54 protein-coding genes are annotated in these 57,671 nt (G+C 39.3%); 28 read left to right on the top strand and 26 right to left on the bottom strand.

The window, feature by feature from the left end:
- Window positions 1-129 precede the first annotated feature (129 nt).
- Window positions 130-324, bottom strand: coding sequence for a bacterioferritin-associated ferredoxin (locus tag ACMUMK_RS18110; RefSeq protein ID WP_414702562.1), 195 nt, complete (start codon window positions 322-324; stop codon window positions 130-132).
- Window positions 325-607: 283 nt separating this feature from the next.
- On the opposite strand from ACMUMK_RS18110, the gene ACMUMK_RS18115 reads away from it, so the two are divergent.
- Window positions 608-1,213 (top strand): peroxiredoxin, encoded by a 606-nt coding sequence (locus ACMUMK_RS18115; protein WP_414702563.1) that lies wholly within the window; start codon window positions 608-610, stop codon window positions 1,211-1,213.
- Between the two features lie 86 nt (window positions 1,214-1,299).
- On the opposite strand, the gene ACMUMK_RS18120 is transcribed toward ACMUMK_RS18115, so the two are convergent.
- Complete coding sequence (locus ACMUMK_RS18120; RefSeq protein ID WP_414702564.1) at window positions 1,300-2,241, bottom strand: LysR substrate-binding domain-containing protein; 942 nt, start codon at window positions 2,239-2,241, stop codon at window positions 1,300-1,302.
- A gap of 132 nt (window positions 2,242-2,373) precedes the next feature.
- On the opposite strand from ACMUMK_RS18120, the gene ACMUMK_RS18125 reads away from it, so the two are divergent.
- A complete protein-coding gene (locus tag ACMUMK_RS18125) occupies window positions 2,374-3,030 on the top strand; it encodes a carbonic anhydrase (RefSeq protein WP_414702565.1) in 657 nt (218 codons plus the stop codon).
- Between the two features lie 23 nt (window positions 3,031-3,053).
- A complete protein-coding gene (locus ACMUMK_RS18130; RefSeq protein ID WP_414702566.1) occupies window positions 3,054-4,673 on the top strand; it encodes a SulP family inorganic anion transporter in 1,620 nt (539 codons plus the stop codon).
- A 176-nt stretch (window positions 4,674-4,849) separates the two neighbouring features.
- Here ACMUMK_RS18130 and rnt read toward each other — a convergent pair whose 3' ends face one another.
- Window positions 4,850-5,476, bottom strand: coding sequence for a ribonuclease T (gene rnt / locus ACMUMK_RS18135; protein WP_414702567.1), 627 nt, complete (start codon window positions 5,474-5,476; stop codon window positions 4,850-4,852).
- Between the two features lie 145 nt (window positions 5,477-5,621).
- On the opposite strand from rnt, the gene ACMUMK_RS18140 reads away from it, so the two are divergent.
- The gene (locus ACMUMK_RS18140) at window positions 5,622-6,500 is read left to right on the top strand and encodes a flagellar protein MotY (protein ID WP_414702568.1); all 879 of its coding nucleotides are present in this window, start codon (window positions 5,622-5,624) and stop codon (window positions 6,498-6,500) included.
- 71 nt (window positions 6,501-6,571) lie between these two features.
- Here the strand turns inward: ACMUMK_RS18140 and glpQ are convergent, their stop codons facing one another.
- Entirely contained in the window at window positions 6,572-7,558 is a 987-nt protein-coding gene (glpQ, locus tag ACMUMK_RS18145) for a glycerophosphodiester phosphodiesterase (RefSeq protein WP_414702569.1), read from the bottom strand.
- A 197-nt stretch (window positions 7,559-7,755) separates the two neighbouring features.
- Complete coding sequence (locus ACMUMK_RS18150; protein WP_414702570.1) at window positions 7,756-8,298, bottom strand: GspH/FimT family pseudopilin; 543 nt, start codon at window positions 8,296-8,298, stop codon at window positions 7,756-7,758.
- A gap of 217 nt (window positions 8,299-8,515) precedes the next feature.
- Here ACMUMK_RS18150 and nadE point away from each other — a divergent pair, with 217 nt between their 5' ends.
- The 9 genes from nadE to ACMUMK_RS18195 all read left to right on the top strand — a co-directional run bounded on the left by nadE (window position 8,516) and on the right by ACMUMK_RS18195 (window position 17,354).
- Window positions 8,516-9,346, top strand: coding sequence for an ammonia-dependent NAD(+) synthetase (gene nadE / locus ACMUMK_RS18155; protein WP_414702571.1), 831 nt, complete (start codon window positions 8,516-8,518; stop codon window positions 9,344-9,346).
- Window positions 9,347-9,373: 27 nt separating this feature from the next.
- On the top strand, window positions 9,374-9,712 hold the full coding sequence (gene glnB, locus ACMUMK_RS18160) for a nitrogen regulatory protein P-II (RefSeq protein ID WP_414702572.1): 339 nt from the start codon (window positions 9,374-9,376) through the stop codon (window positions 9,710-9,712).
- A 343-nt stretch (window positions 9,713-10,055) separates the two neighbouring features.
- A complete protein-coding gene (apt, locus tag ACMUMK_RS18165; protein ID WP_414702573.1) occupies window positions 10,056-10,592 on the top strand; it encodes an adenine phosphoribosyltransferase in 537 nt (178 codons plus the stop codon).
- Window positions 10,593-10,601: 9 nt separating this feature from the next.
- A complete protein-coding gene (gene dnaX / locus ACMUMK_RS18170; RefSeq protein WP_414702574.1) occupies window positions 10,602-12,983 on the top strand; it encodes a DNA polymerase III subunit gamma/tau in 2,382 nt (793 codons plus the stop codon).
- A gap of 42 nt (window positions 12,984-13,025) precedes the next feature.
- The gene (locus ACMUMK_RS18175; protein ID WP_414702575.1) at window positions 13,026-13,352 is read left to right on the top strand and encodes a YbaB/EbfC family nucleoid-associated protein; all 327 of its coding nucleotides are present in this window, start codon (window positions 13,026-13,028) and stop codon (window positions 13,350-13,352) included.
- Between the two features lie 9 nt (window positions 13,353-13,361).
- Window positions 13,362-13,964: a recombination mediator RecR gene (recR, locus tag ACMUMK_RS18180; RefSeq protein ID WP_414702576.1), complete on the top strand. Its 603-nt coding sequence runs from the start codon at window positions 13,362-13,364 to the stop codon at window positions 13,962-13,964.
- Window positions 13,965-14,122: 158 nt separating this feature from the next.
- Window positions 14,123-16,063, top strand: a complete 1,941-nt coding sequence (htpG, locus tag ACMUMK_RS18185; RefSeq protein ID WP_414702577.1) for a molecular chaperone HtpG — start codon at window positions 14,123-14,125, stop codon at window positions 16,061-16,063.
- Between the two features lie 190 nt (window positions 16,064-16,253).
- Window positions 16,254-16,898, top strand: a complete 645-nt coding sequence (gene adk, locus ACMUMK_RS18190) for an adenylate kinase (protein ID WP_414702578.1) — start codon at window positions 16,254-16,256, stop codon at window positions 16,896-16,898.
- 66 nt (window positions 16,899-16,964) lie between these two features.
- Entirely contained in the window at window positions 16,965-17,354 is a 390-nt protein-coding gene (locus ACMUMK_RS18195; protein WP_414702579.1) for an MAPEG family protein, read from the top strand.
- 191 nt (window positions 17,355-17,545) lie between these two features.
- On the opposite strand, the gene ACMUMK_RS18200 is transcribed toward ACMUMK_RS18195, so the two are convergent.
- Window positions 17,546-18,664, bottom strand: coding sequence for a helix-turn-helix transcriptional regulator (locus tag ACMUMK_RS18200; protein WP_414702580.1), 1,119 nt, complete (start codon window positions 18,662-18,664; stop codon window positions 17,546-17,548).
- 528 nt (window positions 18,665-19,192) lie between these two features.
- On the opposite strand from ACMUMK_RS18200, the gene ACMUMK_RS18205 reads away from it, so the two are divergent.
- Window positions 19,193-20,086, top strand: a complete 894-nt coding sequence (locus ACMUMK_RS18205) for a hypothetical protein (RefSeq protein ID WP_414702581.1) — start codon at window positions 19,193-19,195, stop codon at window positions 20,084-20,086.
- 120 nt (window positions 20,087-20,206) lie between these two features.
- On the opposite strand, the gene ACMUMK_RS18210 is transcribed toward ACMUMK_RS18205, so the two are convergent.
- The 5 genes from ACMUMK_RS18210 to ACMUMK_RS18230 all read right to left on the bottom strand — a co-directional run bounded on the left by ACMUMK_RS18210 (window position 20,207) and on the right by ACMUMK_RS18230 (window position 25,275).
- Window positions 20,207-20,668 carry an Hsp20 family protein gene (locus ACMUMK_RS18210; protein ID WP_414702582.1) on the bottom strand — a complete coding sequence of 154 codons (462 nt, stop codon included), beginning with the start codon at window positions 20,666-20,668 and terminating at the stop codon, window positions 20,207-20,209.
- Window positions 20,669-20,943: 275 nt separating this feature from the next.
- A complete protein-coding gene (locus ACMUMK_RS18215; protein ID WP_414702583.1) occupies window positions 20,944-21,636 on the bottom strand; it encodes an aspartate/glutamate racemase family protein in 693 nt (230 codons plus the stop codon).
- Between the two features lie 242 nt (window positions 21,637-21,878).
- A complete protein-coding gene (locus ACMUMK_RS18220; protein ID WP_414702584.1) occupies window positions 21,879-23,522 on the bottom strand; it encodes a long-chain-fatty-acid--CoA ligase in 1,644 nt (547 codons plus the stop codon).
- Window positions 23,523-23,582: 60 nt separating this feature from the next.
- Window positions 23,583-24,341, bottom strand: coding sequence for an SDR family NAD(P)-dependent oxidoreductase (locus ACMUMK_RS18225; RefSeq protein ID WP_414702585.1), 759 nt, complete (start codon window positions 24,339-24,341; stop codon window positions 23,583-23,585).
- 13 nt (window positions 24,342-24,354) lie between these two features.
- Window positions 24,355-25,275 carry a haloalkane dehalogenase gene (locus ACMUMK_RS18230; protein WP_414702586.1) on the bottom strand — a complete coding sequence of 307 codons (921 nt, stop codon included), beginning with the start codon at window positions 25,273-25,275 and terminating at the stop codon, window positions 24,355-24,357.
- A gap of 250 nt (window positions 25,276-25,525) precedes the next feature.
- Between ACMUMK_RS18230 and ACMUMK_RS18235 the strand changes: the two genes are divergently transcribed.
- The 4 genes from ACMUMK_RS18235 (at window position 25,526) to ACMUMK_RS18250 (ending at window position 31,793) form a co-directional block, all read left to right on the top strand.
- Window positions 25,526-27,655, top strand: coding sequence for a 3-hydroxyacyl-CoA dehydrogenase NAD-binding domain-containing protein (locus tag ACMUMK_RS18235; RefSeq protein WP_414702587.1), 2,130 nt, complete (start codon window positions 25,526-25,528; stop codon window positions 27,653-27,655).
- Between the two features lie 57 nt (window positions 27,656-27,712).
- Window positions 27,713-28,894, top strand: coding sequence for an acetyl-CoA C-acyltransferase (locus ACMUMK_RS18240; protein ID WP_414702588.1), 1,182 nt, complete (start codon window positions 27,713-27,715; stop codon window positions 28,892-28,894).
- A 70-nt stretch (window positions 28,895-28,964) separates the two neighbouring features.
- Window positions 28,965-30,764, top strand: coding sequence for an acyl-CoA dehydrogenase C-terminal domain-containing protein (locus tag ACMUMK_RS18245; RefSeq protein WP_414702589.1), 1,800 nt, complete (start codon window positions 28,965-28,967; stop codon window positions 30,762-30,764).
- A 90-nt stretch (window positions 30,765-30,854) separates the two neighbouring features.
- Window positions 30,855-31,793 carry an alpha/beta fold hydrolase gene (locus ACMUMK_RS18250; RefSeq protein WP_414702590.1) on the top strand — a complete coding sequence of 313 codons (939 nt, stop codon included), beginning with the start codon at window positions 30,855-30,857 and terminating at the stop codon, window positions 31,791-31,793.
- Window positions 31,794-31,992: 199 nt separating this feature from the next.
- On the opposite strand, the gene ACMUMK_RS18255 is transcribed toward ACMUMK_RS18250, so the two are convergent.
- A complete protein-coding gene (locus ACMUMK_RS18255; protein ID WP_414702591.1) occupies window positions 31,993-34,281 on the bottom strand; it encodes a PQQ-binding-like beta-propeller repeat protein in 2,289 nt (762 codons plus the stop codon).
- Window positions 34,282-34,588: 307 nt separating this feature from the next.
- A complete protein-coding gene (smrB, locus tag ACMUMK_RS18260; protein WP_414702592.1) occupies window positions 34,589-35,164 on the bottom strand; it encodes an endonuclease SmrB in 576 nt (191 codons plus the stop codon).
- Window positions 35,165-35,253: 89 nt separating this feature from the next.
- Between smrB and prmB the strand changes: the two genes are divergently transcribed.
- From prmB to ACMUMK_RS18280, 4 genes are all read left to right on the top strand, one after another.
- The gene (prmB, locus tag ACMUMK_RS18265) at window positions 35,254-36,207 is read left to right on the top strand and encodes a 50S ribosomal protein L3 N(5)-glutamine methyltransferase (protein WP_414702593.1); all 954 of its coding nucleotides are present in this window, start codon (window positions 35,254-35,256) and stop codon (window positions 36,205-36,207) included.
- 49 nt (window positions 36,208-36,256) lie between these two features.
- Window positions 36,257-37,357, top strand: a complete 1,101-nt coding sequence (gene aroC, locus ACMUMK_RS18270; RefSeq protein ID WP_414702594.1) for a chorismate synthase — start codon at window positions 36,257-36,259, stop codon at window positions 37,355-37,357.
- A 31-nt stretch (window positions 37,358-37,388) separates the two neighbouring features.
- Window positions 37,389-38,552: an MFS transporter gene (locus tag ACMUMK_RS18275; RefSeq protein WP_414702595.1), complete on the top strand. Its 1,164-nt coding sequence runs from the start codon at window positions 37,389-37,391 to the stop codon at window positions 38,550-38,552.
- A 329-nt stretch (window positions 38,553-38,881) separates the two neighbouring features.
- Window positions 38,882-39,088 carry a cold-shock protein gene (locus ACMUMK_RS18280; RefSeq protein ID WP_133470935.1) on the top strand — a complete coding sequence of 69 codons (207 nt, stop codon included), beginning with the start codon at window positions 38,882-38,884 and terminating at the stop codon, window positions 39,086-39,088.
- Between the two features lie 81 nt (window positions 39,089-39,169).
- Here ACMUMK_RS18280 and ansA read toward each other — a convergent pair whose 3' ends face one another.
- On the bottom strand, window positions 39,170-40,195 hold the full coding sequence (gene ansA / locus ACMUMK_RS18285) for an asparaginase (protein WP_414702596.1): 1,026 nt from the start codon (window positions 40,193-40,195) through the stop codon (window positions 39,170-39,172).
- A gap of 102 nt (window positions 40,196-40,297) precedes the next feature.
- On the opposite strand from ansA, the gene ACMUMK_RS18290 reads away from it, so the two are divergent.
- Together ACMUMK_RS18290 and ACMUMK_RS18295 are read left to right on the top strand one after the other, a co-directional pair.
- Complete coding sequence (locus tag ACMUMK_RS18290) at window positions 40,298-41,629, top strand: M24 family metallopeptidase (RefSeq protein WP_414702597.1); 1,332 nt, start codon at window positions 40,298-40,300, stop codon at window positions 41,627-41,629.
- Window positions 41,630-41,642: 13 nt separating this feature from the next.
- Complete coding sequence (locus ACMUMK_RS18295) at window positions 41,643-43,463, top strand: DUF885 domain-containing protein (protein ID WP_414702598.1); 1,821 nt, start codon at window positions 41,643-41,645, stop codon at window positions 43,461-43,463.
- A gap of 13 nt (window positions 43,464-43,476) precedes the next feature.
- Here the strand turns inward: ACMUMK_RS18295 and ACMUMK_RS18300 are convergent, their stop codons facing one another.
- Together ACMUMK_RS18300 and ACMUMK_RS18305 are read right to left on the bottom strand one after the other, a co-directional pair.
- Entirely contained in the window at window positions 43,477-44,298 is an 822-nt protein-coding gene (locus ACMUMK_RS18300; RefSeq protein WP_414702599.1) for a hypothetical protein, read from the bottom strand.
- Window positions 44,299-44,305: 7 nt separating this feature from the next.
- A complete protein-coding gene (locus ACMUMK_RS18305) occupies window positions 44,306-45,046 on the bottom strand; it encodes a dienelactone hydrolase family protein (RefSeq protein ID WP_414702600.1) in 741 nt (246 codons plus the stop codon).
- 126 nt (window positions 45,047-45,172) lie between these two features.
- On the opposite strand from ACMUMK_RS18305, the gene ACMUMK_RS18310 reads away from it, so the two are divergent.
- From ACMUMK_RS18310 to ACMUMK_RS18325, 4 genes are all read left to right on the top strand, one after another.
- A complete protein-coding gene (locus ACMUMK_RS18310) occupies window positions 45,173-45,619 on the top strand; it encodes a hypothetical protein (RefSeq protein WP_414702601.1) in 447 nt (148 codons plus the stop codon).
- Between the two features lie 101 nt (window positions 45,620-45,720).
- Entirely contained in the window at window positions 45,721-45,978 is a 258-nt protein-coding gene (locus ACMUMK_RS18315; RefSeq protein WP_414702602.1) for a hypothetical protein, read from the top strand.
- Between the two features lie 106 nt (window positions 45,979-46,084).
- The gene (locus tag ACMUMK_RS18320; RefSeq protein ID WP_414702603.1) at window positions 46,085-46,366 is read left to right on the top strand and encodes a pyrimidine/purine nucleoside phosphorylase; all 282 of its coding nucleotides are present in this window, start codon (window positions 46,085-46,087) and stop codon (window positions 46,364-46,366) included.
- Entirely contained in the window at window positions 46,359-46,715 is a 357-nt protein-coding gene (locus ACMUMK_RS18325; protein ID WP_414702604.1) for a Fis family transcriptional regulator, read from the top strand. Before ACMUMK_RS18320 ends, ACMUMK_RS18325 begins: the two co-directional genes overlap by 8 nt.
- Window positions 46,716-46,720: 5 nt before the next feature.
- Here the strand turns inward: ACMUMK_RS18325 and ACMUMK_RS18330 are convergent, their stop codons facing one another.
- From ACMUMK_RS18330 to asnS, 10 genes are all read right to left on the bottom strand, one after another.
- Complete coding sequence (locus ACMUMK_RS18330; RefSeq protein WP_414702605.1) at window positions 46,721-47,569, bottom strand: peptidylprolyl isomerase; 849 nt, start codon at window positions 47,567-47,569, stop codon at window positions 46,721-46,723.
- Window positions 47,570-47,598: 29 nt separating this feature from the next.
- Entirely contained in the window at window positions 47,599-47,958 is a 360-nt protein-coding gene (locus ACMUMK_RS18335; RefSeq protein WP_414702606.1) for a hypothetical protein, read from the bottom strand.
- 2 nt (window positions 47,959-47,960) lie between these two features.
- Complete coding sequence (locus tag ACMUMK_RS18340; RefSeq protein WP_414702607.1) at window positions 47,961-48,173, bottom strand: DUF3820 family protein; 213 nt, start codon at window positions 48,171-48,173, stop codon at window positions 47,961-47,963.
- Complete coding sequence (locus ACMUMK_RS18345) at window positions 48,166-49,971, bottom strand: ABCB family ABC transporter ATP-binding protein/permease (RefSeq protein ID WP_414702608.1); 1,806 nt, start codon at window positions 49,969-49,971, stop codon at window positions 48,166-48,168. The genes ACMUMK_RS18340 and ACMUMK_RS18345 overlap by 8 nt, the downstream gene beginning before the upstream one ends.
- Before the next feature lie 50 nt (window positions 49,972-50,021).
- Window positions 50,022-51,110: a diguanylate cyclase gene (locus tag ACMUMK_RS18350; protein ID WP_414702609.1), complete on the bottom strand. Its 1,089-nt coding sequence runs from the start codon at window positions 51,108-51,110 to the stop codon at window positions 50,022-50,024.
- Window positions 51,100-51,684, bottom strand: a complete 585-nt coding sequence (locus tag ACMUMK_RS18355) for a membrane integrity-associated transporter subunit PqiC (RefSeq protein ID WP_414702610.1) — start codon at window positions 51,682-51,684, stop codon at window positions 51,100-51,102. Before ACMUMK_RS18355 ends, ACMUMK_RS18350 begins: the two co-directional genes overlap by 11 nt.
- Window positions 51,685-53,358: an intermembrane transport protein PqiB gene (gene pqiB, locus ACMUMK_RS18360; RefSeq protein WP_414702611.1), complete on the bottom strand. Its 1,674-nt coding sequence runs from the start codon at window positions 53,356-53,358 to the stop codon at window positions 51,685-51,687.
- Entirely contained in the window at window positions 53,348-54,529 is a 1,182-nt protein-coding gene (locus ACMUMK_RS18365) for a paraquat-inducible protein A (RefSeq protein ID WP_414702612.1), read from the bottom strand. Before ACMUMK_RS18365 ends, pqiB begins: the two co-directional genes overlap by 11 nt.
- A gap of 229 nt (window positions 54,530-54,758) precedes the next feature.
- Window positions 54,759-55,880 (bottom strand): zinc-binding dehydrogenase, encoded by a 1,122-nt coding sequence (locus tag ACMUMK_RS18370; protein WP_414702613.1) that lies wholly within the window; start codon window positions 55,878-55,880, stop codon window positions 54,759-54,761.
- A gap of 198 nt (window positions 55,881-56,078) precedes the next feature.
- Window positions 56,079-57,476, bottom strand: coding sequence for an asparagine--tRNA ligase (gene asnS, locus ACMUMK_RS18375; protein ID WP_414702614.1), 1,398 nt, complete (start codon window positions 57,474-57,476; stop codon window positions 56,079-56,081).
- Window positions 57,477-57,671: the final 195 nt, after the last annotated feature.

The following is a 57,671-nucleotide window of genomic DNA, read 5'->3' on the forward strand; positions in this document are numbered from 1 at the left end:
ATGAATTGAGGCCGCACTTGAGTTTAGGAATGAAAACACCAAACCAAGTGCATAAAAAAGACCAGGAGCAAAAGCTACTGGCCTTCAATTAAAACCGTCAACGTATTTTAGGACGGGACATTTAATTTATTAACACACTTCTTTAAACAATGACTCATCAATAATTGTTTGATCTATGATTGTTTGGGCTAATTGTACGCACTTGCCACACTGGCTTCCTACGCCTAGCTGCTTTCTTAGCTGGCGCATGTTACCCACGCCGTCTTCTCTAACAGCTTCTTTAATGGCTTTATCTGTGATGCCGTGGCACAAACAAACGTACATATTTAACCTTAGTGATATTTATACAAATAAGAATAATTGTTATTTGCATAAAGATCAACAGTTAGATGTACTATTTTTATTCAATTAGAGGCAGTAGTTATACTTTTAGCTATATATTAATGCTTACAACAGCTTTTAGGTTTGCATATAAATATATTTAATTAATGGCTATTGTTTTTTTAGTAATTGCACTCATATGCCTTACTAGGTAAATCTGTTATAAAACCAGTTGTGATATTAAATTTAATATTTCAATTTTAACTTAAAGTAAATGGAGAAATAAATGAGTGTATTAGTAAGTCGTCCAGCACCAGATTTTACAGCTGCCGCAGTTCTTGGAAGTGGTGAAATTGTTGATAGCTTTACTCTTAGTGAAGCAATTAAAGGTAAAAAAGCAGTTTTATTCTTTTACCCTCTAGATTTTACGTTTGTTTGTCCTTCAGAGTTGATTGCATTCGATAAGCGTTATGAAGAGTTTACTAAACGTGGCGTTGAAGTAATTGGCGTGTCTATTGATTCTCAATTTAGCCATAATGCATGGCGTAACACCGCTATTAATGACGGTGGTATTGGTCCAGTAAAATACACATTAGTAGCCGATGTGAAGCATGAAATTTGTCAAGCATACGATGTTGAACATCCTGATGCTGGCGTTGCATTCCGTGGTTCATTCTTAATTGATGAAGCGGGTGTAGTTCGTCATCAAGTGGTTAACGATCTTCCTCTAGGTCGTAATATTGATGAAATGCTACGTATGGTTGATGCTTTGAACTTCCATGAAGAGCACGGTGAAGTTTGTCCTGCAGGTTGGCAGGAAGGCTCTAAAGGTATGGTTGACAGCCCTGAAGGCGTTGCAAGTTACTTATCTGAAAATGCCGACAGTTTATAGTCTTTAATACTTTTTAAAACACCGCTCTCGTAGCGGTGTTTTTATATGGGATAAGTTAATAAACGTTTAAGGTAAATATTATATTGCTATATATGAACCTCTACCACGTGATCTAACCGAGCTTTAATTATTCTTTTAAATCGATCCGCAAGTTCTCTAAAAAACACTCTTGAAGGAGATGTGTTACGCCATGCAAGTGCATGTTGACGTGATATAGGTTTATTGAGTATTTCACATACGTGTAGGGATTCAGGCACGTGCATTTCTGAATGTACGTATAATCCAGGTAGAAAAGCGGCCCCCATACCCATCACAACCATTTGTCTTAAGGTATCTAAACTAGTGCCTTCATAGTCACGTTGTAATTCAGCCCCCAACTCATTACAAATATCTAATACCTGATAATGGAAGTGGTGTTTATCTTCAAGGGTTAATATTCTTAAGCTATTCAACATATTAGGCTCAATAAATGCTTGTTTACTCAACTTGTGTTCGCTTGGTAACACTAGTTTTAAAGGCTCTGTGAATAAAGGCTCTACCACTAAATCACTTGGTAGATTTGAGAAAGGCGTGATGATTAAATCGAATTCTCCTTTATAAAGTCCACTGTATAGATCGGTTGGGGATGCCTCTCTCACATAAAACTTTAACTTATCGTAAAGCTGATGAAGTTGGGGAAGTACAAATGGCAGTAAATAGGGCCCTAGGGTTGGTGGGATCCCTAATTTAAATGTTGTTCTTGGTCCTTGTGATAGCTCCCGTGCCGCATTTTGAAATTCATCCATGGTTTGAATTAATTGCTCTGCATGGATGAGTAATTCGCGGCCGTTAACTGACAGAAGAGTACCGCTTCTAGAGCGTTCAAATAAGATTAGGCCTAGATTTTCTTCTAACTTTATTATTTGATTGGTTAGGGTAGGCTGACTAATGTTTAGATTATTAGCTGCTTGTCTAAAGTTTAATGATTTAGCCACAGCTAAAAAATACGTTAATTGCTTAATAGATGGGAGCGCTGCTTGATTGGGCATATATTTATAACTAAATCTAACACTGATAGTTAAATGCTATCACGAAGTAATGTATTATTCTATTAAGCTATCAGTATAAATTGTATGTATTAATAAGTTGTTAAATTTTTTAATTAAATTTAGGAGTATGGCATGGAACATGTAATTTCGGGTGTAGCTAAGTTTCAAAAAGATGTTTTTCCGAAGAATAAAGAGGTTTTTCAAAAGCTTGCCACGGGTCAAAACCCAGAAGTTTTATTTATCACCTGTGCAGATTCAAGAATAGACCCTAACTTAATTACGCAAACTGGACCAGGCGATTTATTTATATGTCGTAACGCTGGTAATGTAGTTCCTCCTCATAGCAATAACACAGGTGGAATGACTGCTTCTATAGAGTTCGCAGTAGCAGCATTGGGTATTAGTCACATTGTTATATGTGGTCATACTGATTGCGGCGCTATGAAAGGTGCGATCAAGCCAGAAGCTTTAGATTCGTTGCCACATGTAAAAGAGTGGTTGGGACATTGCCGCGGTGCGACTGAAGTTGTTAAACACAAACATGGCTGTGTTGATAGTGCACATCTTGATGAGGTGACTAAAGAAAATGTACTACAGCAAGTACAACATATAAAAACTCATCCTTCAGTTGCGGCTAGAATAGCCACCAAAGAAATACAAATACACGGTTGGGTTTATAACATTGAAACTGGTGGAGTACTTTGCTTTGATATGGAGAAAGAAGAGTTTGTGCCAATGAGTGAGTGTTATACAGATGACAATAAATTTAAATCTACAATTAGTTTATAAATAGCTTTAGGGTAAATAATCCAATGAAATTTGATTTTTCACATTTACGAGGTGACATCACTGGCGGTATTACTGCTGGTGTTGTTGCCTTACCATTAGCGTTAGCACTGGGTGTAGCCTCAGGGCTCGGTCCGCTAGCAGGGCTTTATGGGGCTATTGCTGTTGGTTTTTTTGCTGCTTTATTTGGCGGTACTCCTTCACAAATTTCTGGGCCTACTGGGCCTATGGTCGTTGTGTTAGCTGGGTTGTTTGCCAGCTTATCGGGCGACGTAGATCTTATATTCACAGCAGTACTTTTGGCCGGTATTTTTCAGGTTATATTTGGGATCATAGGAGTTGGACAATACATTAGGCTTGTTCCTTACCCTGTTATCTCTGGTTTTATGACTGGAATAGGCGCGATCATTATTATCTTGCAACTTGGTCCAATATTGGGGCATGAATCCCCAAGTGGAACATTAGGTGCGCTTTCATATTTTCCTAAGGCTTTGGCAAACATTAACTTTGTTGCTTTAGGTTTGGGTGTTATGTCACTTGCTATCGCACTAAAATGGCCTCCTAAATTTGGAAAGTATATCCCTGGCCCTTTGGCTGCATTGATCATAGGTACTGTGGTTAGTTTATTCTTGGCAGAAGTGCCTATTTTAGGTGCTATTCCTAGCGGCTTGCCAAGTCTTCACCTTCCGGTTTATGAGCAGAGCAAAGCATTACTTGTTTTGGAAGCTGCTTTTATTTTGGCTGTGTTAGGCGCAATTGATAGCCTATTAACATCCTTAGTTGCTGATAACATGACCCGTACTCGTCATGAGAGTAACAAAGAGTTAGTGGGCCAAGGTATTGGTAACGCTGTAGCTGGATTATTCGGCGGTATAGCTGGAGCGGGAGCAACCATGAGAACGGTTGTGAATATTCGTTCTGGCGGTAAAACTAAAATCTCAGGAATGACTCACTCACTAGTGTTAATCGCCGTTGTTTTAGGTTTAAGCCCACTTGCAGCAAATATTCCCCATGCAGTTTTAGCAGGCATTTTAGTTAAAGTTGGTTTGGATATTGTCGATTGGCGTTATATAAAGCGTGCACACAACGGCCCTCGTTGGGATTTCGCTTTAATGTTGTTGGTATTAGGGCTGACTGTTTTTGTTGATTTGATTACAGCTGTTGGTGTTGGTGTAGTTTTAGCTGCCCTAGCATATGTACGTCAGATTGCTCAGATTCAAATTGATCAATTAAAAGCTATACCTAAGTTTTCAAGCAATCCAGAAGAGCAAGCGCTGCTTGAAAGGTGTCATGGTAAGGTGACAATATTTAACTTTTCAGGGCCACTTAGCTTTGGTGCCGCTGCTGACTTAGGTCATCACGTTAGGCAAAAAGTAGAGCCTGGTTCAGAAGTATTGATACTTGATTTCTCTAGAATACCTACAATGGATGTATCGGCTGCGATGGCTGTTGAGACTATTGTTGCAGATACCAAAGCGGCAAGAAAACTATTGTATGTATGTGGGTTAAGTGAAGAAGTTAAAAGCGTTTTAGACGCAATTAATGGCGGTTCACAAGCTGACTTGGAAAGTGAAACCCTGCTTGATGCATTAGAAAGTGCTGTGGCTGTAGTTGATAAGTCTGCACCTTTAATCTCGAGTCAGTAGTAAGCCTAATTATTATTCAGGCTAGATAGCTTTATTGTTAACACTATCTTGTCTGGTGAAATTATCTTAATAAAAAACCGACATTATTATTTTAATGTCGGTTTTTTTGTACTTAAAATTACTTAGTTAATATAAAATGAGGGGCTTTTATTCACATCTGTTTGTTGATAACTGATTTAACTATGGGCTACTAAACCACCTAGGCTTTGCCAACGATTTACTATGTAGCAAAATAATTCAGCTGTTTTTTCGGTGTCATATAGAGCTGAGTGTGCTTCATTTTGGTCAAAGCTAATTCCGGCTGCCATACAAGCTTTTACTAGCACGGTTTGTCCAAGGGCTAGGCCTGCTAATGTTGTGGTATCAAATGACACAAACGGGTGAAAAGGACTTCGTTTTATATTGCTTCTTGCGATTGCTGCATTAACAAAACTTAAATCAAATGCTGCATTGTGAGCCACCATGACTGTCCGTTGGCAATCTGCATCTTTTTGTTCTTTTCGAACTTTTTTACATAAATCTTTGAAAGCATCAGTTTCAAGTATCGCTCCTCTTAAGGCGCAATATGGGTCGATTCCGTTAAACTCTAATGCTGCTTTTTCTAGGTTGGCACCTTCAAAGGGTTCAATGTGATAATGAAACGTTTTATCTGGGTAAATAAAGCCATTTTCGTCCATTCTAGTTGTCACCGCTGCAATCTCAAGCAATGCATCAGTTTGTGGATTGAAACCTGCGGTTTCAACATCTACGACAACAGGGAAATATCCTCTAAAGCGATTCTTTAACTCAAAATTTTGTGACATGTAAACTCAGTGACAATTTATGTAGGGCAATTATGGCAAGGTTCTTTTTCAGTGGCTAGCCTAAATGATTGCTTAAGAGTAAGCTAATGCTAAATATAATCTCATAATTGTCGATATAACTAAACAGAAGCGAGGATGTCTTTTTATGGCTAAAAAAATAATACAATCTGTTTTTTGTTTATCACTAATTTCAATGTCTTTAAGTGGACATAGCGCATTACGCCAATACTCAGCAAAAATAGAACATTCACAGTGGCAACTTAAAGGTGATACTAGGTTGCAATGTACACTAAGTCATAATGTTCCTGGTTATGGTGAAGCTATGTTTACTAGCATGGCATCTAAGCAGCTTAATATGGAGTTTGAGCTTGATATGTTAAGGCTTCCTAAATCATATGGGGTAGCTGCTGTATATTCTGTCCCTCCAAAATGGATGCCCGGTCATACTCAGCGAGCAATCGCAGATATGCCCATAAGAAAACAATATGATGGCGATTTACCGGAGCAAGCTGCATGGACGATGTTGTCGGAACTAGAAAAGGGTTTCTGGCCAACCATATATTATCAAGATTGGTATAATAAATATGACAGGGTAGCAGTAGGGTTAAATGCTAGTAATTTTGCTGAGCCCTATGAAGAGTTTGCTAAGTGCGTGGCTAATCTATTGCCCTACAGTTTTGATGATATTGCCTACACAGTATTAACTTATCAATTTAATAATACACAGTTAACCAAGTTTTCAGAAAAGCGGCTTGCCATGATAAGTGATTATTTGAAAGAAGATGCTGAGTTAGAATTAGTGTTACTTGATGGTTACACTGATAGTTTTGGTGGCAGAGCGATTAATGAGAAACTGTCTATCCAACGTGCTGCTGAAATAAAGGAATTTTTTAGCTCAAGAGGTGTGTCTCCGGAAAGGATTAATATTACAGGTCATGGTGAAAGACGCCATGTATCTCCTAATATAAACGAAACCACAAGAGCGAAAAACCGCCGTGTGGTCATTAGAATGTCTAAAGCCTAAACAAACTTTCCAATCATTTAAGTAAGCCGGTTGATGAAGTCAAACCGGCTTATCCTTGTAACTAGTTAAATCTAGTGTGACAAATAGTCAATTACTGTATCGGTAAAGTCAGTAAAAATGCCATCTACTTGAGCTTCCTTGAACAATAAGTCCAACGCTTCTTGGGTTGATATATTGGCAGGTAATGCATCTTTTCTAAAAGTATAGGGGTGTACGGCTAAGCCTTCATTATGTGCAAGCTTGGTTAAAGCAGTTGCCTGTTTTTGGTCAAAATCAAGCAACTGGGGGATCCAAGGGCCAATACCCTGGGCCACTTGTGATATTTCTTTTAGTCCTGCAGGTGTTTTTAAATAATCATAGTCGCTAGTAGATTCTAACCAATCGTTTTCAGCTATTAGTTGAATAAGTTTAACTTTGGCACCTAGGGCGTTTCTTATTCGTTTTGTTTCCAAAAAATCAAAACACTGGATATAAACCGCTTTGTTAGGATCGTCTAATTGGTGCTTTCTAAGTATATTCATAGTTAACTGACTAATATCAACCCCTTGCTCTTGATGCCAAGCTGGCGATTTGATTTCAGTATATAGGCCGGTGTTTTTAGCAAATTGGCGGTTAAGCTGTTGTATTAGCTCTATTTGTTCTTCAAAGGTTGCTATTTGAAAGTGACCTTTTCCTTGGTAACGATTTTTAAAAACCTGATTACCTTCTGAGTCTTTTCGTTCGAAGACTCTGAGTGACTTTATTTCTGCTAATGTAAAATCTATAGCATAATAACGTCCATCTTCACGTTTACGAGTTGGAAACTTTTCCTCAACGTTTGTGACTGTATCTAGGTGAATATCATGCAAAACAATGAGTTGAGAATCTCTTGTCGCGACTAAGTCTTGCTCAATATAGTCAGCACCTTGAGCATAAGCTAAGGTAGCAGATTCTAATGTGTGCTCAGGTAAGTAGCCTGAGGCACCGCGATGCGCTATTACAATAGGAGAGGCTTGTAAGGCATTAACTGAAAACGCACCCATAATTATTCCTAGTATTATTGATTTGATAAATTTCATTTTTTGCTCTGAAAAGTGTTGTGTTATGTCCTAAATAGATAGGGGCTCTCACTACTATTAATCTTAATAACCCAATAGTGAAGAATTATAGTTTAATGTATCTTTAGGAAGGAAATATGACAGTTTTCTGAGGTGAAATATTAGATACAAGTGAATCTTTAACAATCACCTATTGCTTTTTGAGTAAATAGTTACACTTAACAGGATAAGTCGTTACCTGCGCTGTCTTCTACAATGCCATTAGCGTCACTATCTTTACCCATTTTTACTCTTCCTTGTAAATTGATGGTAAGGCCGCGTGCATAAGTTGCATCGCCATCTTTGTGACAAATTTTATATTCAACAATGTTTAATGCTGAACCGTTTTCAGTAAACCTAATAATATCTTTGGAAACAGTAGCAACATTGGTGTCCGAACTTGCCTCAACACTAACTAGCAGGGTTTCATCATTGCCTCTGTTGCTATTGGCGTCTTCGTCAATAAATACAATTTTAGGATCATTCCAATCGGTAGAACATGTCGCGTAATCAGCTGAAGGGCAAACAACGGTAAGAGCTTGCTCATTGATGGCTGTATGCCGTGCAAATTGAATTAAAGCACTGGAATCGTTTATTTCAGATACAATTCTATTTTTAATAATAATGCTTTGCATGCTAGGCGCGACAAACAATAGAACGATGGCGATGATAGATATCACAATCATCATTTCAATTAGCGTTACACCTTTTTGTTGCTTCACGAAACTACTCCTATTTAATTCCTCTCAACAATAAAACAATTTTTCATTTTGTTGGGTATAAAATATTGTCTTTGGGTTGGGATTCATATACACATCTTGGTAATATAAAAAGAATTGTTCTTGAGCTTTGTTTTTTAAGTGATAAAAATGAGGCTGTGTAGATACTAAGTTTATACTCAACTAATTACTGCAATATTGACTTACAATGAGAGGAAAAATGCAAAGTAACACTGTGATTGAAGAAATGCGGGTACTGCCAGCAATAGACGTTGAGTTTGAAATCAAGAGACGTGTGGAGTTTATCAAGTCTCAGCTTGTTGCTAGTTCACTAAAAACCTTGGTTTTAGGTATTAGTGGCGGTATTGATTCTTGTACGTTAGGACGCTTGGCTCAATTGGCAGTAGATAGCCTTAATGAAACCACAGACGCTGGGTATCAATTTGTTGCAGTAAGATTGCCATATAAGGTACAGGCTGATGAAGAAGATGCTCAATTATCAATAGATTTTATCAAGCCAAGTCAAAGTGTTACGGTTAATGTCCAACCTGGTGCTGATGCCATAGATTTGCAAACTAGGTTAGCTATGGATGAGGTTGGCCTTCTTCCTAAAAGTGAAACTAAGCAAGACTTTGTAAAAGGTAATGTAAAAGCGCGTACACGTATGGTTATTCAATATCAAATTGCAGGTCTACTAGATGGATTGGTGCTAGGTACTGACCATTCAGCTGAAAATATTACTGGTTTTTATACTAAATATGGCGATGGAGCATGTGATCTAGCTCCTTTATTTGGTTTAAATAAGAGACAAGTTAGGGAAGTGGCTAAATATTTAGGCGCACCTAGTAACATTATAGAGAAAGCACCTACTGCTGACCTAGAAACACTAGCCCCTCAGAAAGCCGATGAACAAGCGCTAGGCCTAAGCTATGATCAAATTGATGACTTCTTAGAAGGTAAAAATGTAGACGATGCTGTTTCTAAAAAGTTGGTAGATATTTTTGTGAAAACTCAGCATAAACGTGTACCTATTCCAACTATTTATGATTAATCTATTAAAGATAAACAGGACGCAAAGATGAAAAAAATTGAAGCAATTATTAAACCTTTTAAAATGGATAATGTTCGTGAGGCCCTTTCAGAAATAGGTATAAGCGGCATGACAGTAACGGAAGTCAAAGGATTTGGTCGTCAAAAAGGTCATACAGAATTGTATAGAGGTGCAGAATATAATGTCGACTTTTTGCCCAAAATAAAAATTGAATTAGTGGTTGCCGATGAGCAAGTTGAGCGCTGTATTGAAGTCATAGTCGGTACTGCCCAGTCTGGTAAAATCGGAGATGGAAAAGTCTTTGTATATGATGTGTCCAGAGTAATACGTATACGTACAGGGGAAGAAAACGAAGACGCTGTATAATCTTTTATACGGCGTTTATGATTGATGATCTTCATGCAGGCGTTTGAAAATCAATCAGATACTAATCAATAAGGCTTTTAGTACTATCAATTTATTATAACTTGGATTACCATCAGCGGCTTTGTTTAGTCGTTTTACTAAGGCTTTTAACGCCTCTAACTTTGGAGTATTAAAATGCAAAATGAGCAAAGTTCGTGTGACCCATTTAATTGGGGATACTTATTCGCAGCTTTAGGATTATTAGTGGCATTACCATTGATGCACGCCGTGCTTGGATGGTTCGTATTTTACCTCTAGTGAAATGACGTTTCTTTTATTACTCATTTAAATTACGGGAAAATTCGTGCCCTTCGAATATATAAAATCGGTTATTAAAACCGTGCCTAATTACCCTAAACCTGGAGTCATGTTTCGAGATGTGACTTCAATTTTAGAAGACCACAAAGCTTATTCTCAATCTATTGAATTGCTAGTAAAACATTATGCTCCTATGGGGTTTGATAAGGTTGCCGGAACAGAAGCCCGAGGCTTTTTGTTTGGTGCTCCGCTAGCTATTGAACTAGGTATTGGATTTATTCCTGTGCGTAAACCTAAAAAATTACCCAGAGAGGTCATAAGCGAAAGCTATGAACTGGAGTATGGTAGCGACAACCTAGAAATTCATAAAGATGCAGTCAAGCCTGGTGAAAAAGTATTGATGTTAGACGACTTGTTAGCTACTGGTGGTACTATGATTGCTACTGCTAACTTAATACGCCGTTTGGGCGGAGTGGTTGAGCATGCTGGATTTGTTATTTCATTGCCAGAATTAGGTGGTGAACAAAAACTACTGGATATTGGTGTAAATAGCTTTTCAATTTGTGAATTTGAAGGTGAGTAAACAAGGTTTATGAGTTATCAAGTTTTAGCGAGAAAATGGCGACCCAATCGCTTTGGAGAGTTGGTTGGGCAAGAGCATGTCGTAACCGCCATTTCTAATGCACTTGATAATGATAGGTTACACCATGCGTATTTGTTTACAGGTACCCGTGGTGTAGGCAAAACCACCATAGCTAGAATTTTTTCAAAAAGTTTAAATTGCGAACAAGGATTAGGTTCAACCCCTTGTGGCCAATGTAGTACCTGTAGAGAAATAGAGCAGGGGCATTTTATTGATTTGCTAGAAATAGATGCCGCCTCTCGAACTAAGGTGGAAGATACCAGAGAGCTATTAGATAACGTCCAATATAAGCCCAGTCGTGGCCGTTATAAGGTCTATCTAATAGATGAGGTTCATATGTTGTCTAAACATAGCTTTAATGCTTTGTTGAAAACCCTTGAAGAGCCTCCTCCACATGTAAAGTTTCTGTTAGCGACAACCGATCCTCAAAAACTACCTGTCACTATATTATCTAGATGTTTACAGTTTAATTTAAAAGCTTTATCACGAGCTCAAATTAGTCAGCAATTAGACTTTGTTCTCGGTCAAGAAACCATTCCTTTTGAAAAAGAGGCGCTAGCACAGTTAGCACGAGCTGCCCAAGGAAGTATGCGGGACGCGTTAAGTCTAACAGACCAAGCTATTGCCCAAGGTAATGGCAATGTTTCCTTAAATATAGTTACCGATATGCTTGGTTTGATGGATAAAAACCAAGTAATTAAAGTTGTAAATGCAATTATTCAAAAAGATTCTACTGCTGTAATGGAACAAGTGGAGCTAATGGCTCAGCAAGCACCAGACTTTAGTGCTGTTTTATCTGAAGTGATGAGCTTGTTACATCAAATAGCACTAACTCAATTTGTACCAGACGCTTGTAAATTAGAAACGATCGCGGCTAGAGCTATTTATCAATTAGCAACTTCAGCCCCCGCTGAACAAATTCAATTGCTTTACCAAATTGCATTAACAGGTAAAAAAGATTTGCCTTATGCTGCAGATCCTAGAACCGGATTTGAGATGACCTTATTGCGCATGTTGGCCTTTAGCCCAAGCGGAATAACGTTAGCCTCACAGGAGATTGCAGAGCAAACACCACAGCCAGCCGATATTTCATTGACTAAGGTTGAAACTCAAGCTGAGCCAAGTGTGGAAATTGCTCCTCGGGAGGAGATTACCGAGTCATCGCAAATGCTAGAGCCTGAAGTTATGGTGTCTACAGTTGAGCCTGCTAAGGTTGTCTCTGACCCTTCAGAGACTGCAAACTCAGATGAATTACAATCAGATCCTGACTCATCGAACGATGAGTCGTTGTTCGCACAACAGCAAGAAATCATAAATCAAGCAGAAGAATACGGTTATCAGCCAATTGACTACGATAACATGACACCTGTAGGCTCTGAAGAACATGATGTAAACCTTTACCCTGCAGATAATTCTTCACCTAGTGAGCAACCTAAAAATGAACCTCAGGCTAAGACAACCGCAGAGCTGATTGCACTTAGAAATAAGTTAAAAGGGGCTAAAAACCAAGGGGAGGAAATAGCTCAGCCAGTAAAAAAGTCTGATACCGAAGACATTTCCGTACAAGGCGGAGCAGACTCAATCTTGAGTGTTCCTCCAGCTCCAAGTGTTACTCAACACACAGAAGCACAGCTTGTAAAAAATCCTTTTAGCCCTCGCTCTAGCAATTTGTCCTCTGCTTCTAAATCTTCCGCTCAAGAGTTAGAGTCATACTCGGAAAGTATGCCAGAAGCACCTGCTGCAGAAAATAGCGTACCTCCATGGCCAACGGAGGAAAATGAACAGTTTAATTCAAGCTTGCAAAACGAGAGTCCTGACTTGGAAAATGCTGGTTACAGTGAGAGTGAGGTAAATCAAGTATTTGACCCTAATGCTCATTTAGATGTAGAAAATGTTGGTGAGGTAACTGTTACTATCCCTCCATTTTTAGAAGGTAATCAAAAGGTTATCTCTTCACAGCAAGTGGATGACTGGAGTAAATTGATTAATGAAATGCAGGTAACTGCATTAACGAAACAACTTGCACTGCATTCGTCTTTTGAGCAGCAGGGAAGTGTAATTAAGTTAACCTTATTAGACAGCAAAGCACATTTAGACTCACCTAGTGCTAGACAACAGCTTACCGAAGCAATTTGTAAGGCGTTAAATAGCAATATTCAACTTGAAATTGAGCTAGGTAAACCCATTAATACTCCCTATGCGTTACAATCTGAAATAAACAAAGTTAGAAAAGCCTACGCAAAAGAGGTGATTCATAACGATGCTGGTGTCAACTTGCTACAAGAGTTATTAAACGCAGTAGTAGATGAACAAAGTATCTCTGCTAGATAGCAGAGAGGTTACAAAATTTATTAAATTGAAAGAGAGATAAGTATGTTTAAAGGCGGAATGGGCAACATGATGAAGCAGGCTCAGCAAATGCAAGAGCGTATGCAAAAGAGTCAAGAAGAGCTTGCCAACACAGAAATTACCGGTGAATCAGGTGCTGGATTAGTTAAAATTACCATGACTTGTAACCATGCAGTTCGCCGAGTAGAAATCGATCCTAGCTTAATGGAAGACGATAAAGAGATGATTGAAGATCTTGTCGCTGCAGCTATAAATGATAGCAACCGTAGGATCCAAGAAACTACCAAGGAAAAAATGGCGAGTGTTACCGGTGGAATGCAAATGCCTCCTGGCATGAAGATGCCTTTCTAAACACGTCTAATGCAATTTAGCCCATTAATTAAAGAGCTGATTGACGCTTTTAAGGTGTTGCCTGGAGTAGGCCCTAAAAGCGCTCAGCGTATGGCTTTTCATCTTTTAGAGAGGAATCGCCAAGGTGCTATGACACTCAGTAATGTGTTGCATAATGCTATGGAACACGTCAAACATTGTGAGCAATGTCGTACATTTTGTGAAAACGCCTTGTGTGAAATCTGCGCTAATCCTAAGCGTCAAGAAAGTCTGCAGATATGCGTAGTTGAATCTCCTCAAGATGTGCTTGCAATTGAGCAGACCTTAGAGTTCAAAGGGCGCTATTTTGTGCTTATGGGGCGGCTCTCTCCAATAGATGGAATTGGGCCGGCTGATATCGGTTTAGAAGATTTAGCTAGTATCCTCGAAGAAGAGGGTATTGAAGAAGTTATTCTCGCTACCAACCCCACAGTAGAAGGCGAGGCTACCGCACATTACATCGCCCAGATGTGTAAAACCCATGATATTAAAGCGAGTAGAATTGCCCATGGTGTACCTGTAGGCGGTGAGTTAGAGTTTATTGATGGTAATACCCTTAGCCATGCTTTTAATGGCCGTCGCAGTTTGTTGTGAACAATAAACTCAGGTTGTCGCCTCTTAGCTTTATATTCTTTTAATCCTTTCTGTATAAAATTTTAAAAAATTACGCTGATTGCTCCTTGAAAACAATCTAAGCGGCCTCATCTTACTAATCGTCTTTTTAGTAACCACAAATTAGGAGATACTTGGTTATGGCTGAAGCAGCCCAACAAGAAACTCATGGATTTCAAACCGAAGTAAAACAACTACTTCAACTGATGATCCATTCACTTTATTCAAATAAAGAAATATTCCTTCGTGAACTAGTATCAAATGCTGCCGATGCAGCTGACAAACTACGTTTTAAGGCGTTATCAAACGATAGTCTGTACGAAGGCGATGGCGATCTACATGTTAAGCTGAGCATAGACAAAGATGCAGGTACTATTACCATAGCTGACAACGGTATAGGCATGAACAAGGCCGACGTTATCGAGCACTTAGGTACGATTGCTAAGTCTGGTACCAAAGAGTTTTTTGGTAAATTATCTGGCGACCAAGCTAAAGACTCACAGTTAATCGGCCAATTTGGTGTAGGTTTTTACTCGGCGTTTATCGTTGCAGATAATGTAACGGTACGCACCCGTGCCGCTGGTGAAGACGCCAGTAAAGGCGTTCAGTGGGAATCTGCTGGTGAAGGCGAGTTTACTATTACAGATATTGATAAGGCCGATCGCGGTACTGAAATTATCTTACATCTAAAAGAAGACGAAAAAGAATTCTTAGACGATTGGAAATTGCGTTCAATTGTTAGTAAATATTCTGACCACATCAGCATTCCGGTTAAAATGTTTAAAGAAGCTATCCCAGAAAGCGAAGGTCCAAAAGGTCCTGATGGCGAAGACGGTGAAAAAATTCCAGCGGTTCCTGCAAGTTGGGAAGCTGTAAATAAAGCAACCGCTTTATGGACTCGTGATAAGTCAGACGTAAGTGATGAAGAGTATAAAGAGTTTTATAAACACATCTCCCATGACTTTAGCGATCCGTTAACTTGGTCTCACAATAAAGTTGAAGGTAAAACGGAATACACTAGTTTATTGTATATTCCTTCTAAAGCGCCATTTGATATGTGGAACCGCGACCAAAAGCATGGTCTGAAGTTATATGTACAACGTGTCTTCATCATGGATGAAGCCGAGCAAATGCTTCCTACTTATCTGCGCTTTGTTAAGGGCTTGCTAGATTCTAACGACTTACCATTAAACGTATCTCGTGAAATTCTGCAAGACAATAAAGTCACTCAAGCTATGCGCCAAGGTTGTACTAAGCGTGTGTTACAGATGCTTGAGAAAATTGCTAAGAATGATCCTGAGAAGTATCAGGCATTTTGGGCTGAGTTTGGTAACGCCCTGAAAGAAGGTCCAGCTGAAGATCACGCAAACAAAGAAAAAATTGCTGGTTTAATGCGTTTTGCCTCTACTCATACAGATTCTGAAGCTCAAACAGTTTCTCTTGCTGACTACATTAGCCGTATGCAAGAAAAACAAGAGAAGATTTATTACATCACTGCTGATAACTACCAAGCAGCTAAGTCTAGCCCACACCTCGAAATCTTCCGTAAGAAAGGCATCGAAGTGTTACTTATGGCAGATCGCGTTGACGAATGGTTAATGTCTCATTTGACAGAGTTTGATGAAAAATCATTCCAATCTATTACTCACGGAGCATTAGATTTAGGTGACTTAGAAGATGAAGACAGTAAAAAAGCTTTAGAAGAGGCCGAAAAAGAAGTTGAAGGTCTAATCGAGCGGGTTAAAACCGTATTAGGTGATAAAGTGAAAGAAGTTAAGTTCACTCATCGCTTAACCAATTCCCCAGCTTGTATAGTGGCTGATGAGCAAGGTATGACAACTCAGATGATAAAGCTAATGCAAGCTGCGGGTCAGCCTGTACCTGAAGCTCAATATCATTTTGAGATAAACCCTGAGCATCAGTTAGTGAAATTATTAGCAGATATTCAAGACGAAGAACAATTTTCACAATGGACAGATGTGCTTTTCGACCAAGCAGCATTGTCAGAGCAGGGTAGTTTAAAAGACCCAGCGAGCTTTGTGCAAAACTTGAACAAGCTATTAGTAAGCTTAGCTAAATAAGCTATATATTAAGCTAATTAACATTGAAAAAACGAGCCTAAGGGCTCGTTTTTGTTTTAAGGCCTTAAAAGTATACATATTACGACCTTTGTCTTATATATAAGGTGTATTATTGTTGTAACATTAAAGTTGTATGTGTAAAGTTCCTGCTTTACTTTTTTAAACGCAAATATTATTCAGAGGACACAGCATGCGCATTATTCTTCTTGGTGCTCCTGGTGCAGGTAAGGGTACTCAAGCCCAATTTTTGATGGGCAAATTTGGCATTCCGCAAATCTCTACAGGAGATATGTTAAGGGCTGCTATTAAAGCAGGTACAGAGCTTGGCTTAGCCGCAAAGAAAGTTATGGACGAAGGTAAGCTTGTTTCAGATGAGCTTATTATCGGTTTAGTAAAAGAGCGTATTGCTCAGCCTGACTGTGAAAATGGCTTTTTATTAGATGGCTTTCCTCGAACCATTCCTCAAGCTGACGCAATGAAAGAAGCTGGCATCAAAGTCGATCACGTTATCGAGTTCGATGTGGATGATGAAGTAATTGTTGAACGTATGAGTGGCCGTAGAGTTCATCCTGGTTCAGGTCGTGTATATCACCTTGTTTACAACCCTCCTAAGGTTGAAGGGAAAGATGATGAAACGGGTGAAGACTTAGCTATTCGTCCAGATGATCAAGAAGAAACAGTACGTAAGCGTCTTGGTATATATCATGAACAAACTAAGCCTCTTGTTGATTATTATACAGCTGAGGCAAGCTCAGGTAACTGTAAATACCATAAACTAGATGGTACAGCACCAGTTGAAAACGTTAGTAGTGAGCTAGCAACTTTACTAGGCTAAGCTGAAACTTCAGAATTATTATGTAATGGCCCACTGAATGTGGGCTTTTTTATTTTAGGAATGAATATGCATACACCTATTACAGCTTTTTATGCTGGCTTATTAGGCATATATCTACTTTATTTATCTGTACTTGTAGTGAGAGGCCGTTTTAAAAAAGAAATCCCATTAGGAGATGGTGGCGACTTTCACTTTCAGCAAGTTATTCGCGCCCATGGTAACTTCACTGAATATACGCCAATAGTACTTATTTTACTTTTTGTAGCAGAGGTTAATGGGAGTAATAGTATTTTGTTACACATAGCGGGGAGCGCTATTTTGTTTGGCCGCTTTATTCACTCTTTTGGTTTAAGACGCCATTCAGGACCAAGCTGGCAAAGAATAGCTGGAATGCTGATGACATTTGCATCCTTGTTAACCTTATCGGTGTTAAACATTCTTATTTTGTATCGATAACAATTAATATAATTTGAACGCGACGCGTTTGGGCATAGCTCTGGGTGGACATCATATTTTTTGTATGGGGTGTCTTTCTTTGAGCTCACGCTCTATCCTTTTCAATATTAGGTAAAGTGTGCAGCTAAAGGTGGTGTCGCACCTCTCTCTTCGTGGAGACTTGACTTAGGTAAATTCTACCCAAGTATTTGTTATCTAAATAAAGACAACTTAACCAAAAGCTCCGTTTGCGAGTTCACCTTTAATTTCAAAAATATTGATTTTAAATGGGTTTTTAAGGTGTTGTGTGAGACGTTCAGTTCACTTGTTAGAACACTTAGCTTTTTCTTGAAGTAAAGCGCTTGGGTTAATTGGATTTCTTTCGGGGTTAAGCTAAATTGCTTTTGAATATTTACCCAATTAACTTGGTGTTGATAATTAATTGTGACTATACAACAAGGCACTTCAATATTGTTGAACTGTCTTGAATCTTTTACTGGCGCAACCGTAATTAATATTACTTCATCATTTTCCTGATCATGGTCTTGTTGTTCAATAATAATGGACTCTTGACTACCAATACTCTTATAAGCCAACTTTGAAGACTCCCGAATAAAGTGCTCCAATTGATTCTGGGACTCACGTGACTCAATACAAATTTTATTATTAGATACATAAATACTGGAGGGAGGTAACAAGTTTTGTTCGGAAAATTGATTTTGTATAACTATAGTGCCATTCTCATCACAGACTAATATCGCCTTATCTTGTTGGTCAATAATGCTTTTAGTTAAGTTAGAGTAGTTTTTATATAATCTAAGCTCTTTGTAAATATGCATAGCTCGGCTAAAATGAGGCATTATAATGTCAAAAAGCTCCTCTTCACTTGCTTGGTAAGGTTGATCTTCTTCTCCTCGATTAACCATTAATAAAGATTCATGATGGGTATCACGACACAATACACCCGCTAATCCATATGCAACTTTTAATGGCACATTAATGTCTCGATAGTAAGAAGAATCTTCATATTGACGTTTGTTTACATTTACCCACTCTCCTTCGGTTAAAAACTGCACGTGTTCACGGGATGGATCTTCATGTGCACGTGCTTGATAATCAATCCATGCTACAGCTGGGAAAGCAAAGTTGGCTCGGTATTCTAATGTTAAAGGCTTTGCCTCACTGTTTTTTTTAAGTACAAAAAGTGCTTTGTTTGACTGGGTAAACTCCATCAGTTGAATAAGAGCAGCGTCCCAGTCTCCTGTTAGTGCTCCCTGATAAATTTGCTCAATTAACTCGGAAAGCTCACCTGTTGAAATTGCTAGAGTCATTTTAAACATTAGTCCTTTTTATGAGTTCTGCTGAATTACTCTAAGTTAATAGCAATAAATAATATATCAGATTTTTATTCTTGTAATTAAAGGTTATAAAGATTCACAATCAATGAATAGTTGACTAAATAAATTGTAAAAAATCACCCAATTGGGTGATTAATTTATTCACTATTTCAACTTACTCTACTAACCAGTTTTGTGCTGGTAGAACAGAAAATTTTGGAAATCCAGTCATGGATTTATTCTTCGATGCGGGTTTGATTCACAACATCGAAGAAAAGTAATCACGTCATGAGTGAGAGGGCTCACTAGCAGGAGTCACTAATATACAGTCGTTTGGGTATAGTGTAATTAACAAGGAGTGGTAACAATGAAATTTATTAGTCAGAAACTTTTAGGTTGTAGCCTTTTAATGATGTTTTCAGCCTCGTCGACAGCATCAGTTGATTGTGGCAGGCATAATAAAAATAAGGATATTGGAGGATTACAATGAAAAAAAGTATCTGCTTTTCGATATGTGTTGGTTTGTATTCATTAGCATCGAACTTATCTGCCTCTATCATTTCTACTGTAGATTCTGGGGACTTTAGTTACCCTGTTCCAGGAACATATGAGTATAGTATAAGAGCCAATGATCGTGGGTGGTTAAATGGCGGTATGCATACATCAATGACTATAGATATGAATGCTCCGACATATATCGAATCTAAGACGGCTCTTGCAGTAGCAGATTTCTATCGGAACTACGATACACGCCCATACATGGGTGGAGATAGGCTTGACGTTGAGTCTTACGTCAGTATCCATTTTATTGCTACACCTTATCTATTAGATACTGATAAGGAATTGGATTTTGACACTATTCCAATAAACATAGATTGGGGGTTGGGAATAAACTCCATTGGTAGCTATAGCAATGATATTAGTAGTTATGCATCTGCGAGGATTCAGATACAAGAAGAGGGCGCTGGGTCTAGAAGTGAAAATTATCTTTATAGAAGTTATGCCAGCTCCAACCTGGGGACTGGGGGCTTTACAGAATTCGGAGAGTCAACGTTTAATGTTAGTAACCCGATCGAAGTATTCATGTCAGCTTCTTCAGGTACTTTTTTTAATGGGAGTCAATACTATGACGATGGTTTTGGTTGGATTGGTTCATTCGGTTGGGTTGACCCGATATTTGAGATTGAACCTACTTGGGAATACGCAGAGTTATTTGGGATAAATTTTGAACTAGATTTTAGAGAAGAATTAATCATTGAAAACTTGCACGCAGAGGTTGATTCTTTAAACCCCATAATTACAAACGTCAATGCGCCGACTTCATTTGCCATTTTTTTTATTGGTATAACAGGCGTAGTACTACAACACAGAAAATTTAAGCGATTTAAGTTTAAACTAACCAAAATAAATGTATAACGTCTTAATTTCTCCACATTAGCTAATTGTTTACTTTTTGAAACATGGGTCTAAATCAAAAAACGGCGCTCACTAGGCGCCGTTATTGTTGTCTACACACAAAATGGGGAAGGGGGAAACTTATTCGTTGTTTTCGATAAGCTTACTGCCGATTTCAATTTTTCGTGGCTTTTTCGCTTCTGGTACTACTCGTTCTAAATCAACATGTAGTAAACCATGCTCTAAGTCAGCAGCAAGTACTTTAACGTGATCCCCTAGTTGGAATTTACGCTCAAAGCTTCGCTCTGATATGCCTTTATGTAAAAACTTCCGCTCTTCTGGTTTAGTATTTTCTGAGCCTTCCTGAGGCTTTTTAGTACCAATCACTTGTAAAGTGTTTTCGAGTACTTCAATACTGACTTCGTCTTTAGCAAATCCAGCAACTGCCATAGTGATGCGGTATTTGTCCTCAGCCAACAATTCGATATTGTAGGGAGGGTAAGATGATTGTTTTTCGTTTCGTGACGCAGTGTCAATCATTGAAGCTAAATGGTCAAAACCAATGAATGAACGGTAAAGTGGAGATAGATCGATGTTACGCATAAGTATATCCTCATAAATTAAGCAATATAAAAAGTTAAGTTGCCCCGAAAATTCGGCGGCGTATTGGTATGGCTTTCCTTGTCACCTTCCCACTGTGGGAGTACCTACTTAATGTTAAGTCTGGTACTGCAAAAACACCTCTTGTATTTTTGTGTCAACCCTTGCGGCGTCGACATAATAGATATGTAGATAAGCTAATGTTTTTCAATATAGAAAAAGCAAAAAAATTAAAATTATTTTTAAGTTATTGATAAATATTTAATAATTTTTATTAATTATTTTAAGGATTGTGCCACTGCCGCCAATGCATGAATGTGTGTGGTGTCAAAAAGTGGTGTACTGGTATGCTGCTTTTCAATGAGTAATCCAATTTCAGTACATCCTAATATCACTCCTTCGGCACCTCTTTCAACTAAGTTTTCAATGACTTTAAGGTAACGGTCGCGCGAAGAATTTGACACTTTTCCTAAGCATAACTCCTGGTAGATCACTGAATGAATTAGGTCTTGTTCTTTATCTGTGGGAACAATCACATCAATAGCAAACTTGTTGATGATGCGTTGCTTATAAAAATCCTGTTCCATGGTGAATTTAGTGCCTAATAAGCCAACTTTACTGATTTTTTCAGTTACCAGTTGTTGACCAGTAGCATCAGCGATATGTAACAAAGGGATACTTACGGCTTGGGTTACATAGTCTGCAACTTTGTGCATAGTGTTGGTACAAATTAGAAAAAAATCAGCGCCTGCGGCCTCTAGTGACAGGGCTGCATTGGCAAGTATTTCTGCCGTTTTTTGCCAATCTCCCATATGTTGTAGCGCTTCAATCTCTGCAAAGTCTACACTTACCATAACTATTTTAGCCGAATGTAACCCTCCTAAATGCTGTTTTATCCCTTGATTCAGTTGTTGATAATAACTCGCTGTCGATTCCCAGCTCATTCCACCAATTAAGCCTATAGTTTTCAATGTGTTTCCTGTAGTTTGAAGGTTCTATAAATTACGATAGCGTGATTTAAACCTAAAAAGAACTAGTAAATACCTATCTCTAACATAGGGCAAATCGGTAAAGGTATATTTTGTTGTAAAATAGCCAGCCCAGAGTGCCTATGAAAACCATCTTGTTGGGTTATATAAAAGAGGGTGTTGTATTTACCCATAAAAAAGGGCACCTAAGTGCCCGAAATACTCCCCTTAAATTTTAATTTGTCTTAACTAGGAAATTCATACCCTTCTAAAGTCTTACGTAAGGATAGCTTGTTAAGTTTACCGGTTGCTGTATGGGGGAGTTCATCCATAAATACCACGTCATCGGGCATTGACCATTTATGTAACTTGTCTTTTAAAAAGTCTAGCACCTCATCTGTGGTGACTTGTTCGCCTTCTTTTTTAACCGCAATGAGTAAAGGACGCTCAGTCCATTTAGGGTGATAGCGGCCAATTGCAGCGGCTTCTGCAATGGCAGGATGGCTGACGGCTGCGTTCTCTATTTCAATTGAGCTGACCCATTCCCCACCTGATTTAATAACATCTTTGGTACGGTCAGTTATTTGCATATAACCTTGGGGGTTAATAGTGGCAACATCCCCAGTATCAAACCAACCTTTTTCATCTACAGGACAACCTTGGCTTCCAGGTTCTTGAGACATGCCATAGTAACCACTAGATACCCAAGGCCCTCTAACTTTTAGCGCGCCAAAAGCTACGCCATCCCAAGGTAGTTCGTTGTTGTTTTCGTCTACTATGCGCATTTCTAATCCAAATACACCTCTACCTTGCATGCACTGAATGTCTATAATCTCTTCTTCTGAAAGGTCTTCCATTCCAGATTTGCGACAAAATATAGAGCCTAGTGGGCTGGTTTCTGTCATTCCCCAGCCTTGAATGACTTCAACGTCGTGGGCATGTTTAAACCGTTCAATTACGGTACGTGGGCATGCTGCGCCACCCACACTTACACGCTGTAATGAAGGAATGCTTTTCCCTGTCTTTTGAAGGTAATCTAGTAAACCCAACCAGATAGTTGGCACACCAGAACTAAAAGTGACTTTTTCTGATTCAATTAAGTTCTGTAGAGCTTCGCCATCAGCCATTTTGGGCCCCGGCATAACTATTTTAGAACCGGCCATTAAAGCGGCATAAGGCGCGCCCCATGCATTTACATGAAACATTGGCACTATTGGGAGTGTCGTTTCTTTGTAAGAAGCGGCTGTGACATCGGGCATACTGCCACCCCAAGCGTGCAGTAAGGTTGAGCGATGGCTATAGACTACACCTTTAGGGTTACCAGTTGTGCCTGATGTATAACACATAGCACTAGCGGTATTTTCATCGAATTCAGGCCATTCAAACTCTGAAGATTCTTTGCTTAAAAGTGTTTCATAACACATGACATTTTTGAGAGATGTGTCGGGCATATGAGCCTCATCTGTCAATATAATATAGCCTTCAACTTTTGGTAAATGAGCCTGCAATGCCTCCATTAAGGGGACAACCAATAGATCCACAAATATAAAGCGATCTTCTGCATGATTTATAATGTAATTTACTTGCTCTGGAAACAGCTTTGGGTTGATGGTATGGCAAACCATGCCTGTACCTGAAACAGCATAGTACAGCTCTAAGTGTCGGTAATCATTCCAAGCTAGCGTGCCGATACGATCACCAAATTTAGCGCCTAACCTTGTTAAAGCGTTGGCTAATTGACGGCTGCGATCCGCAAAATCTTTATAGGTGTGTCTATGCCTTGGATTATCCGCAGTGACCGATACTATCTCTGTATCAGGAAAATTTTTATCTGCATGTCTGAGAATAGAAGAGATCATCAGTTGGGAGTTCATCATTAATGCTTGCATAAGGGCTCCTTTTAAATATTGTGAATTTTGTTGATATTTATATTTGGTTTAGGGTTGTGGCTACCAAGCAGACACACCGCCATCTATCGCTATGGTTTGTCCTGTCATATAAGAATTGCCTGGAGATAATATAAGCAACATGGCATTCACAATTTCTTGAGGGTCAGCAAGGCGTTTAATTGGTGTACCTCGCGCAAGTTGTGCTTGGCCTTCAGCTGATGCGAACTCGCCTAGGATTGCGGTTGGGCTATAAAAAGGGCATATTGCATTACATCTTATTCCTTTTCTGGCGTATTCAACCGCTGCAGTGCGGGTCAGTCCAGCAACTGCATGTTTGGCCGCAGCATATGCACCGCCCTTCGGTGCTCCTCCAATACCAGCCATAGAGCTTAAATTTAAAATGTGACCATCACCTTGGTCGAGCATAGCGGCTATTTGGTATTTCATGCCATAGAGTACGCCTTTCACATTAACGCTGAACTGGCTATCCATAGTGTCTTCAGACAATAAATGTAAAGGCGTCATTTCGTGAGCAATACCGGCGTTATTCACACCAATATCCAGTCGACCAAATTTGTCGAGCGCTGAATCAACCATAGCTTTACAATCTTGCTCTTTCGCAACATCGCAAAATAAGCTAACTACATTTTCTTTGTTCTCTACCAAAGCGAGTGTTTCATCTAGACTTTGTTGGTCAATATCACTAATTAGCAACCTACAACCTCTATTTGCTAAGCCTTGCGTTAACAAGCGCCCAAAGCCACTTCCGGCTCCGGTAATTGTGGCTACTTTGCCACTGAAATCTAATAATGGATCCATATTTATGTTCCTATTACGTGTGGGTTATTGGATTAGAAGACATAAAATCTAGTAGGACCTTAACTAGGGAGCCTCCTTGATCTTCTTGTAAAAAATGTCCACCATTTTTAATAGTGGTATGTTTTTGTCCATTACAGCCCGGAATGAGTTTTTGAATAATCTTGTCACCACCGGCAGTAACAGGATCAGTGTCACTGAAGGCGGTTAAAAATGGTTTATTGAACTTTTGAAGGTTCTTCCAAGCCAAGCGATTATTAGCGCTTTGTGGATCACTGGGATGGGTGGGGACCAGTAGTGGAAATTGCCTAACCCCTGCCTTATATGACTCATGGGGGAAAGGAGCGTCATAGGCAGCAAGTACAGACGTAGGCAATTTAGTAACTGTGGCGCCTTTAATGACACCTGATACAGGAAACACTTCGACTTCCTGAGAGAATTTTTGCCATTTTAAAAAAGCGTCACTAGGTGTTTGATCGCCTGTAGGTAGCATAGTATTTGCTGCCATTACTCTGGCAAAAAGATCAGGGTGCTCTGCCACCAATCGCAATCCTAACAAACCTCCCCAGTCTTGGCAGACTAAGGTAATGTCTTTGAGTGAAAGTTGCAGTGGTATTTGGCGTATCCAGTCTAGGTGTCGCTGGTAGGTATAATCACTTCTTTTGATAGGTTTATCTGATTTTCCAAATCCAATTAAATCTGGGACCACTATTCGGTAACCCTTGTTTACTAAGGGGGGGAGCATCTTTCGGTATAAATATCCCCAACTTGGCTCTCCATGCAATAGCAAAATAATCTCCCCGTCCTTTGGACCTTCATCAATATAGTGAAGGTTCATAAAGCCACCTTCAGTGTCACTTACACGAATATAATTAGCCTGATATTGATAATCGCTAATATTGTTAAAGCAGCTATCTGGGGTGGTTTTTATCTGCAAGATCAATCTCTCGTTGTGAAATTAATGTAAACAAAATGTATATCTAGAGAATCAAAAGCCTGATATAAAGTCAACTAGCGCAAAGTGATAAAGTGTTATTGATTCGGTGAATATATACTGTTTTTAAAATTTCAATGTTAATGACATGTAATAACCTTTGGTTATTCTATTGTATAAAATCAATAAATTAGAATGATTGATTTAGGTGGCCTAGTATTTTGCAATCATTCTCTATTGGTACCAAACTTTCATGAATCAAAAAGAACTAAACGCTGTTGCCTATGAAATAATTGATACGCCAGCTTTAAAAAAAGTGGCCGCTGTGTGGATGCAAAATCCCCCAGTCAACGCTTTGTCGAAATCAGTCAGAGTGGGCCTGATTGATAGTATTAACCAAGCCATCGCAGACACATCTGTCGAACTTATTGTCATTTCATCAAAACAAGCTTTGTTTTCTGGAGGCGCCGATATAAGCGAATTTAGTGGCGGTGATCTAGAGCCCAACTTGCCTTTGGTATTGGATGCTATTGAGAACTCACCTAAACCCGTTGTCGCTGTTTTAAATGGCCCAGCGTTTGGTGGCGGACTTGAGGTTGCATTGGCTTGCCATTATCGGGTTACGTTTGAAAGTAATAAGGTTGGTTTGCCTGAGGTTAATTTGGGAATTTTACCTGGCGCTGGCGGCACTCAACGTCTACCAAGACTAGCTGGTGTGCAACAAGCATTAGATATGATTGTTTCCGGACGTCCAGTGGCGGCTAAAAAGTTACAAGGGGTATTCGACCTAATTGTTGATACGCCAGAAGCCCTGTTGACTTCTGCTATTGGCTTTTGTGATGACCTCATTGCTCAAGGTGCCCAAGTACGAAAAACCAGCGATATAAGTGTAGACCCAAGTACAGCACCAAGTGAGCTTTTTGAGCAGTATCATCAAGGGTTAGCAATAAAAGCCCGTGGCTTTTTTGCACCCAAACGCTGTATTCAAGCAGTAGAGGCAGCAGTGCAATTGCCTTTTAATGAGGGCTTAAAGCGTGAAGGTGAGCTATTTATGGAGTGCATGGCTTCTAAAGAAGCCAGAGCACAACAGCACTTTTTCTTCGCAGAGCGCTCAGCGTCTCATGTTGAAGATTTTGATAAAAACACCCCAGTCAGAGATATTCGAAAAGTAGGTATTATTGGAGCGGGCACCATGGGCGGCGGTATTGCCATGAACTTTGCCAATGCAGGGATCCCGGTCATTATGATTGAGCTGCAACAAGAAGCACTTGATAAAGGCTTGGCGCTTATCCGTAAAAACTACGAAAGCTCAGCTAAAAAGGGCAAGCTAACCCAAGAGCAAGTTGAACAAAGAATGGCTCTGCTAACAGGCTCCACTAGCTACACAGACCTTAGTGATGTTGATTTAGTAATAGAAGCTGTTTTTGAAAAAATGTCTGTTAAGCAAGAAGTGTTTAAATCCTTAGACGCTGTCTGTAAGCCAGGTGCTATTTTAGCTTCTAACACCTCTACCTTAGATATAGACGAAATAGCGTCGGCGACTAGTCGCCCTGAGGATGTTATAGGTCTTCATTTCTTTAGTCCTGCGAATGTTATGAAGCTGCTAGAGGTAGTTAAAACAAGTAAAACCTCTGCAGAAGTTATCAAAACGTCGATGAAAATGGCAAAAAAAATTAACAAAGTGGCAGTGTTAGTTGGCGTATGTTTTGGGTTTGTGGGTAACAGAATGATTGAAACATATGGTCGAGAGGCAAACCGTATGTTGTTAGAGGGCGCAACGCCTGAAAACGTAGACAAGGTTATTTACGACTTTGGATTACCTATGGGGCCTTTCACTATGGGTGATATGGCAGGCCAAGATATTGGTGCGTTTGTACGTGAATCCCGCCGAGAGTTTATAAAGCATGATCCAACCTATTGTATTTTGGCTGACAAGTTAGTTGAGCAAGGCAGAGTCGGGTTAAAGGCAGGTAAAGGTGTGTACTTGTACGAGGCAGGTAGTCGTAAGCCGATTCCAGACCCGAGTGTTTTGGAGCTAGCTAAACAAACCGCAGCGGATTTGGGTGTTGCACAACGCCACATTTCTGACCAAGAGATTATTGAGCGTATTATTTTTCCAATGATAAACGAAGGAGCATTAATTCTTGAGGAAGGAATTGCAGCTAAATCTAGTGATATTGATGTGATTTATGTATATGGCTATGGGTTCCCAGTATACCGAGGTGGACCTATGCAATATGCCGATGAGATAGGTCTTAAAACTGTTTATGACGCTATGTGTAAATATCGTGACGAGTTAGGCGAACATGGTAAGAACTGGTTTGAACCGGCACCACTTTTAAAGCAACTAGCCGAGCAGGGTAAGCGATTCTCTGACCTCTAAAGGGGCCAGTTTAACCATTAATTTAACGAGTTATGTAATTTATTAAAAGAGAACATTATGAAAGAAGCAGTCATTGTATCAACAGCTAGAACACCGATCGGCAGAGCTTATAAAGGTGCCTTTAATAATCTAGAAGCCCCAAGTCTTGGCGGGCATGCCATTCGTGAAGCTGTAAGAAAGTCGGGCATAGATCCTGCGAGTGTTGATGATGTAATAATGGGAAGTGCGCTAACCCAAGGCAGTGGTGGAATGAACATCGGTCGCTTAGCTGCATTAGCTGGTGATTTGCCCGTATCAGTATCAGGAATGACACTAGACCGTCAATGCAGTTCAGGCATGTATGCAATTGCATCAGCTGCTAAACATATCATTACCGATAATGTACCAGTTATGGTTGCTGGTGGCCTTGACTCTATCAGTTTAGTGCAAAATAAAGCTATGAATACCCACCGTATGGTAGACCCTGCCTTAGCTAAAAAGCATAAAGATATTTATATGCCCATGCTGCAAACCGCTGAAGTGGTTGCAAAACGTTATGGTATTAGCCGTGATGTTCAAGATGAGTATGCTTACCAAAGCCAAATGCGTACAGCTGCTGCTCAAACTGCTGGCCATTTTGACGATGAAATCGTTCCCGTTACGGCTACTAAAGTCATCATAGATAGAGAAACAAAAGAAGAAAGCTTTCAAGAAGTTACCCTTACAAAAGATGAAGGTAATCGCGCAGAAACTACGCTAGAAGGCCTACAAAATTTAAAACCAGTAATTGAAGGTGGAGTCATTACCGCAGGTAACGCTAGCCAGTTATCAGATGGCGCATCTGCCAGTGTCCTAATGGATAGTAAATTAGCAGAGCAACAAAACCTGACACCACTTGGTGCTTATCGTGGCATCGCTGTAGCGGGTTGTGAGCCTGATGAAATGGGAATAGGTCCTGTATTCGCAGTACCAAAGCTCCTTAAACAACATGGTTTGACCATGAATGATATAGGGTTGTGGGAGCTAAATGAAGCCTTTGCGGTACAGGTGCTGTACTGCCGCGATAAGTTGGGAATCGACGATAACATACTCAATGTAAATGGGGGCGCTATTTCAGTGGGGCACCCATATGGGATGAGTGGCGCCCGCATGGTTGGTCATGCGCTTATTGAGGGAAAACGCCGAGGTGCAAAATATGTGGTGTGCACTATGTGTATCGGCGGGGGAATGGGAGCCGCTGGATTATTTGAGGTTTACTAACCCCCATTTTATGGCTTTCAATTAGTTTGTAATGAGAGCCAAACGAGTCATATTTTTTAAGAGGTAAGTTATGCAAAATTATAAAGCCCCCCAAAAAGAAGCATTGTTTGTGATGAATGAATTACTAGGCTATGAGCAGCATTATGCGAGCCTAGGGTTTGATGATGCGTCTCCCGATATGGTTGAAGCCATATTTTCTGAAGCTGCAAAGTTTGCAGAAAACGAATTAGCACCTATCAATGCTATTGGTGATCAAGAAGGATGTAAATGGGACGATGGTGTCGTTACCACTCCTACGGGTTTTAAAGAAGCCTACCAAAAGTATGTTGAAGGTGGATGGACTGGAATGACACACCCCGAAGAATTTGGAGGTCAAAACCTTCCTTATTCCTTAGGTAGTATCATTGCTGAATGGTTTTCAGCGGCTAACCACTCTTGGGCTATGTATCCAGGTCTAAGTCAAGGTTGTATGGAAACCTTGAAAGAGTGGGGAACACCAGAGCAACAAAAAATGTATTTGAACAACTTAGTAGCTGGAACTTGGACAGGTACTATGTGTTTGACTGAGCCTCACTGTGGTTCTGATTTAGGTATGCTTAAATGTAAAGCCGTTCCAAATGATGATGGTAGTTATAGTTTGACAGGTACTAAGATATTCATCTCAGCTGGTGAGCATGATATGTCAGAAAATATAGTACATATCGTTATTGCGCGTTTACCAGATGCCCCTAACGGCACAAAAGGTATTTCTCTTTTTGTCGTACCTAAGTTTAACGCAGGTCCAGACGGTGAAAAATTAGAACGAAACAACGTATCTTGTGGCTCTATTGAACATAAAATGGGCATAAAAGCCTCAGCTACCTGTGTTATAAACTTTGATGGTGCAAAAGGGTATTTAGTTGGAACCGAAAACCGCGGGCTAAACTGTATGTTTACTTTTATGAACAGCGCTCGAATCGGCACAGGTCTTGAAGGTTTAGCAGCGTCTGATGCGGCTTTTCAAGGTGCATTAGCCTACGCTAAAGACCGGTTACAATTTAGGTCCATGGGCGGCATTAAAAATCCTACTGGTCCCGCTGATCCTATCATTAATCATCCTGATGTTCGTCGCATGTTACTAACCCAAAAAGCTTTTGCAGAGGGCAACCGAGCGCTAGCTATGTATGCCATGCAACTAGTTGATGTTACCCACGCCAGTCAAAATGAAGCTGAAAAACAAGGTGCTGAAGCAAAACTGGCTTTTTTAACACCTATTGTTAAAGCCTTTTTGACTGAAACGGCTCAAGAAGTGACAAGCTATGGTATGCAGGTGTTTGGTGGTCATGGGTTTATTGCAGAATGGGGAATGGAACAACTGGCTCGAGATACCCGTATTTGTACTATGTATGAGGGGACAACTGGAATTCAAGCTTTAGATTTATTAGCCCGTAAAGTCGCTGGCTCTAATGGTAAACTGCTCAGTGTCTTTACTGATGAGGTTAAAGAATACTGTTTAAGTATTCGTGGTAAAAGCCAATTTAATGAGTGGTCCAACAGCCTAGATAAACATATTCATGAGTGGCATCAAAAAACAGAAGAAATTATGCAGCGCGCCGCTACTAACCCAGAAGAGCTTGGAGCGGCTTCAGTAGACTATCTAATGTACTCTGGTTACCTTGTTGTTGGCTATTTTTGGTTGAAAATGGCTGTTGTGGCGCAACAAAAACTTGATGAAGGTACAGATGATGAGGAGTTTTATAAAGCTAAGCTGCATACCGCTAAGTTTTACTTTGACCGTTTATTGGTTAGAACTCGCTCTTTAGCTTTGTCTATGGACTCTGGGGCGAGTAATTTAATGAGTATGCAAGAAGAACAATTTAATATTGTTTAACAGAATTAGCCAAAAATAATAATAAATAGGCTGATAAAAAAAGCGAACTTCGGTTCGCTTTTTTATTGGACGACATGATTAGGTAAAGGTATGAAGCATCAATTTATCAAAGTAGATCAAACCACTATTCACTACGTTGAAGGTGGTCCAACTCAATACACAGCAGATTCAACCACTGAAACAATAGTATTCTTACATGGTTTTCCTGAATACTGGGCAACATGGCATGCCCAACTCGATTTTTTTAGTAAAAAATACCGTGTAATAGCGCCTGATTTACCTGGATATAATTTGAGTGATAAACCTCAAGAACAGTCTTTTTACGAAGTGCCTAATTTAATCCAATTTATAGCTAAATTAATTCAGCAGCTTGCTCCTAATCAAAAAGTGATATTGGTTGCACATGATTGGGGTGGTGCCATTGCTTGGCCTTTAACTGCGTTTTTCCCGCACTTGGTTGAGCGGTTAGTGATCCTCAATGCCGCACATCCAAGCCTATTTACTCGTGAAATGATAAGAAACCCAGAGCAACGTCAAAAAAGTGAATATATTCATGAATTAATTGCCGAAAATGCCGTTGTGAAATTATCTAAAAATGGATTTAAGTACCTTAATGAGGAGGTCTTTACTGGTATGAAAGAAGGAGTTTTATCACAGCAGCAGCGCCGAAAATACCTCAAAGCATGGTCACAACCCGGTGCCATCGCTGGTATGTTGCAATATTACAAAGCCATGCCACAACTAGCACCTTCACAGAGTCGGACATCCCAATCTAAGGGCCCCATTATTGCGCCTCAAGACATGAAAATTCCTAACATTCGTATAACTTGCCCAACCTTGATTTTATGGGGAGAACAAGACCAAGCATTTGTGAAGCAAAATATCGAGGGAATACAGGAGTATGTTCCAAATGTAGAGGTGATTCGTTATTTAACTGCAAGTCATTGGCTGCAACATGAATTACCCGACGAGGTGAATAAAGAAATTGAGATTTTTTTACAATTAAATGAAAACGATAATAGCTGCTAATTATATTTATTTCAGCAACTACTTGACTGGAGCCATTATCTCATATCGAAAATTCTTTATTGTAAAAAAGATTACTATAAGTAGCTTTACTGTGTAATAAAATGCGAAGTACTAAGGGGGATACTAGAATAAAGTTAGCGGTAAGTTAAAGTTTAATATTCAACTTACCGCATCTACCTTTGATAAAATATAGAGCTTGTTAGTTATCGAAATCAAAGTGTTTTTGTCTTGGTTTAAGAAAAGTGTTCAATAAAAATATAGAGCCTAATAATAAAATTATAGTGTAATTCAATGAACCAGCGGCTTTCTTACATGCACTACATACTTCGGGGGTTGAAGTAGTAGAGTCGTTATCGGTAATCGTCACTGTAGTTGAAATTATTTCACCTAAGATTGCGCCGCTAGCATTACTTAGCTCGACTGAGAAGGTTTCAATATCCTCAGCGAAGTCGTCATCTATAATGGAAATTGTTAAAGTCTTATTAGTTTCACCATCAGCAAATACTAATGTGCCTTGTAAATCTGTGTAATCATCGGTGGTTGCTGAATCTATTTTTGATACGTAATCAACTGATACTTCCCCATTACTACCATTGGTTCGGGTAATAGTTAATACAAGGTTTTCATCTCCTTCATTAACAGAGTAATTAGTGCTATCAAAATTTAAAGTTCCACTGGGTAAAATAACTGGCTCGTCGTTATCTATAATTGAAACCGTGGTTGATATCACTTCTCCTAATACTGCACCGCTGACATTGTTTAATTCGATTGAAAAGGTTTCTAAACTCTCTGAGGTACTGTCATCTACGATTGGGATTGTTAATGTCTTGGAGGTTTCTCCATCGGCAAAAATTACAGTGCCTCGAAGTTCAGTTACGTCTTCACTTGAAGCCGAGTCAAAAATTAATAAATAATCTGTTGAGGCTTCGCCATAACTACCATTAATGCGATTAATTGGTATGTTCACACTACCATCTCCTTCATCAACAGTATAATTAGCGCTAACAAAATTAAATGTACCAGTAGGTAAAGTGTCGCCATCGTCAATAATAGTTATAGTACTAACGGTATTAACGCCAAATGTTACATCTCCAGTTAAGTTAGCTAGCGATAAAGTGAAACTTTCGTCGTCCTCAACATCAGAGTCGTTAATAATAGTTACAGATACCACTGAACTCGTTTCGCCATTTAATAGCGTGATAGTGGAGTCTATTGATAAATAATCATTGGGACTTTCTGCTGAAGAATCTTTGGAAATAATATCTACCGATACATCTCCAACTGCTCCATTGGTTCTAATTAATTCAATATCGGCAGTTGTGGTACCTTCATTTACTAGAAGAGCTGAAGTACTAAATTGCAGTTGACTAGGAACAGGATCATTATCTCCAACTAAGCTGGAGCCAGTACTATTTTGTCCAAATCTCGGCCAGACACTCTGCATTAGGCCGTAACTGCCTTCAAATGCATAGAGTTTTCCATCAAATGACCCAGCGTATAATGTACCATCTGTACCAACCGCGGCTGAGCTAAAAATAGCACCTGCCGTAGTATATGAATTATTTAGCTCACCGTCAGAGCTAACTGCATAAAATACACCGTTAGATGCCCCAATATACACAGTTCCATCGCTTGTAATTGTTGGAGAGCCTTGTATGACTGAATCAACTGGGTAACGCCAATTTAACTCTCCATCTGAACTTATAGAATAGAGATAAGTATCATAAGAGCCAAAATATAGATTGCCGTTTATATCTATGGCTGGAGAGCTTCTAACTCTGTTTTCTGTCGTAAATGTCCAGCTAACTGTACCGTCTGGTTGAAAAGCATAAATGTTACCGTCAAAAGATCCTGTATAGATTGTACCATCATCACCTATAGCTGATGAGCCAGCTATTTCAGCACCTGTTTCATAACTCCATTTTAAAGTGCCGTCTGAATTGAGTGCGTAGAAATTATTGTCATAAGAGCCAAAATAAATAACCCCATCGGCAGACACAGTTGGAGAGCTTCTCACATCTCCATTTGTTTCATATGACCATTTTAGAGTCCCGTCATTATTGAGTGCATATACTTTATTATCATCAGAACCAATATAAACGGTTTCATCTTGACCTATTGAGGCCCAACTATTGATGTCTCCATCGGTAGTAAAACTCCATTTTAAAGTACCATCAGAATTTAATGCATATATATTGTTGTCAATTGAACCGAAATAAATTGTTCCGTCATCAGCGATTACTGGAGTTGCACTTATTCCCGCCCCTGCAGAGAAACTCCATGCTAAGGAGCCGTCTTGGTTTATTGCGTATAATTTGTGGTCATATGAGCCGATGTAGATAACGCCACTGTTACTGAACGTTGGTGAGCTTATAATTTCAGCCCCTGTTTCGAAGGTCCACTTCAAGTCGCCGTCAGTAGCAAATAGACTCGAAGATGAAAACACAGTTAGCCCCAACAATTTAACAATATACTTATTTCCTACCATTTATATTTCCTTTAATTCGAATACTTAGTAAGCCCTGCATTTAACTTAGAATTAAAACTACAAACTCCACCTTTAGGTTTGAGAGTTAGAGGAAAATTGACATTTCATAGGACAGGCACAAAATTTAATCCACTTGCGTTATAATGTCGACGCTTTTTAAAAGTTATTAACTTTAGTTCTTGCCTGTCTAATTTTTTCACTTAAGTAATTTTAATATGGCTACTGATATAAGTACTTTATTAGCAGCGGACTAACCTAGGTCAAGCTTTTGATACTGTGACTTATAAAATATCAAGGTGTAAAGATATTAGTATTTTGCATGGTGCAGAGGTAAGTTTATCAGTACTAAAACGGCTGCTTGGCCTCCCCATTCTTTTGGAGCTTGATGAAACCCTAGTACTGCTGGGTGTTGAATCAACCAATTAGGAATGGCTTTTTTTAAGGTATAAGTGCCTTTGCCGTGCATAATACTTACACAGTAAACATGTTGCTTTTGCGCCGCGTGAATAAGTGCTGCCACTTCGTGCTTAGCTTCTTCTTTTTTTAAACCATGTAAATCTAAGATTAGATCAGGAGGGTAGTCCCCTCGGCGTAATCTTTTGACTTCATGACTGTCTGTATCGGGCTTGACATATTTAAGTACTTGGTCAATCTCAAAGTGAGCTTCAAAACCATCCGAAAACTCAAATGCAGCAGCTGCTTGGCGCATTTCTGACTGAGCTGCTTGATTTTTTTGCTTTGTATTCCAATTCTGCTTGCTGGAATAGCGTTGAGGCGGTATTTTGTCCTGCTTTATTGGCGCGATATCTTTAAACTCTTTCTTAAAGAGATCATCTTCTTCGAAATTTGCTGGAGTTTGATTGTGAGATGGCGTGTTTTTCATTCATTACAAAACAAGTATCAATTTCCCTGTAGCATAACAAACATTGCTAAATGAGAATATCGATAGAAACAGATTTAATAAGCGAGCTTATGACCCAAAACACCTTTTCAGAGCAAAGTATTGAACAAACAGTACAAGATTTACACACTATGTTAGATATGGTGCGCTGGTCTGTTAGCTGCTTTAATCAAGCTGGATTATTTTATGGTCATGGCACAGATAACCCTTGGGATGAGGCGGTTAGTTTAGTGTTACAGCTTTTGCATTTGCCACAGGAGCTACCGTTACAAACTGGGGATCAATTATTTCATAGCCGTTTAACCCAGGTAGAAAAACTTAATATCATTGAATTAGTTAAACGCCGTGTAGAAGAGCGTATTCCTGTACCTTATTTAACTAATCAAGCATGGTTTTGTAACTTACCATTTTACGTTGATGAGCGGGTTTTGATACCACGCTCTCCTTTTGCAGAACTTATTCAAAATCAATTTGAAGATTGGCTAACAGATGATGAGCCACAGCATATTTTAGATTTATGTACCGGAGGCGGGTGTATTGCTATCGCACTGGCATATGCTTTTGAAGAGGCCCAAGTAGATGCGGTAGATATCAGCCCTGATGCCCTTGAGGTGGCAGAGCTTAATATTAACGAACATGACTTGAGTCATAGGGTCTTTCCAATCTATTCAGACTTAATGGATGCTCTGCAAGGACAGCAATACGATTTAATCGTTAGTAATCCTCCTTACGTTGATGCAGAAGATATGAGTGACTTACCCGAAGAGTTTCATCATGAACCAGAACTCGCCCTTGCGGCAGGGGCCGATGGCCTTGATTTAGTTGATAATATATTACGTCAAGCACCTAATCACCTAAGCGATAAAGGATGGTTGTTTGTCGAAGTGGGTAACAGTGAAGTGCATATGTATACTCGTTATCCTGAACTACCTATTCAATGGGTACAGTTTGAAAATGGTGGTAGTGGTGTATTTGCTATAAGCAAGAAGCAATTAGTTGAATACTGGCGAGCAGTTGATCACTAAAATATACAAATATTCAGAGTAAAATTTTTAAAAATAGGAATAAAACATTATGGCTGGTAACACCTTCGGTAAATTATTTACGGTGACCACCTTTGGCGAAAGCCATGGTATTGCAATTGGTGGCATTATCGATGGCTGCCCCCCAGGACTGGAAATTTCTGAAGATGATCTACAAGTAGACTTAGACAGACGTAAACCAGGTACCTCACGCTATACCACGGCAAGACGAGAAGAGGATGAGGTGAAAATCTTATCTGGTGTATTTGAAGGGAAAACCACAGGCACTAGTATAGGTCTATTGATAAATAACACTGACCAACGTAGTAATGATTACTCAAAAATAAAAGATACCTTTAGACCCGGGCACGCCGATTATACCTATCAGCAAAAATATGGGTTACGTGATTACCGAGGTGGAGGGCGTTCTTCTGCTCGCGAAACAGCAATACGTGTAGCTGCTGGTGGTGTAGCGAAAAAATACCTAAAAGAGCATCATGGTATTGAGATATATGGATATTTGTCGCAGCTAGGTCCAATTAAAATAGAAACCGTTGACCATGCAATCACGAATACTAATCCTTTCTTTTGCCCAGATGAAACTAAGCTAGATGCCCTTGATAGCTATATGCGTGACTTGAAAAAAGAAGGGGACTCTATTGGAGCAAAGGTTTCAGTTGTAGCCACTAACATGCCTGTTGGTTTAGGTGAGCCTATTTTTGACAGGTTAGATGCTGAGCTTGCTCACGCCATGATGGGAATTAATGCGGTTAAAGGTGTTGAAGTGGGTGATGGTTTTGCCACAGTTGAACAAAAAGGCAGTGACCATAGAGATGTTATGACCCCAGATGGCTTTAAATCAAATCGTTCTGGCGGGGTATTAGGTGGTATTTCTACAGGACAAGACTTGTTAGTTAATATGGCCCTTAAACCAACTTCTAGTATTTCTGTACCTGGAGAAACTATTGATATAAACGGACAAACTACAGAAGTTATCACTAAGGGAAGGCATGACCCATGTGTAGGTATTCGTGCGGTGCCAATTGCTGAGGCTATGATGGCTCTAGTATTGATGGATCATTTGCTAAGGCATAGAGGGCAAAACGCTGATGTACAAAGTCAAACACCTATCATCCCAGGACAGGCTATTTAGCCTGTTCCTGCTTTTCTAGGCTGACGAAGCTGTGGCTCGCTCAGCCTATTCTCGTGGCAATTTAGTATTATTGTCTGCGACCTATTTCTTTTATTTTGGCCAATTTGGAGTATTCATTCCTTATCTGGGAGTCTTTTTAGATGGTAGAGGTTTTACATCTAAAGAAATCGGAGAACTCTTCGCACTTATTACCTTTGCAAGAATAGCTGGCCCAAACTTGTGGGCAACTATTGCAAATAGAACAGGTAAGTCTCTTAGGTTACTGCAACTTGGAGCTCTATTAACGCTAATGATGTTTTCATTAGCATTTTGGCTAGATGGTTTTTGGTACCTAACTATTAGCTTTTCTTTGATGATGATGTTTTGGACTGCCATTTTACCGCAAGTAGAAGTGCTGACTCTGAATTGTGTTAAAGCTAACCCAGTCCGTTATGGCTATATCAGATTATGGGGCAGTATAGGCTATATACTGCTTACCATTTTCACAGGTCGCATGGTTGATCTTTACTCATCAGAAGCTCCGTTATTTGTTGGTGGGCTAGTACTTTTATCTTTGTGGGTTGCAAGTTTACTTTTGTTAGAGCCCAAGCTCGAAAACGCTATAAGTAAAGATAGTGTATCCATCTGGTATAAAATTCGACAGCCTGTATTTATAGGGTTTATTGGTTCAGCCCTTTTACTGCAATTAAGTTTTGGCCCTTATTACGGGTTCTTCGCTTTATATATGCGAGATATCGGATACAGTGGACAAGAAACTGGGTGGTTAATTGGGCTAGGAGTTGTAGCCGAAGTTCTTATATTTCTAAAGGCTGGTAAGTTAATAAACAAGTTTGGTGTAAAGTGGGTTTTACTGACTAGTGTTTTATTTACCTCTTTACGGTGGTTTTTACTCGCTACTGTTGCTGGTAATCCAATTTTTTTGGTTGTAGCTCAAGGGTTACACGCTTTCAGTTTTGGATTAGCTCATGCGTCTTCTATGCACTTTATCCACCATTATTTTGGCCAAAATCATCAAAGTCAGGGGCAGGCTATTTATATTAGCTTGGCATTTGGAATTGGCGGTGCAGCTGGAGGGTATTTTTCTGGAAGCCTTTGGAATCAAGGGACGGGAGCAGAACTCGCCTTTACCTTAGCTGCAATATCTGCACTGGTGGCTGCCTGTTGCTTACTTCCAATCTGCTCTAAACGTATGTAAATATTGGGTTATTCTTAATTCGGATAAAAAAGTTGACCATTTAGTCAGTGCTTGTTTGAAAAACAGAGATAGTAGCAATGTTGCATTTTTATGACTAACTTATTGAAATAAAAGTCAAGTTAGACCAGTTTCATACACGATAGTTGTTGACCTGCGGAACCTGACGGATATACTAACCATGCTTGAAAGTAAGTTTGATATTTATGTACATTGTTTCGATGTTCCATTGTAGTACCTCGTCTTGTAGCTCATAAGTAATTGCAACACGCTTCAGCAAAAACAACGTCTCTTCAGAGACAAAATTACTCTTGAAAAATATAGGAAAGACTATGTCTACAACTACTGGTACAGTAAAATGGTTTAACGAATCTAAAGGTTTCGGTTTCATTCAACAAGAAAATGGACCTGACGTTTTCGCTCATTTTCGTGCTATTAATGGTACTGGCTTCAAAACTTTGGCTGAAGGCCAAAAAGTTGAGTTCACTGTAACTCAAGGCCAAAAAGGTCCTCAAGCTGAGAACATCACTGTACTTTAATTATTAAATAATTAAATTCCAGAAAAAAGCAAACCCAAGGGTTTGCTTTTTTTATGCCTGTTTTTTAGCGACCGTCCCTTGTTATTGATGGCCAGCCTCACTCAACTCGCCCCGCAAGCTTGTTACGAGTAAGCGTTTAACTTCTGCAATGGGTAAATCCTGACTTAATAGATAGTGTAGCTTGGCTAAAGCCGCCTCTGGGGTCATATCTGTACCTGATATTACGCCAACTTCTTTTAATATATTGCCATTGGCATAGCCAGACATATTTACTTTACCTCTTACGCACTGAGTGCAGTTTAAAACTATTATCTGCTGTTCGTCAGCAAATTTGAGCTGCTGTAATAGTGCTGGATTTTGTGGGGCATTTCCAACGCCAAAACTCAATAGAATTAATGCTTTTACGGGCTGTTGTAGTGTGTTCTTTAGAACATCTGCACTAATACCCGGATAAAGAGTCACTATACCTATTGGTTGGGATTTGATGTTACTGACTTTCAAGTGTTTATCACTGTCTATGCCCAATTGTTTCTTATCTATTTTGACTTCTATATCTATGCCTGCTTCTAACAATGGCGGTAAGTTTGGTGAGTCAAAAGCGTTAAAACCATCCGCATCTATTTTACGGCTACGGTTACCTCTGAATAATTGATTATTGAAGAATAAGGTGACCTCGGAAATCGGATAGTTAGCAGCTATGTAAAGGGCGTTTAACAGGTTTACTTGACCGTCTGAGCGCAACTGTGCCAGTGGAATTTGCGAGCCTGTTACTATGACTGGCTTACCTAGGTTTTCTAACATAAATGATAGGGCGGAAGACGTATAAGCCATAGTGTCGGTGCCATGGAGTATGATAAATCCATCGTATTTATCATAGTTTTGCAAAATGTCGTCAGCAATTTGCTGCCAATCATTGGGGCTCATATCAGATGAATCGATGAGCGGTGTGTACTCGTGGATAGTGAAGCTTGGCATTTCACTACGGTGGAACTCTGGCATATTGTTTATGGTTTCAGATAAAAAGCCAGCTGCAGGGACATAACCTTGTGGTGATGGTCGCATACCAATAGTTCCGCCTGTATAGGCAACGTAAATATGTTTTTTCATGTTAGCTCTGATGAATGTTTAGTAGGGGCATTTGCCTTATTGTTAAAACTATAACAATTCCATTAAGCTAGTCATACCAACAAATAGGTGAACAGAATAAAAATGAAAAGTCGTTTAATAGGGATGGGGTTATTACTTTTATGGAGTCTGCCAAGTTTTGGTGACAGCTCTATATTGCCGATGCGAGAGCGCGCGATAAAGATAAATCAGATTTTGGATGACCGCTTACAAAACCTGTTACCCCAATTGATGCGCAGAGAAGGCATTGATATGTGGGTATTGATATCAAGGGAGTACAATGAAGATCCTGTTTTGAAAACTATGCTTCCAGCTAATTGGCTCTCTGCTCGTAGGCGCACCATACTTGTTTTATTTGACCCCGGCCAAGGTAAACCCATAGAAAGATTAGCTGTGGCTCGGTATGCGGTAGATTCTTTGTTTAAAAAGTCCTGGAATAAAGAACAACAGCCAAATCAGTGGGATAGTTTGGTCAAACTAATACAAGAGAAAGGACCCAAGACAGTCGCTATCAATAAATCGAAACATTTTGCATTGGCAGACGGTATTACTGCAACTGAATATGAGGAGTTTAATGAGGCGTTAAGTAAGCAAGAGGCAATAGATTTAGTATCTTCTGAAAAATTAGCTATTGCTTGGTTAGAAACCCGTAGCAAAATGGAAATGCAGGTTTACCCTGAATTAATCCAGTTAGGCCATAAAGTGATTGCTGAGGCTTTTTCAAACAAGGTTATAAAACCCGGTGTGACTACCACTGATGATGTGGTTTGGTGGCTACGTGAAAAAGTAAAAGATCTTAGGTTACAAGCTTGGTTTCACCCAAGTGTGTCGTTACAAAGGTCTAGCCTTGAAAAATTTGATCATTTAAAAGCTTTCAGTGAGGGCACCAAGGCACGGGTTATTATGCCCGGAGATTTATTGCATACAGATTTTGGTATGACTTACTTACGTTTAAATTCAGACCAACAGCAACATGCTTATGTGCTAAAAGAGGGGGAAACAGACGCCCCCGAATTTTTGAAAAAAGCCTTAAAAAACGCTAATCGTCTGCAAGATATCTTCACCGCTAATTTTAAAGAAGGCCGCACCGGTAATGAAGTACTGCAAATGTCTCGTAAAGAGGCGATTAGCGAAGGTATTAAACCTTCAATTTACACCCATCCAATTGGCTATCATGGCCACGCTGCAGGTACAACTTTAGGTATGTGGGATTCTCAGGGGGGAGTACCTGTACAGGGGGATTACCCTTTGCATTATGATACGGCTTATTCAATAGAGTTAAATGCCGCCACCTTTATACCTGAGTGGAATAAAGAAATCCGCATAATGTTAGAAGAAGAAGCTTTTTTTGATAAGTCTGGGGTTAACTACCTAGACGGCCGTCAAACCGAATTTCATCTCATTAAATCACAATAAAAGAGACCAAGTAATGAATAAAAAACCAATTGCCTTAGCCGTTTTGATATCACTAGGGTTATTAGGGTGTGGCCCAAATAAGACTACAAAAACTGAAGATGTAGTTGCAACTGTAGATGTTGTTAAATCAGAGTCGCAACAGCTGAATGAGCTGGTGCAAAGCTACTTTGATGAAAGTATGCAGATGAATCCAATTTGGGCAACCTATGTTGGGATCAATGATTACAATGATAAGTTTAGTGCGCCCATAAATGAAGCAAACATAGCTAAGGTCTTGTCGTTTCAAGAGTTGTATTTAGCTAAGATAAAAGAAATAGACCCCGTATCGCTCCGCGGGCAAGACTTGCTCACTTACGAGATATTTTTACGGGATAGGGAGCTTGCTATAAAAGGAGCAGCTTTTCCGAGTGAATTGATTCCTTTACATCAAATGGGCGGGGCCCATTCTTTTTTTGCTTCTTTGGGCTCGGGGCAAAGTGCCCAACCATTTAATACATTACAAGATTTTCATAATTTTATAGAAAGAGCCAAAGGGTTTGCTATCTACATGGACAGCACTATTGCTGCCATGCAAAAGGGCATTGAAAAGTCTGTGGTTTTACCTAAAGCGATTATTGAAAAAGTATTGCCCCAGTTAAAAGCCCATGTGTTAGATGATGTTACCCAAAGTGCTTTTTATGGCCCTGTGGCAAAAATTCAAAACATTGAAGGTGCAACAGATGCAGAGAAAACAGAGCTTGAGCAGGCGTATTTAGCCGCAATTAAAAATGTGATTATTCCTTCCTATAGCCGAGTCCATGACTTTATGTCTACCATCTACCTAGAAGCCGGTCGTGACACCTTTGGGATGTCTGAATTACCCAATGGTAAAGCATGGTACGAGCACCGAATTGAAACCAATACCACTTTGCCATTAACCGCAGCAGATATTCATGAATTTGGGCAGCAAGAAGTAGCACGTATTTTAGCTGAGATGAAAAAAGTCAAAAGTACAGTTGGCTTTGATGGCGACTTAGCTGCATTCTTTGATTTTTTACGAACCGATGACCAATTCTTTTTTGAATCAGAACAAGCTTTGATAGACGGTTACACTAAGATTAAAGAAAAAATAGATAGCAAAGTACCTTTGTTGTTTGAAGTGTTTCCAAAGGCCGACTATGAAGTGAGAGCAGTAGAACCATTTAGAGCGGCATCTTCAGCGGGAGCCAGTTATCAAAGCCCAGCTCCAGATGGTTCACGCCCCGGTATTTTTTATATCAACGCTTATAACCTTAGGGCCCAACCGAAATACTTAATGGAAACTTTAAGTGTGCATGAAGCGGCACCTGGGCATCATTTTCAGATTGCCATCCAACAAGAAGTAGAAAGTCTGCCTGATTTTCGAAAATATGGTGGCTATACAGTCTTTGCTGAAGGATGGGCCTTGTATGCAGAAAGCTTAGGTAAGGAAATGGGGTTATTTACCGACCCTTACATGTGGTATGGCCGCTTATCAGACGAACAATTACGCGCTATGCGTTTAGTGGTTGACACTGGATTACATGCCTTTGGCTGGACTCGTCAGCAAGCTATTGACTTTATGGTAGATAATTCATCACTAGCCTTAACTGATATCGAAGCAGAAGTAGAAAGATACATTGTAATGGCCGGCCAAGCCGTGAGTTATAAAGTAGGGCAGCGACATATTCGTATGCTTAGAAATAAAGCGCAGCAGGCTCTAGGTGATCAATTTGATGTGAAAAAATTCCACACTCAAATATTAATTGATGGTGCGTTACCTATGCCAATTTTGGAAGCAAAAATTGATAGGTGGATTGCACAGCAAAAAGCTTAATTTATATGAGGTTTTAATCGAACTTTGCTGGGTATAAGGTTTTAGCGGGTAGGGTTTCAAACTGTGTCAACAAGGTTGAAAATAGCGTGTCACCTAACATTTTATTTAAAGTGGATATAAGTTTAGGTAGGCTATTTTCATTTGTTCTACAACAGCTTTGATAATGACGAATTAAATCAGTTAATTGCATTTTATGTTTGTGTTGAAGTTGCCTGTCTGCAAGCACAAAAAAGTATGCGCTGCCCCAATAGGCAGCTGCATATTGTTCGTTTTTCATAAGTCGTGTAGCTATTGAAGCTGCGGTTAATTTACTATTATTAAACCAACGTAACTGCGGTGCTATTTTAGCTTCATAATTATCCTGTAATGAGCCTTTTAACACGCCAGCTTGCTGCATTATCTGATATTGCATAAAGCTGGCAAAACCCTCTGAAAGCCAATTATATTTCACGCCCAAATAGGGCAGTGCCATATGGGCTAACTCATGATAAACCGTCCAGTCATCTGTAAATTTTTGTAGCGAAAAGCGAGCATCAACATAAAACCGTACACTACCAATTTCATCTCTTTGGGCATAAGCCCAAGGCACTGGTTGGTTAGACTGTTTAGCAAATACATAAAGTTCTAATGGGGCAGGGTAGATACCTAAGGTTTTTCGGGTGGCATTGACGCCTGTGGTTAACCATGCTTCTAACTTTGCAGCTTGTTCTTCATTAAAGGCGGATAAGCCATGAACGCGAAATTGATTTCTTGTAACACCATAGCTGTTAAATTGGATAAAAAGCGCCGTTACAAAAGTGATGACACATATGTACCTCAATCTAAAACGGCTCATTAAAAGCTTAAGGGCGTAAATTTTCGTGGAAGAAATCTATCGCCATTTTATACATTTGTAAGGCTAGTGCTGCATCGTATCTATCACCTTCATCACGCATAAAAGCATGTTGGGCGTTGACTTCATACCAGCTAAAATTTGATTCTTGTTTACTTAGGGTTTGATGAATTAACAATCGACCTTCTGCTGAAACATGGGGGTCTTGTTTACCAAAGACTAAGACCATTGGGCATGTGATATCAGCGCTTCTTGTTAACGAATCATTGCCCTGTGCACAAGGTAAAGTGTTAGAGTGAATGTCTGTGGGGTATAAACAAAATGCTGCGTCAATTGAATTATTTAAGGCTGCTCTAAACGCTAAATGTCCACCTATACATACTCCCATAACCCCTATTTTATTGCTGCAGTAAGCTTGTTGTTGTGCAAAGTCCACCATAGCTTGGGTATCTGTGTCATGATCTTCTAAGGGTTTAGTAAACTTATCTGCATTACCTTTATCTTTACCTGCATCATCGTAGGCTAGTACGGTTCCGATTGGATTGAGTTCGTGGAATATTTCAGGTACTAATACCACAAATCCGTGACCTGCTAATATTTGCGCGCTACGGGTGATGGGACTGGTTTCTTGAAATATTTCTGAATAAAAAATAATGGTTGGATACTGCCCTTCTGCTACCGGCCTAAAAACCGAGGTGCGCATTACACCTGTTGCAGTTTTGATATCTTGGGTATGACGTTGAATGATCATCTAGTACTTTTTATTAGTTAATTTGTAATAGCTCATTATTATCCGTTAACCAAATAAAATACACCCTTGAAATCACCCTATTAAATATTATCTTAAAGAGATGGGGTTATTTGTGGTGATAAAATAATGGGCATATCGAAAGCTGGAATATTGTCAGTATTTTTTGCTGCTTGCTTTTTAGCCTTACAATTGGGGCAGTTTAATCAAACAGATCCTAAAGAAAACTCCTATCATTCTTATTTAGTGGCTGAGTCTATAATAGCTCCCTCATTTGTTACCTTAACAGGCCAAGTTGGTTACAATCGCTGGTCTCCTAAGCTGTCCATAGTCTCGATATTTCAAAATAACCTGTCTTTAAAACTGTACCAATACCAGCAAGTTATGTTTCGTTTTGTGAGCTTGCTATTTGATGAGCCAAGGTTGCAGCAACTGCAGGTTATTATCACGGCTGCAGCTTGTGAGAACCTGTATCAAGTACAGCAAAAGGTGCGGCGCTTTGTGGAACCAGCAACTATTATCTACAACCTCTTTCAACCCACACCTAAGTCTTCTCGCAACTACTTTTCTTTGTAATTCATACAAATACTTTTACATCGGTAGCAACAGTAGAGTGTTAATTTAACGCTTTGTGGGGCTATCCATCTGCATTTTTCCTTTCACTTTATGAGAAGTTTATGATTGCTCTGCAAAATTTATTTAATGAATTCGTCCCATGGTTGTTATTTTTAGTTTTTATTTTATTTTTCTTGAAGATGATTACTTGGGCGAGAAACAGAAAAGCTGCGGCAATAGCCTTTGGACTATTAGTACAAATGTATTTACCTGATCCCAAGGCTCAGATAACGATTGAGGCTGTGGCTGAACGGAAGCAAGAAGTAAAAAAAGCCCAAGGAGGCAATAGTACTCCTAAAGGTGAAGCGTTTGATGAATAGCTTTGCTGCAAAATCAAGATAAGTTAGACCTTATTGGCGGTTTGTTTAGTTAAGTGCATTTGCTAAATTAACGGCCAAATTGAATCCCAAGTTAAAGAGAAGAACTATGTTTGATGTAAATGAATATTTTGATGGAAAAGTGAAATCTATTGGATTTCAAACAGAGACTTTACCGGCAACGGTTGGAGTTATGGCCGCTGGAGAGTATGAGTTTGGCACCAGCCAGTTTGAAACTATGAATGTAGTTAGTGGTGCTTTAACAGTATTACTGCCGGGTACCACTGAGTGGCAAACGTTTTCAGCTAGTGAGAAGTTTACTGTTGAAGCTAATCAAAAATTTAAAGTTCAAGTGAAAAGCGACACTGTGTATTTATGTACTTATGGCTAAGCTAAGTAAAACCACGAAAAAACTAGACAATAATGTGATTAAGGCATTAACCATAGTATGTGAGGGCGTAAAGCCTGAACTAGCCGGGTTTGAATGGCTTACACATACTGCTAATTACGCTAACTTTCCTGCCAGCTTATTGGTTACCTGTGTATTTGATAATCAGGCTTCGCTAACCGCTATGCTTGATAGTCAGCAAGATATTGAACTTAAAAAGCAAATTCAGCAACAGCTTATGAAGGTGGGGATTTTGCTGAAAGATGTCAGGCGTCACGTTTGTTTTGATACCGATGAGGCATGCTTACTGGAGCATGGTGGTGATTGGAATCAAAGGCTAAGTCTCTTGTAACTAACCTAATGACTCTTAATTCGTATTTTAGGCTGGTAGTAACATACATCTAAATTGCCATTACCTTTGTAATGAAAGAATTCGTTATCTAAGGTTTTGGCTTCTTTTAGGCGCTTTTTAAATGCATCAGAGTCTTGTCGTTGAATTTCTATTGCAATTCTATCTTGTTCTGCAACCTGGTTAGCTAGTTTAGCCCAGATGATTTTACTGCGATCTTCAGGCTGCTGTATTACGCCACTGGCATTGTTAAGCTGTGCTCTTTTTAAGGATTGTATGGCGGGCATGCCGTATATCACACGGCCAATTGAACTCATGTTTTTGTCTAGATGGCGTGTAGCTTGGCCAATTACAATGTAAAACTCTGTGGTGGCTGAGTTAATGTCTGTGTCTCTGGCAAAGGCTAGGGTGCCCATACAGTGGACTAACCACTCTTGATTGGTTAATGGATCCCGAGCCGCTGGGAACTCATTTATAAATCCTGTTTGCGGAGCCATAAAGTCTGGCGATTGAAGTAGCATAAAGCTAGAGTTGTTAGGTGCTGTACGTTGCAATTCCGCCTGCAATTTAGATTTGTTATGGCTTGGCTTTTGTTCTGTTAGGTCTCCGGCTTGGGCGACAAAACCATCTATGACTCGATAAAATTCTAAATCATCATAGAAGCCTTCACTTATCAATGCTTTAAATTGTTTAACATGATTTGGGGCCATAAAAGGAGCAAGTTCTATAACGACAGTGCCAGTTTCCAGTTTTAAATAGACTAGGTTTTCTATATTTGGGGTTCGCCATTGGGGCGCGGCAAATAGGTTAAAATTAATCAATACCCAGCAGTATATAAAAACCTGTTTAATTCTCATTTTATTTCCATCAAGTAACGATTTATCAATTAAAAAATTAGTTTCTCTAACGCACTTTGTCTTTCATCTTCGGTTAGTACACCAACAAAGACTGTTTGCCTACGATACTTAGTTATTTGTGGTGATTCATCCAATAGCTGGCTAGTAAATATTTCAGGTTCGTCTACATATTCTAATAAGGTTGACCAGAATAAATATGCTCCATGGCGCATTTTTCCAGACTCATACCTGGCTTCTATGGTTTGTTGAATTTTTGGAATAAAGTCATGATTAGCCATAATTTTTTCTGCCATAGCTTTATGTAGACACAAAATTTGTTTGTCTATGTTTTTCTGTTGGGCAGATTGAGATCTCTCTCTATTGTTTTTTTTTCTGTTCTGAAACCCCATAATTAATCTTTCAAAAGTGGCATGAGCATTTGTTCAAGGCCATTTACTTTTACTTCATGTATGAGAGCAAGCTGTTGACCTAACTTACCATTGGGGAAGCCTTTATTGTTAAACCATACTAAGTAAGGTTCAGGTAAATGCAGTAATTTACGACCTGCGTACTTTCCAAAAGGCATAGTTTGATTAATCGCTTCTATTAGAATTTGATTATCCAATTTTTTTCTCTTTTATTTGATTACTTTGCTGGCTTAACCATAGCTTTTTATAGGCACCGTTTTGGGCTAACAATTCTTCATGGGAACCTTGCTCAATTATATTTCCAGCTCCCAGGACGATTATTTTATCAGCGTCTACTATTGTAGATAAACGATGAGCTATCACTAAACTGGTATGTCCTTGAGATATTTCCTGTAAGGCATTGAGTATAGCCTGTTCAGATTGACTATCTAATGACGAGGTGGCTTCGTCAAATACTAAAATTGGTGGCTTCTTTAAAATGGTTCTTGCAATCGCAACTCGCTGTTTCTCACCCCCCGATAGCTTCAGCCCTCTTTCGCCTACTGTGGTTGCATCTCCATCTGGCAGGGACGTTATAAAGCCCCTTAAATGGGCTAAGTCTATCGCTTGCTGTACTTCTGCATCGGTAGCCTCGGGCCTTCCATAACGAATATTTTCAAAGATAGTATCATTAAATAGCACAGTATCTTGAGGCACAATACCGATTGCTTTTCTTAGGGAGTTTTGGGTGATTTGGCTTATATCTTGACCGTCTATAGTGATATTACCTGAATCTGGATCGTAGAATCTAAATAGGAGTTTAACTAATGTAGACTTGCCTGAGCCACTTTCTCCAACTACAGCTACTTTTTGCCCGGGCTCAATCTCAAAGCTGATATTCTTTATTATTTTTCGGTCTGCTGAGTAACTAAATTCAATATTTTTAAAGCTAATCTTACCCAGTTTTACGTTTAGATCTTTAGCGTGTTTATCTAAAGGATGAATGGATCTTTTTTCAAGTAAATTAAATAGATTTTCGATGTTAGCCAAGGAGCCTCGTATTTCCCGATAAACAAAACCTAGAAAGTTAAGGGGCATAAATATTTGCATGGTAAACGCATTAATAAGTACAAAATCTCCTATTGTCATGTCTCCTTTAGCAACATGGTAGGCTGCTAGTGCCATCATACTGGTCATAGCTAGAGCGATGATGGAGGCTTGGCCACTATTTAGTGCAAATAAAGAAAGGCGGTTTTTTCGTCTGGCAGACTCCCACTTTTGCAGGTCTGTGTCGTAGCGGTTAGCTTCATACTCTTCATTATTGAAATATTTAACTGTTTCGTAATTTAGAAGGCTATCAATGGCCCTAGAGCTACTACTTGAGTCAGCGAGGTTTACTTCTCTCACATACTTTGTACGCCAGTCTGTTGCTCTGATTGAAAAAAATACATAACTGACAACTGAGCATAAAATAATCAGAGCAAAGCTAGCACCATAGTTATAAAAGAGTACGCCAATTACAGCGAGTATTTCAAAAAGGGTAGGTCCGATATTGAAGACCAAAAAACGCATTAAAAAACTTATGCCTTTGGTTCCTCTTTCTATATCCCTTGATAACCCTCCAGTTTGACGGTTAAGGTGAAAGTCTAAATCTAAACTGTGTAAATGCTTAAAGACCTTTAATCCCAACCTTCGCATGGCCCTTTCAGTCACTCTGCCAAATAATGTATCTCTTATTTCCCCAAACAACACATTAGCAAGCCTCAAAAGCCCATAGGCAGAGATTAGAGCAAAAGGTATTAATAAGGCTGTGGATTCAGGTGTTTGGGAGTTTAATGTATCAACTGTGTTTTTGAGGACAAAAGGTAAGTAGATACTGGCAACTTTGGCCGCCACTAAAAACAAAAGAGCTAACAATACTCTCCCTTTGAATTCGATTAAATAAGGCCATAGTTGTAGGAATATTTTCCAGTTAACCTGAGTCTCTGGATCTGTTGGAAAGCGGTTGGGGCGCATGTTGAAAGCTTTACCTTAAATGTGGCTTGGTTTTTTATGGTGAGTTTTTATTAAGACAAGGTACAACGGTTTCTACCGCCTAACTTAGCATGGTAAAGGCATTTATCTGCTTTACTGATGGCTTGGTTAATTGAATCTTCAAGAGTAGCTTGGTGTACCCCTATACTAATAGTCACATTAAATTGCTTATCTTGATGTGTAAAGCTTGCCGCTGCAATTTTTTTTCTAAGTTTTTCTGCGATAACTAATGCGTCTTCGCCTTGGGTATCTGGTAGTAAAAATAAATATTCTTCACCTCCCCATCTAGCCACTGCATCTTGCTTTCTGAGGTTAACTTTAAACTCTTTAGCAAGATGCTCTATGATTTCGTCACCTTGAGTGTGACCAAATTCATCATTAATTAACTTAAAATGATCTATGTCGCACATCATGATAGTGAGAACACTATTGGCCCGTTTGGCTCTGCTGAATTCTTGTTCGAGTTTCTCGAGCATGCCTCGTCTATTCAAAAGCCCAGATAGCTGGTCATGCATGGCTTGGCTTTCAAATTTATCGCTCATTTTCTTTAGGCTTTTAAATGAACTTTGCCGCATTTTTTCATAGAAACCAAATAAACAGGTTACTGTTAGAAAAGAGTAGATTAGCCTTAATTTAAACTCTTTTGAATATTGAGCTTCCACAAACACACCATTTTCATAAAACAACAAAAAACAAATGATTAATACGAAAATAGCAATATGGATACCGCCTTTTTTAAGTCCACCAAAAAATAGCGCTACAGGAGGGACAAGATAGATCCAAAGTGGGCCTGTATTGTTGTTTCCGCCAGAATAGATAAGATAAAACATTAAAATAAAAAGGGAGATTGTGATTAGGCTAGCTGAATATTTGTAAGGGGTAGGTATATATTTTAAACGCAATAAAAGGTGTGATATAAAAAATAAAGAAGCTGCAGAGCCCAATACTATAGCTAAGGAAAACTCACTGCGTATCAACGCACTTAATCCTAGGAAAAACGTCAATGTATACCCGATGAAGCTAAAAATATTGGCAACATATACTTGTTGCTTAGCTTCATGACTGTGCGTTTTTTTTACACCTGTATGAACATAATCTATGACTATTCGTTTAAGGTTCATTGTCTGTATTGATTTGTTGGTACTGATTTATGTCCGCATTTATTTGTTTTGCGAGAGTTTCTATAGTGCTACGTAATTGTGTTACTGCATGGGGATATCCATTTTTTAATAAGGGTGCAGATACATAAAATGGTTTATCTAGCCATTTATTATTATCTTGTATGCGGTACGTTCCTGAACTAATAACACTTGCCTCATTTGTAATATTGAAATGCTCTAGGTTTACCTTAAGTATAAGCTCATTTTCTGAAAATGGTGAAGTGCTGCCATATTGATTGCCAGAAGATAGATTTAAATCATGTTTAAGTGCTTTATAAAATGATTGCTTTAAGTCTTCCGCCCAAAGATCTTGTCTAGAAAAATGTAATTCATGTTGGCTTATCTGAATAACCAAGCTTTTTTGATGTAAGTAGTCTGCGATAGATAATGACGAAAAATAAATCTGTGTTTTTTTACTGATAGCTTCGCTAGCTATTGGGGTAGGGGTATGTAGCAAATAATAATTAACTGATAACGGCGCTGAGGTACAACTCGTTAATAAAACTAAGGTTACTAAATTGATAAAGCGTTTCATTTAGTTATTGTCTCCTTTGATATCTTGTCCTTGCGGTATGATTCTGTGGGAGCTTCCATCTGTAAAAATAAAGCTGTTGGGTGTGCTGTTTAGCTGTTGCAGTAATGGTTGTAAATCTTTGAGAGTTTGTTGTAACGCATCCATAGTGTGATTTAACTCTTTATAAGTTTCAGAGTCACTTGAAAATCCTTGGGCTAAAACAGAAACGTCCGCTAGGGTTTGCGCGAGGGTTTGGCTAATTTTATCTTCTTGAACACTATTTAATGTTAGGTCAACTTTATTGGCTGTGCTTTCTAATGCTGCCGCGGTTTCGCTTATTTGGCTTAACATTGCATTGGCATTGTCTGATAAATCCTGCATTTTAATTTGGTTGATGTTGTCGAGGATAGCTGACACTTTTTCGGTAATTTGCGACAACTCACCTGTTACCGTAGGTATAACTGTGTGGTCTAAATAACTAGTTTGGGTAAAATGGTCATCACTAGGGTAATGTTGTAAATCTACAAATAAGGCTCCAGTTAAAAGGTTTCCAGTTTTTAAGCTAGCTCTGAGGCCTCTCTCAATCCATAATTCAAATTGTTTGTATATAAAGTCTACACCTTCTGCAGAGTCAGGGAGTTGGATTCGACCTGGCTGCACACTGATTGCCACAGGAATATCGTATCCTTGCTCCAAAAGCTGATTTTGATAAGTGACTAACTCATTAATTGAGGTCACTTTTCCTACGGTTAACCCTCGGTACTCTACTGGTGCACCAATTTGAAGGCCTCTAACCGTATCTTTAACAAAAATCACAAACCTTGCATTAAATTTATATCTCTCTTCTAAGGCATCATTATAAGAAGGGTGAATATCAAAAAAATCTCGTTCTGTGACTTTTTCACCTAGGCTCATACCTTCAGGTATGCCGAAGGTGACACCGTTAGTAAGTATAGATTCAATACTACCAGTACTGACTTTTACGCCACTGGCACCTAGCTCAACTTGGGCTCCACTGATGTCCCAAAACTTGGTGTTAGTAGTAATTAGCTCGTGATAGGGGGCTTGAATAAAGGTGTTGTAATAGACAACTCTTTCTTCAAAGTTGAAATTTATATCTTCAAACTCGCCTACTTTGATGCCTTTATATATAACAGGATCTCCTTTTTTATAGGCAAATTCTGTTTCGCTGTTCAAGGTAAGATGTAATCCAGGCGTACCAGCTGGAGTAACGGGAGGGGAGTTAAGTGCAATAAAGTGAGCAGATTGCTCAGAGGCAACGCCAAGTGCCATGTTGATATATGAGCCGGATAGTATAGTGCCTAAACCAGACACACCGCTTAGTGAAATACGCGGAGATACAATCCAAAATTGGTTGTCTTGGTGTAAAATTTCTCCAATATCTTTGTCCATTCTAATGGTTACTAGCACATTATTTAGGTCCTCTGATAGCGCTATCTTTTTGACTACCCCTATGTCTACATCGCGCATTTTTACTTTGGTTTTACCGGCTTCTATACCGGTAGCAGAGTTAAATTCAATGGTAATAAGTGGACCTTGGTTACTCCAATGAAAGTAGACCATCCATAACGCTATTAATATGGTTACTAATGGGATTATCCATACTTTTGATATAGAGCGCTTGTCTGCAATGATGGCTTCATTTGGGGGGGATATTTGTTGATTATTTGTCATGGTTAAAGTGATCTTTACTGGATGAAGTTAGCCAAATAAGCCTAGAGTCGAAGGTAATTGCAGCTAACATAGTACAAATTACCACGCCACAAAATGCTAGAGCGGCATTACCTGGCACCACACTCATTAAATTATCTAGTTGGATTAAGCTTACCAATATTGCGACTACAAACACATCAATCATTGACCAGCGACCAATAAACTCGGTAATTCGGTACCAATAAACACGTTCTTTTCTTTTGTATTCACTTTCGGTTTGAACAGAATAATTAAGCCAAGTCAGTATTACCAGTTTAGCAATAGGTACAAAAACGCTTGCAATAAAAATAATAATCGCAATTGGATATGAACCCATCTTCCACAACAAAATAACGCCTCCAATTATCGTACTTGGCTCTTGGTCTCCTAGGGTATTGGTATACATTATGGGGAGTACATTTGCTGGTATGTATAAAATACTTGAGGTGATAAGTAAGGCCCAGGTTTTTTGAACGCTCAAAGACTTATTTAGCTTTTTGGGGGTATCTTTAAAGTTTAAGTTCAAGAGTGTTTTTAGGTGGTATTTATCCACATAAAATAATGTGATTGTCATACAAACTGTAAATAGTAAGTAGGCATAAAAAGAAAAACCAATACTGATATCGGCCAATGACATGATCTTAATTAAACTTACCAATACGCCAATTAAAAATATTTCGGCCATGGCCCAGGGTATCAATATGAAAATAGCATCTATGGCCGCATCTGTTTTGGGTAACCTTTTACCTAACTCTAATGGTATCAATACGTATAGCATTGTTATTAGTATTGCCCCAGGTAGGATCAACATAAAAATGGCCTCTAGCAATGCTAAAGCTTCAAAGTTGTTTTCAATAAGTACCCTAAAACTATCGACTAGGTTGATTGATTGGCTCTGACCACTCGCACTAAAGGATAGAAATTCAAAGGGGATAGATGCTGCTAATAAAAGTAAGCCTGTGATGGCCAGAGCGATAATTTTTTGTGAGCTGCTATCATGGTACACGGTTAATTGGTAGTTGCATCGCGGGCAATATGCAGCTTGTTTGTGGGTCAATACAGGGATTGTGACGTGATAATGACATTCGTGGCAGCGAATAGCTTGGTTACTTGAAGGTTCAATTCGCGTATCGGGTACTGTGCTGATTGTCACCTATACTTTTCCTAACATCACTGGCCAATGCTGTTTATTAAACCTCAAATCTAGATGATAAACAGTAATTTTTTACATTGAGTTTTTAGTTTCTCTTTTTAAATTTACAGGTGATGGTTGTTTAGTTAGTAACTATGGCAGCGTGGTGTAATTATTTAGAAACTCAACCTAGTAGGTTATTCAAGAATAAGAGCATCAGATGCCATAGTTATTAGTTGCAAAATAATATTTAGTTCTTTGACGGGTTTATAAGGTATTTTTCCCCTGTTTTTTTGGCATTGTATTTTATTATAGTTTCTGGTGTTAGGGCCTCTTTTAAGCTCAGCTCCTGTGTAAAGTTTGATGCAAAGGTTGTCGTAATTTCATTTGCCACTTTTTTGTATAGCTCTGCGACTCTTTCTGGAGTTAGTTTCCCTAGGCTTCGCATTAATAGCCAGCCACCAATACCCCAAGTCATTCCGTATGCACGATTGAGCACAGTTGGGGAGAAGTCTAAGCCACCATATATATAAACTTGTTTATCGGTTTCTGAGCCATAAGTATTGAAACCTAAGGTATCTTCGCTTCCAACTCTTTCCATTGTACTTAGAATGTCACTTACCAAGTTACCACCACCAATAGCGTCAAAAGCCAATGTAGCGCCCGTTTCTTTAATTGCTTGATATAAATCAGCTTTAAAGCTCTCTTTGGATGAATCACAAATATAGCTGGCACCTAGTTTTGATAATATATTTGCCTGCTCTTGATTACGTACAATATTAACTATCGCTATCTTTTCTTGTATACATACCTTGTTTAACATTTGCCCAAGTGCCGATGCAGCCGCTGTATGCACTAAAGCTCTGTGGCCTTCTGCTCTCATGGTTTCAATCATAGCTAAGGCTGTTAGTGGATTAACAAATGACGAGGCAGCTTCTCTTGGTGTAGTGGAATCTTTGTGGACCATGCAAGCTTGTATGGGGACACAGCAGTACTCACAGTACATGGACCCTGTTAATACCCCCACTGTTTTACCTAAGAGTGCCTGTGCTTCTGGACTATCACCTGCTGCAATGACTTTACCTGCGCCTTCATTTCCTATGGGTAATACTTGGTCTAGACGAGATTTTATTCTTGGTAGCATAGTTTTATGTACTGGAGCTGTCATTCGTGTTTTTTCAGGATTGACATTTGCTTCCTCTAAATTAGCAGGTCCAAACATTGGCCACATATCAGAAGGGTTAATAGGTGCAGCCTCAATTTTGACAATCACCTCGTGGGCTTTGGGCTCTGGGATCTTCACTTCTCGAATCGATACCTCTAAGGTTCCTGATGAGGTGATTTCTGTGAAAAGTTGTTGTGATATTTTCATGGCTATCTCGATGTAAGTTAGAGGGCTAAGGCATGTTATATAAATTAACGTATCTTTAATTGCTCGACCATTTTTATGGTGAACAGTTATTTATCATTAATGTACATTGAAAGCGTTGGTAGTCGAAGATATAGAGATTTCTTTGAGCCATTAAAAAAGCCACCTGAAGGTGGCTTAAAATATATCTACAGAACAATTTTAGTAATTTGCATTACCAGGTGTTCTTGGGAAAGCAATAACATCCCTTACGTTTTGCATGCCAGTTACATAAGCTACTAAACGTTCGAAACCTAACCCAAAGCCAGAATGGGGAACTGTGCCGTATCTGCGTAGGTCACGATACCAGCTATAATCTTCTTGGCTTAGGTTCATCTCAGCTAAGCGTTTATCAAACACATCTAAGCGCTCCTCACGCTGTGAGCCACCTATTATTTCACCTATGCCCGGTGCTAAAACGTCCATAGCGGCTACTGTTTTGCCGTCGTCATTAATGCGCATATAGAAAGCTTTAATATCTTTGGGGTAGTTTTGCATGATGATAGGTGCGCCAACATGTTCTTCAGCCAAATAGCGTTCATGTTCAGACGACAAGTCAACTCCCCAACTAACTGGGAACTCAAACTTCTTGCCACAGTTTTGCAAAATTTCGATAGCGTCTGTGTAATCCATACGCACAAAATCTTGCGCGATGACTTGTTCTAAGCGGCTAATGGCGTCTTTGTTGATGCGCTGCGCAAAAAATGCCATATCATCAGCCCGTTCGCTTAGCACCGCTTTGAATACATATTTAAGTAAGTCTTCAGAGAGCTGGGCTATGTCTGCTAAATCAGCAAACGCCACTTCGGGTTCTATCATCCAAAATTCAGCTAAATGGCGGCTAGTATTGGAGTTTTCTGCTCTGAAGGTTGGACCAAATGTATAAATTTTTGACATGGCAGTGGCATATGTTTCGCCATTTAATTGCCCAGAAACTGTTAAAAACGTTTCTTTTCCGAAGAAATCTTGGCTGTAGTCTACTTCGCCTTTATCGGTGGTTGGGATGTTTAGCATATCCAGTGTTGATACTCTGAACATTTCGCCCGCGCCTTCGGTATCGCTGGCGGTTAAAATTGGTGTACTGATCCAACAATAGCCTTGCTCATGGAAAAAGCGGTGGATTGCTTGTGATAAGCAATTCCTAACACGAGTTACCGCACCACCAACGTTTGTTCTTGCTCTTAAATGAGCGTGTTCTCGTAGATACTCCATACTATGACGCTTGGGTGCCATAGGGAAGGTGTCTGGGTTTTCAACCCAGCCGACTATCTCAACACTTTGGGCTTCTATTTCTAGAGATTGGCCTTGTCCTTGAGACTCTTTAAGGGTGCCAGTCACTATCAATGAACAACTGGTAGTGAGCTTTTGAATATCTGAATAATTCTCAATGGAGTTGAGGGCTATTACTTGGATTGGATCAAAGCAGCTTCCATCGTGCACTGCTATAAAAGATAAACCGGCTTTAGAATCTCGACGAGTTCTTACCCAGCCTTTTATTGTGACTTGGTCACCTATTGAATATTTACCGGCAAATATTTCTGCCACCGGGGCATGCGCCATCTACATCTCTCCACTTTAAGGGTATTTACGGTCACTAGACCGATTATAAAATTTAAATATTAACGTGTTTTATTGTACTTGTTTAGTTTACCCAGTAAAAACTGTGCACAGAGAAAAACTAAAGGAAATAAAAACTGTTGAAATTGTTTTGTTAGCCGAAAACGTTGGCAATGGTACTATAAGTCTTGCCATGGT

The sequence above is a fragment of the Paraglaciecola sp. 2405UD69-4 genome (assembly GCF_047525415.1).
GTDB lineage: Bacteria > Pseudomonadota > Gammaproteobacteria > Enterobacterales > Alteromonadaceae > Paraglaciecola.

What these genes read in the sequence shown, in the direction of transcription:
- ACMUMK_RS18110 (WP_414702562.1), bottom strand. Translation starts at nt 324, where the DNA reads ATGTACGTTTGTTTGTGCCACGGCATCACAGATAAAGCCATTAAAGAA.
- ACMUMK_RS18115 (WP_414702563.1), top strand. Translation starts at nt 608, where the DNA reads ATGAGTGTATTAGTAAGTCGTCCAGCACCAGATTTTACAGCTGCCGCA.
- ACMUMK_RS18120 (WP_414702564.1), bottom strand. Translation starts at nt 2,241, where the DNA reads ATGCCCAATCAAGCAGCGCTCCCATCTATTAAGCAATTAACGTATTTT.
- ACMUMK_RS18125 (WP_414702565.1), top strand. Translation starts at nt 2,374, where the DNA reads ATGGAACATGTAATTTCGGGTGTAGCTAAGTTTCAAAAAGATGTTTTT.
- ACMUMK_RS18130 (WP_414702566.1), top strand. Translation starts at nt 3,054, where the DNA reads ATGAAATTTGATTTTTCACATTTACGAGGTGACATCACTGGCGGTATT.
- rnt (WP_414702567.1), bottom strand. Translation starts at nt 5,476, where the DNA reads ATGTCACAAAATTTTGAGTTAAAGAATCGCTTTAGAGGATATTTCCCT.
- ACMUMK_RS18140 (WP_414702568.1), top strand. Translation starts at nt 5,622, where the DNA reads ATGGCTAAAAAAATAATACAATCTGTTTTTTGTTTATCACTAATTTCA.
- glpQ (WP_414702569.1), bottom strand. Translation starts at nt 7,558, where the DNA reads ATGAAATTTATCAAATCAATAATACTAGGAATAATTATGGGTGCGTTT.
- nadE (WP_414702571.1), top strand. Translation starts at nt 8,516, where the DNA reads ATGCAAAGTAACACTGTGATTGAAGAAATGCGGGTACTGCCAGCAATA.
- glnB (WP_414702572.1), top strand. Translation starts at nt 9,374, where the DNA reads ATGAAAAAAATTGAAGCAATTATTAAACCTTTTAAAATGGATAATGTT.
- dnaX (WP_414702574.1), top strand. Translation starts at nt 10,602, where the DNA reads ATGAGTTATCAAGTTTTAGCGAGAAAATGGCGACCCAATCGCTTTGGA.
- ACMUMK_RS18175 (WP_414702575.1), top strand. Translation starts at nt 13,026, where the DNA reads ATGTTTAAAGGCGGAATGGGCAACATGATGAAGCAGGCTCAGCAAATG.
- recR (WP_414702576.1), top strand. Translation starts at nt 13,362, where the DNA reads ATGCAATTTAGCCCATTAATTAAAGAGCTGATTGACGCTTTTAAGGTG.
- htpG (WP_414702577.1), top strand. Translation starts at nt 14,123, where the DNA reads ATGGCTGAAGCAGCCCAACAAGAAACTCATGGATTTCAAACCGAAGTA.
- adk (WP_414702578.1), top strand. Translation starts at nt 16,254, where the DNA reads ATGCGCATTATTCTTCTTGGTGCTCCTGGTGCAGGTAAGGGTACTCAA.
- ACMUMK_RS18195 (WP_414702579.1), top strand. Translation starts at nt 16,965, where the DNA reads ATGCATACACCTATTACAGCTTTTTATGCTGGCTTATTAGGCATATAT.
- ACMUMK_RS18200 (WP_414702580.1), bottom strand. Translation starts at nt 18,664, where the DNA reads ATGACTCTAGCAATTTCAACAGGTGAGCTTTCCGAGTTAATTGAGCAA.
- ACMUMK_RS18210 (WP_414702582.1), bottom strand. Translation starts at nt 20,668, where the DNA reads ATGCGTAACATCGATCTATCTCCACTTTACCGTTCATTCATTGGTTTT.
- ACMUMK_RS18220 (WP_414702584.1), bottom strand. Translation starts at nt 23,522, where the DNA reads ATGCAAGCATTAATGATGAACTCCCAACTGATGATCTCTTCTATTCTC.
- ACMUMK_RS18225 (WP_414702585.1), bottom strand. Translation starts at nt 24,341, where the DNA reads ATGGATCCATTATTAGATTTCAGTGGCAAAGTAGCCACAATTACCGGA.
- ACMUMK_RS18235 (WP_414702587.1), top strand. Translation starts at nt 25,526, where the DNA reads ATGAATCAAAAAGAACTAAACGCTGTTGCCTATGAAATAATTGATACG.
- ACMUMK_RS18240 (WP_414702588.1), top strand. Translation starts at nt 27,713, where the DNA reads ATGAAAGAAGCAGTCATTGTATCAACAGCTAGAACACCGATCGGCAGA.
- ACMUMK_RS18245 (WP_414702589.1), top strand. Translation starts at nt 28,965, where the DNA reads ATGCAAAATTATAAAGCCCCCCAAAAAGAAGCATTGTTTGTGATGAAT.
- ACMUMK_RS18250 (WP_414702590.1), top strand. Translation starts at nt 30,855, where the DNA reads ATGAAGCATCAATTTATCAAAGTAGATCAAACCACTATTCACTACGTT.
- ACMUMK_RS18255 (WP_414702591.1), bottom strand. Translation starts at nt 34,281, where the DNA reads ATGGTAGGAAATAAGTATATTGTTAAATTGTTGGGGCTAACTGTGTTT.
- smrB (WP_414702592.1), bottom strand. Translation starts at nt 35,164, where the DNA reads ATGAAAAACACGCCATCTCACAATCAAACTCCAGCAAATTTCGAAGAA.
- prmB (WP_414702593.1), top strand. Translation starts at nt 35,254, where the DNA reads ATGACCCAAAACACCTTTTCAGAGCAAAGTATTGAACAAACAGTACAA.
- aroC (WP_414702594.1), top strand. Translation starts at nt 36,257, where the DNA reads ATGGCTGGTAACACCTTCGGTAAATTATTTACGGTGACCACCTTTGGC.
- ACMUMK_RS18280 (WP_133470935.1), top strand. Translation starts at nt 38,882, where the DNA reads ATGTCTACAACTACTGGTACAGTAAAATGGTTTAACGAATCTAAAGGT.
- ansA (WP_414702596.1), bottom strand. Translation starts at nt 40,195, where the DNA reads ATGAAAAAACATATTTACGTTGCCTATACAGGCGGAACTATTGGTATG.
- ACMUMK_RS18290 (WP_414702597.1), top strand. Translation starts at nt 40,298, where the DNA reads ATGAAAAGTCGTTTAATAGGGATGGGGTTATTACTTTTATGGAGTCTG.
- ACMUMK_RS18295 (WP_414702598.1), top strand. Translation starts at nt 41,643, where the DNA reads ATGAATAAAAAACCAATTGCCTTAGCCGTTTTGATATCACTAGGGTTA.
- ACMUMK_RS18300 (WP_414702599.1), bottom strand. Translation starts at nt 44,298, where the DNA reads ATGAGCCGTTTTAGATTGAGGTACATATGTGTCATCACTTTTGTAACG.
- ACMUMK_RS18305 (WP_414702600.1), bottom strand. Translation starts at nt 45,046, where the DNA reads ATGATCATTCAACGTCATACCCAAGATATCAAAACTGCAACAGGTGTA.
- ACMUMK_RS18310 (WP_414702601.1), top strand. Translation starts at nt 45,173, where the DNA reads ATGGGCATATCGAAAGCTGGAATATTGTCAGTATTTTTTGCTGCTTGC.
- ACMUMK_RS18315 (WP_414702602.1), top strand. Translation starts at nt 45,721, where the DNA reads ATGATTGCTCTGCAAAATTTATTTAATGAATTCGTCCCATGGTTGTTA.
- ACMUMK_RS18320 (WP_414702603.1), top strand. Translation starts at nt 46,085, where the DNA reads ATGTTTGATGTAAATGAATATTTTGATGGAAAAGTGAAATCTATTGGA.
- ACMUMK_RS18325 (WP_414702604.1), top strand. Translation starts at nt 46,359, where the DNA reads ATGGCTAAGCTAAGTAAAACCACGAAAAAACTAGACAATAATGTGATT.
- ACMUMK_RS18330 (WP_414702605.1), bottom strand. Translation starts at nt 47,569, where the DNA reads ATGAGAATTAAACAGGTTTTTATATACTGCTGGGTATTGATTAATTTT.
- ACMUMK_RS18335 (WP_414702606.1), bottom strand. Translation starts at nt 47,958, where the DNA reads ATGGGGTTTCAGAACAGAAAAAAAAACAATAGAGAGAGATCTCAATCT.
- ACMUMK_RS18345 (WP_414702608.1), bottom strand. Translation starts at nt 49,971, where the DNA reads ATGCGCCCCAACCGCTTTCCAACAGATCCAGAGACTCAGGTTAACTGG.
- ACMUMK_RS18350 (WP_414702609.1), bottom strand. Translation starts at nt 51,110, where the DNA reads ATGAACCTTAAACGAATAGTCATAGATTATGTTCATACAGGTGTAAAA.
- ACMUMK_RS18355 (WP_414702610.1), bottom strand. Translation starts at nt 51,684, where the DNA reads ATGAAACGCTTTATCAATTTAGTAACCTTAGTTTTATTAACGAGTTGT.
- pqiB (WP_414702611.1), bottom strand. Translation starts at nt 53,358, where the DNA reads ATGACAAATAATCAACAAATATCCCCCCCAAATGAAGCCATCATTGCA.
- ACMUMK_RS18370 (WP_414702613.1), bottom strand. Translation starts at nt 55,880, where the DNA reads ATGAAAATATCACAACAACTTTTCACAGAAATCACCTCATCAGGAACC.
- asnS (WP_414702614.1), bottom strand. Translation starts at nt 57,476, where the DNA reads ATGGCGCATGCCCCGGTGGCAGAAATATTTGCCGGTAAATATTCAATA.